This window comes from Adlercreutzia sp. ZJ242 (assembly GCF_011038995.1).
Lineage (GTDB): Bacteria > Actinomycetota > Coriobacteriia > Coriobacteriales > Eggerthellaceae > CAAEEV01.
The window spans coordinates 1-57,671 of the sequence record NZ_JAAKEE010000005.1 but is presented as its reverse complement, the minus strand read 5'-3'; the positions used below and the strand labels follow the sequence as shown (position 1 = coordinate 57,671).

General features: G+C 67.1%; 43 protein-coding genes and 1 tRNA gene (1 of these 44 running past the window's edge). 14 read left to right on the top strand and 30 right to left on the bottom strand.

Annotated features, from left to right (window positions below):
- From G7Y49_RS02720 to rpoD, 4 genes are all read right to left on the bottom strand, one after another.
- Positions 1-1,312: the start of a YhgE/Pip domain-containing protein gene (locus tag G7Y49_RS02720; RefSeq protein ID WP_165170971.1), read on the bottom strand. The gene continues 1,436 nt to the left of window position 1, outside the view; the window shows 1,312 of its 2,748 coding nt (coding positions 1-1,312); the start codon lies at positions 1,310-1,312; its stop codon lies beyond the left edge, outside the window.
- Positions 1,313-1,811: 499 nt separating this feature from the next.
- A tRNA-Asn gene (locus tag G7Y49_RS02715) sits at positions 1,812-1,886 on the bottom strand.
- 235 nt (positions 1,887-2,121) lie between these two features.
- On the bottom strand, positions 2,122-4,497 hold the full coding sequence (locus G7Y49_RS02710; protein ID WP_165170969.1) for a class I SAM-dependent methyltransferase: 2,376 nt from the start codon (positions 4,495-4,497) through the stop codon (positions 2,122-2,124).
- A 184-nt stretch (positions 4,498-4,681) separates the two neighbouring features.
- On the bottom strand, positions 4,682-5,911 hold the full coding sequence (gene rpoD, locus G7Y49_RS02705; RefSeq protein WP_165170967.1) for an RNA polymerase sigma factor RpoD: 1,230 nt from the start codon (positions 5,909-5,911) through the stop codon (positions 4,682-4,684).
- A 149-nt stretch (positions 5,912-6,060) separates the two neighbouring features.
- Here rpoD and G7Y49_RS02700 point away from each other — a divergent pair, with 149 nt between their 5' ends.
- Both G7Y49_RS02700 and G7Y49_RS02695 read left to right on the top strand, forming a co-directional pair.
- Complete coding sequence (locus G7Y49_RS02700; protein ID WP_165170965.1) at positions 6,061-6,249, top strand: hypothetical protein; 189 nt, start codon at positions 6,061-6,063, stop codon at positions 6,247-6,249.
- 450 nt (positions 6,250-6,699) lie between these two features.
- Entirely contained in the window at positions 6,700-6,924 is a 225-nt protein-coding gene (locus G7Y49_RS02695; RefSeq protein ID WP_165170963.1) for a hypothetical protein, read from the top strand.
- 102 nt (positions 6,925-7,026) lie between these two features.
- On the opposite strand, the gene G7Y49_RS02690 is transcribed toward G7Y49_RS02695, so the two are convergent.
- The 5 genes from G7Y49_RS02690 to metK all read right to left on the bottom strand — a co-directional run bounded on the left by G7Y49_RS02690 (position 7,027) and on the right by metK (position 15,450).
- On the bottom strand, positions 7,027-8,214 hold the full coding sequence (locus G7Y49_RS02690) for an MFS transporter (RefSeq protein WP_165170961.1): 1,188 nt from the start codon (positions 8,212-8,214) through the stop codon (positions 7,027-7,029).
- Between the two features lie 177 nt (positions 8,215-8,391).
- On the bottom strand, positions 8,392-9,030 hold the full coding sequence (locus G7Y49_RS02685; protein ID WP_165170959.1) for a TetR/AcrR family transcriptional regulator: 639 nt from the start codon (positions 9,028-9,030) through the stop codon (positions 8,392-8,394).
- A gap of 116 nt (positions 9,031-9,146) precedes the next feature.
- Positions 9,147-11,675, bottom strand: coding sequence for a primosomal protein N' (priA, locus tag G7Y49_RS02680; protein WP_165170957.1), 2,529 nt, complete (start codon positions 11,673-11,675; stop codon positions 9,147-9,149).
- Positions 11,676-11,729: 54 nt separating this feature from the next.
- Positions 11,730-13,994, bottom strand: a complete 2,265-nt coding sequence (locus tag G7Y49_RS12065; RefSeq protein WP_206214528.1) for an ATP-binding protein — start codon at positions 13,992-13,994, stop codon at positions 11,730-11,732.
- Positions 13,995-14,187: 193 nt separating this feature from the next.
- On the bottom strand, positions 14,188-15,450 hold the full coding sequence (metK, locus tag G7Y49_RS02670) for a methionine adenosyltransferase (protein ID WP_165170955.1): 1,263 nt from the start codon (positions 15,448-15,450) through the stop codon (positions 14,188-14,190).
- A gap of 272 nt (positions 15,451-15,722) precedes the next feature.
- Between metK and G7Y49_RS02665 the strand changes: the two genes are divergently transcribed.
- The 6 genes from G7Y49_RS02665 (at position 15,723) to G7Y49_RS02640 (ending at position 21,207) form a co-directional block, all read left to right on the top strand.
- Complete coding sequence (locus tag G7Y49_RS02665) at positions 15,723-16,346, top strand: TetR/AcrR family transcriptional regulator (protein ID WP_165170953.1); 624 nt, start codon at positions 15,723-15,725, stop codon at positions 16,344-16,346.
- A 150-nt stretch (positions 16,347-16,496) separates the two neighbouring features.
- Entirely contained in the window at positions 16,497-17,888 is a 1,392-nt protein-coding gene (locus G7Y49_RS02660) for a circularly permuted type 2 ATP-grasp protein (RefSeq protein WP_165170951.1), read from the top strand.
- The gene (locus G7Y49_RS02655; RefSeq protein ID WP_165170949.1) at positions 17,889-18,707 is read left to right on the top strand and encodes a DUF1461 domain-containing protein; all 819 of its coding nucleotides are present in this window, start codon (positions 17,889-17,891) and stop codon (positions 18,705-18,707) included.
- Positions 18,708-18,719: 12 nt separating this feature from the next.
- A complete protein-coding gene (gene gltX / locus G7Y49_RS02650) occupies positions 18,720-20,330 on the top strand; it encodes a glutamate--tRNA ligase (RefSeq protein ID WP_165170947.1) in 1,611 nt (536 codons plus the stop codon).
- Positions 20,331-20,337: 7 nt separating this feature from the next.
- Positions 20,338-20,742, top strand: coding sequence for a PaaI family thioesterase (locus G7Y49_RS02645; RefSeq protein ID WP_165170945.1), 405 nt, complete (start codon positions 20,338-20,340; stop codon positions 20,740-20,742).
- Between the two features lie 159 nt (positions 20,743-20,901).
- A complete protein-coding gene (locus tag G7Y49_RS02640) occupies positions 20,902-21,207 on the top strand; it encodes a YhbY family RNA-binding protein (protein ID WP_165170943.1) in 306 nt (101 codons plus the stop codon).
- Between the two features lie 15 nt (positions 21,208-21,222).
- On the opposite strand, the gene G7Y49_RS02635 is transcribed toward G7Y49_RS02640, so the two are convergent.
- The 4 genes from G7Y49_RS02635 to G7Y49_RS02615 all read right to left on the bottom strand — a co-directional run bounded on the left by G7Y49_RS02635 (position 21,223) and on the right by G7Y49_RS02615 (position 28,530).
- The gene (locus G7Y49_RS02635; RefSeq protein ID WP_165170941.1) at positions 21,223-21,666 is read right to left on the bottom strand and encodes a PIN domain-containing protein; all 444 of its coding nucleotides are present in this window, start codon (positions 21,664-21,666) and stop codon (positions 21,223-21,225) included.
- Entirely contained in the window at positions 21,663-21,956 is a 294-nt protein-coding gene (locus G7Y49_RS02630; RefSeq protein WP_165170939.1) for a type II toxin-antitoxin system RelB/DinJ family antitoxin, read from the bottom strand. Before G7Y49_RS02630 ends, G7Y49_RS02635 begins: the two co-directional genes overlap by 4 nt.
- A 117-nt stretch (positions 21,957-22,073) precedes the next feature.
- Positions 22,074-26,081, bottom strand: coding sequence for a transcription-repair coupling factor (mfd, locus tag G7Y49_RS12185; protein WP_241157236.1), 4,008 nt, complete (start codon positions 26,079-26,081; stop codon positions 22,074-22,076).
- Positions 26,082-26,283: 202 nt separating this feature from the next.
- A complete protein-coding gene (locus G7Y49_RS02615) occupies positions 26,284-28,530 on the bottom strand; it encodes a molybdopterin-dependent oxidoreductase (protein ID WP_165170937.1) in 2,247 nt (748 codons plus the stop codon).
- Between the two features lie 760 nt (positions 28,531-29,290).
- Between G7Y49_RS02615 and G7Y49_RS12055 the strand changes: the two genes are divergently transcribed.
- From G7Y49_RS12055 to nth, 3 genes are all read left to right on the top strand, one after another.
- Positions 29,291-30,352 carry a DUF559 domain-containing protein gene (locus tag G7Y49_RS12055; RefSeq protein WP_206214527.1) on the top strand — a complete coding sequence of 354 codons (1,062 nt, stop codon included), beginning with the start codon at positions 29,291-29,293 and terminating at the stop codon, positions 30,350-30,352.
- The gene (locus G7Y49_RS02605; protein ID WP_206214526.1) at positions 30,327-31,139 is read left to right on the top strand and encodes a GrpB family protein; all 813 of its coding nucleotides are present in this window, start codon (positions 30,327-30,329) and stop codon (positions 31,137-31,139) included. Before G7Y49_RS12055 ends, G7Y49_RS02605 begins: the two co-directional genes overlap by 26 nt.
- Before the next feature lie 341 nt (positions 31,140-31,480).
- On the top strand, positions 31,481-32,140 hold the full coding sequence (nth, locus tag G7Y49_RS02600) for an endonuclease III (RefSeq protein ID WP_165170935.1): 660 nt from the start codon (positions 31,481-31,483) through the stop codon (positions 32,138-32,140).
- 162 nt (positions 32,141-32,302) lie between these two features.
- Here nth and G7Y49_RS02595 read toward each other — a convergent pair whose 3' ends face one another.
- The 5 genes from G7Y49_RS02595 to G7Y49_RS02575 all read right to left on the bottom strand — a co-directional run bounded on the left by G7Y49_RS02595 (position 32,303) and on the right by G7Y49_RS02575 (position 37,217).
- A complete protein-coding gene (locus G7Y49_RS02595) occupies positions 32,303-32,800 on the bottom strand; it encodes a hydrogenase maturation protease (protein WP_165170933.1) in 498 nt (165 codons plus the stop codon).
- A 4-nt stretch (positions 32,801-32,804) separates the two neighbouring features.
- On the bottom strand, positions 32,805-33,230 hold the full coding sequence (locus G7Y49_RS02590; protein ID WP_165170931.1) for a viscotoxin-A3: 426 nt from the start codon (positions 33,228-33,230) through the stop codon (positions 32,805-32,807).
- A gap of 244 nt (positions 33,231-33,474) precedes the next feature.
- Complete coding sequence (locus tag G7Y49_RS02585; protein WP_165170929.1) at positions 33,475-34,161, bottom strand: cytochrome b/b6 domain-containing protein; 687 nt, start codon at positions 34,159-34,161, stop codon at positions 33,475-33,477.
- Between the two features lies 1 nt (position 34,162).
- Positions 34,163-35,875, bottom strand: a complete 1,713-nt coding sequence (locus G7Y49_RS02580) for a nickel-dependent hydrogenase large subunit (protein WP_165170927.1) — start codon at positions 35,873-35,875, stop codon at positions 34,163-34,165.
- A gap of 13 nt (positions 35,876-35,888) precedes the next feature.
- The gene (locus G7Y49_RS02575; RefSeq protein ID WP_165170925.1) at positions 35,889-37,217 is read right to left on the bottom strand and encodes a hydrogenase small subunit; all 1,329 of its coding nucleotides are present in this window, start codon (positions 37,215-37,217) and stop codon (positions 35,889-35,891) included.
- A 429-nt stretch (positions 37,218-37,646) separates the two neighbouring features.
- On the opposite strand from G7Y49_RS02575, the gene pheA reads away from it, so the two are divergent.
- Positions 37,647-38,498, top strand: a complete 852-nt coding sequence (gene pheA, locus G7Y49_RS02570) for a prephenate dehydratase (protein WP_165170924.1) — start codon at positions 37,647-37,649, stop codon at positions 38,496-38,498.
- A gap of 163 nt (positions 38,499-38,661) precedes the next feature.
- On the opposite strand, the gene G7Y49_RS02565 is transcribed toward pheA, so the two are convergent.
- The 7 genes from G7Y49_RS02565 to G7Y49_RS02535 form a co-directional block, all read right to left on the bottom strand.
- Positions 38,662-39,234: a manganese efflux pump MntP family protein gene (locus tag G7Y49_RS02565; protein WP_165170923.1), complete on the bottom strand. Its 573-nt coding sequence runs from the start codon at positions 39,232-39,234 to the stop codon at positions 38,662-38,664.
- A 19-nt stretch (positions 39,235-39,253) separates the two neighbouring features.
- Positions 39,254-40,168: an adenine glycosylase gene (locus tag G7Y49_RS02560; RefSeq protein ID WP_165170922.1), complete on the bottom strand. Its 915-nt coding sequence runs from the start codon at positions 40,166-40,168 to the stop codon at positions 39,254-39,256.
- Positions 40,161-40,700, bottom strand: coding sequence for an Rrf2 family transcriptional regulator (locus tag G7Y49_RS02555; RefSeq protein WP_165170921.1), 540 nt, complete (start codon positions 40,698-40,700; stop codon positions 40,161-40,163). Before G7Y49_RS02555 ends, G7Y49_RS02560 begins: the two co-directional genes overlap by 8 nt.
- A gap of 12 nt (positions 40,701-40,712) precedes the next feature.
- A complete protein-coding gene (locus G7Y49_RS02550; protein WP_241157235.1) occupies positions 40,713-42,365 on the bottom strand; it encodes a ribonucleotide reductase subunit alpha in 1,653 nt (550 codons plus the stop codon).
- A 304-nt stretch (positions 42,366-42,669) separates the two neighbouring features.
- Positions 42,670-43,251 (bottom strand): helix-turn-helix domain-containing protein, encoded by a 582-nt coding sequence (locus G7Y49_RS02545; RefSeq protein WP_165170919.1) that lies wholly within the window; start codon positions 43,249-43,251, stop codon positions 42,670-42,672.
- A gap of 273 nt (positions 43,252-43,524) precedes the next feature.
- Entirely contained in the window at positions 43,525-47,079 is a 3,555-nt protein-coding gene (locus tag G7Y49_RS02540; protein ID WP_165170918.1) for a response regulator, read from the bottom strand.
- 236 nt (positions 47,080-47,315) lie between these two features.
- Entirely contained in the window at positions 47,316-48,353 is a 1,038-nt protein-coding gene (locus G7Y49_RS02535; RefSeq protein ID WP_165170917.1) for a type II TA system antitoxin MqsA family protein, read from the bottom strand.
- A gap of 129 nt (positions 48,354-48,482) precedes the next feature.
- Here G7Y49_RS02535 and G7Y49_RS02530 point away from each other — a divergent pair, with 129 nt between their 5' ends.
- Both G7Y49_RS02530 and G7Y49_RS02525 read left to right on the top strand, forming a co-directional pair.
- Complete coding sequence (locus G7Y49_RS02530; RefSeq protein WP_165170916.1) at positions 48,483-49,028, top strand: DUF6036 family nucleotidyltransferase; 546 nt, start codon at positions 48,483-48,485, stop codon at positions 49,026-49,028.
- Positions 49,028-49,594: a helix-turn-helix transcriptional regulator gene (locus tag G7Y49_RS02525; protein WP_206214525.1), complete on the top strand. Its 567-nt coding sequence runs from the start codon at positions 49,028-49,030 to the stop codon at positions 49,592-49,594. Before G7Y49_RS02530 ends, G7Y49_RS02525 begins: the two co-directional genes overlap by 1 nt.
- A gap of 48 nt (positions 49,595-49,642) precedes the next feature.
- On the opposite strand, the gene G7Y49_RS02520 is transcribed toward G7Y49_RS02525, so the two are convergent.
- The 5 genes from G7Y49_RS02520 to G7Y49_RS02500 form a co-directional block, all read right to left on the bottom strand.
- Positions 49,643-50,587, bottom strand: a complete 945-nt coding sequence (locus tag G7Y49_RS02520) for an HAD family phosphatase (protein ID WP_241157234.1) — start codon at positions 50,585-50,587, stop codon at positions 49,643-49,645.
- 121 nt (positions 50,588-50,708) lie between these two features.
- Complete coding sequence (locus tag G7Y49_RS02515; protein WP_206214531.1) at positions 50,709-52,502, bottom strand: ABC transporter ATP-binding protein; 1,794 nt, start codon at positions 52,500-52,502, stop codon at positions 50,709-50,711.
- A 230-nt stretch (positions 52,503-52,732) separates the two neighbouring features.
- Positions 52,733-54,955, bottom strand: coding sequence for an ABC transporter ATP-binding protein (locus G7Y49_RS02510; protein WP_165170912.1), 2,223 nt, complete (start codon positions 54,953-54,955; stop codon positions 52,733-52,735).
- A complete protein-coding gene (locus tag G7Y49_RS02505; protein WP_165170910.1) occupies positions 54,946-55,731 on the bottom strand; it encodes a MarR family winged helix-turn-helix transcriptional regulator in 786 nt (261 codons plus the stop codon). The genes G7Y49_RS02510 and G7Y49_RS02505 overlap by 10 nt, the downstream gene beginning before the upstream one ends.
- Positions 55,732-56,001: 270 nt before the next feature.
- On the bottom strand, positions 56,002-57,522 hold the full coding sequence (locus G7Y49_RS02500; RefSeq protein ID WP_165170908.1) for a hypothetical protein: 1,521 nt from the start codon (positions 57,520-57,522) through the stop codon (positions 56,002-56,004).
- Positions 57,523-57,671 lie beyond the last annotated feature (149 nt).

Here is a 57,671-nt window from a genome sequence, read left to right as displayed (position 1 = left end):
CCACCCGCTCGCCTGAGAGCGCGCCCTCCAGCGAGGCCGTCGCGGCGGCGAGGCGCGAAAGGCCCGCGCTGACCTGGGGGATGGTCGAGGTGAAGAGCGCGTTCGCGTACGCGTCGGCGCTGGCCACGGCGCCCTGCACGGCCGCGTCGAAGGATGCCGCCGCGTCCGCGACGGCCTGGGAGGCGCCCTCGGCGTCAGCGCTCAGCGCCTCGAGGTCAGCCACGAGCGCGCGGGCGCGGGCGTTGTCCTCGTCGAGGCGGTCGGCCAAGGACGTGAGCGCGGCCTTCCCTTCGGCGTCCTTGCCGTCATCGGGCAGCGCGTCGGCAAGCGCGCGCACGTGGCGGGCGAGCGCCTCGCCTTCGCCCACCACCGCGTTCGCCTGCGCAAGCGCCACGCCCACGCTCGCCGACGCGCCCTCCGCGTTGCCGGCCATATCCCTCATCGCCTTGCTCGCCTGCGCCGACAGGCTCGACATCGCCGCAAGGCCCTCGCCCACCGCGGGCAGCGCGTCGGCCGAGAAGCCCGAGAGCGCGTCCTGCATCTGCGCAGCTTGGGCCGACATCCGAGCGAGCGCCGTGGCGGCCAGGTCCATCTCGGCGCGCACGTCGGCGAGCACGCCGCGCGCGTCCTCCGTCCGCGCGAGCGCGGCGTCGGTGGCGCCTGACACGCCGGCAAGCGTCTCGCGCGCCCCGCCGATCACCGAAACGGCCTCGCCGAGCTTGCCGAGCGCCTGCGTGCGCGACTCGTCAACCGCCGCGCGCGACTCGCCGGCCGCGGCGTCAAGCGCCTCGACTGCCGCGTCGGTCACGGTCGAGACGAACGCGGAGTTGATGGTCTCGTCAAGCGTGGTGGCGCCCGTGTCGGTGATCTTGGGCGCCACGGGCCCGAGCTTCTCGTTCACGTAGTAGAGGAGGTTCGGCTGGGTGAAGTCCCCCGTGGTGAGGGTGAGCAGGTTGGCGGTGAAGTCCTCGGGGATCACGAACACCGCATAGCTCGCCCCCGACTCAAGCTCCGCCATCGCCATGTCGCGGTCGACGAACGCCCAGTCCAGCTGGTCGTTCTCGCGCAGCTTCTCGACGATCATGTCGCCGACGCGCACTTGCCCGGTCAGCTCGCTCGAGCCTCCAACGTCCTCGTTCACCACGTCGACGCGCAGCTGGCTCGTGTTGTCGTAGGGGTTCCAGAAGCCGACGACGTTGTACCACGTGTACACCGACGGCAAGACGAGGAGGGCCATCACCACCACGAGGGCCGCCGGCGCTTTGACCAGGCGCACGATGTCGCGCCCGAGCACTCGCAACACGTTCCCCATGCGCAACGGTCCTTTCTCCCCAACTGTTGAATTACTTATCGCGCTATTGTATGCCATTTCGGGTTGACGCGTCACGTTCGTTATCGTTTCGTGCGCTTTGGCCACATACGAGCGCAGCCGTTCGCGCCATCATGCCTTTGGCCGCATGCGTGCGCAGCCGTTCACGCCATCGCACCTTTGGCCGCATGCGTGCGCAGCTTCCCCGCATCTTCGGCTTCGCGAGCCTCTAGCACCGACAACGCCCTCTTTTCATCCACGACTCCGAGAAGCTGGATGGAAAACGCCCGTTATCGGCGATTCGGGCCCCGAAAACCACCGACAACGGCGCTTTCGCATCCACTTTTCTCGAAAAACCACCGATAACGGGCATGTTTCATCCAGAATCACCTGAGGGGTGGATGGGAAAGCGCCGTTGTCGGCGGATTGCCACCAGGGGCGGGAACTTGCACTCGACAGCAAGAAATCAGCGCCCAAAAACGGGCGCTGACCTGAAGTTTTATGGCTCCCCGGGTAGGATTCGAACCTACAACCCTCCGGTTAACAGCCGGATGCTCTGCCGTTGAGCTACCGAGGAATGTAGCTGCTGGAACGCTCATGTCCCAACGCGCAAGAAAGAATTATACCGAAACGCGCGCGCTGCGCAAGACCCTATTTTCCCCTTTCGGTGAAAAATCTCCACGTCGAAAGGCCGCGCGAAGCTTCGCCCGAGCTTCTCATGCCCAGCACGCACAGGCGCTGCGATCACTTCGAGGAGCTACCTGCAGGATTTCACAGCGATTCTCGCAGAAATCCCGCAGGCAAAGGCGCGCTTAAGCGCGGCGCACCAGGTAGCACTGGTGGATGCGCGGGTTGCGCTCGAAGTCGTGCGGGATGGTGTCGGCCGTCATGTCCTCGATCTCGACGCCGTAGCGCTCGAGCTGCTCGCGATCGGGCTTGAAGGTGCGCAGGTTGCACGAGAACACCGCGGCGCCCCCGCGCGCGAGCAGGCGCGACACGCCGATGAGCAGCTCCACGTGGTCGCGCTGCACGTCCCACGTGCGCTTCCCCATGGCCTTCGAGTTCGAGAACGTGGGCGGGTCCACGAAGATGAGGTCGAACTCCTCGCGCGCCCGCCGCGCCGCGTGGATCCACTCCATCACGTCGGCGCGCACGAAGGCGTGCTCGCGCCCCGAGAACCCGTTGAGCTCCATGTTGCGGCGCGCCCAGTCGAGGTAGGTCTGCGAGAGGTCCACCGTGGTCGTCTCAGCCGCGCCGCCCGCCGCCGCGTGCACCGTCGCCGTGCCCGTGTAGGCGAACAGGTTCAAGAAGCGCGCGCCGCGGGCCTCCTCGCCCACCATGCCGCGCGTGACGCGGTGGTCGAGGAAGATCCCCGTGTCAAGGTATCCCCCCAGGTCGATCTCAAGCGTGAGGCCCGCCTCCTCGGTGTAGGCCACGTACGAGCGGCGATGCGCGCCCTGGTACTGCGAGCCGCCCTTCGAGCGCGTGCGCACCTTCGAGAACACGTGGTCGGGGCGCACGTCGAGCACCACCGGCACTACGGCGAGCACGTCGTCGAAGCGACGGCGGGCCACCTCGGCGTCAACCGAGGAGGGCGCCTGGTACTCCGCCACGTGCACGTAGGTCTTGCCCGCCGAGGCGCCCGCGCCCTCGTACACGTCGATGGCCGCGTTGTAGTCGGGCAGGTCGGCGTCATAGAGGCGGTAGCACGAGATCCCCTCGCATCGCGCCCACTTGCGCCGCTCGCGCGCCACCTTGCGCAGGCGGGCGGCGAACTGGGCGGCCTGCTCGTCGTTCACCTCCACCACGTGGTCGGCCCCGCCGTGGGCGTCGGGCAGCGTGATGCTCGCGAGCGCGCGCGGCGGCTGGTCGAACACCTCAAGCGTGCCCTCGATGCGCCCCACTCCCGTAACCTGGACGCACGTCGGCTCCACGCCGAAGCGTCCCGCGAAGCCGCGCGTGCCCACCGCAGCGAACACCGAGCCTGCCGGCGCCCCCTTGGCAGCCGCCATGAAGGCCGCCTCCTCCGCGACGGCGCGGGCATCGCCCTCGTCGCGGTCGATCGGCGCGGCGTTCACCACGAGCAGCGCCGGGACGGCAGGCGCCGACGTCCCTTCGGCAGCCCCGTCAGGCAGCGCCACGTCGGCCTCCTTACCGCCTGCCACGTCCGCGCGGCAGCGGCTCACCACGCCTGCGAGGCGGCGCTCCACCGCAGCCGCGTCGTCGAGCGAGGCGGCCTCCACGCTCGCCACGGCGCGCAGCCCCGCGTTGCGCAGGTGGGCGCGCGCCCTCGAGATAGCCGGCGAGGACGTCGAGAGCCCCACCACGCGCACGTGCGCCGGGTCGGGGATGCCGAGCGGGCCCTCGGAGCTCGAGTTGGCCAGCAGCCGCTCCAGGCCGCGCTCGAGGCGCTCGTCAGCGCGCGCGAGCTCGTCGTTCCACGCGTCGTCGTCATGCCGCGCCCAGCCGTAGAAGCCCCAGCGCTCGCGCAGGAGCCCCGGCGCCGCGTCGGCGGCCATGCCCGCCGCCTCGCACACCGCGAACCCCGCGTCGCACGCCGGGTCGAGCACGCCCCAGCCCTCCGCGAGGCGCGCGGGCGCGCCCGCCGCCACGAGCATCCCCGCCGCACGCGCGCAGGCGAGCGGCGCATCCTCCCCGTCGCGCCCGTCGAAGTACGTGCGGTGGTAGAGCGACTCGCCCGCCAGGTCGACCGAGATCGTGGCGCGGCGGTCGCGCACGCGCACGTCCACGAGCAGGTCGGCATCGTGCGGGCTCACGTTCGGCCGCTCGCCGGTCCGCGCGCGCAGGCGGTCGCACAGGGCGTCCTTCACCTTGAGCGCCGTGAACTGGGTGTTGCGCAGCTCGGCGTTCGTGCCGAAGGCGCGCACGGCCACGCTCGCGCCCGGCGCCAGCACGTCCTCCCACGGCAGGTCGTAGACGCCCGCATACAGAAGCTCGGCGTCGCCCGCGTTCACGCGGCCCACCACCGCCGTCACGCGCGAGGCCACGCGCGACCACAGGCACACGCGCTCGGCGTCAATCGGGCGCCCGAGGAAGGCCGCGCCGCCCTTGAGCGGGCGGATGCTGCGCACGCGCAGCGCTCTCAGCTCGTCAGCCAAGGCCGCCTCGAAGCCCGCCAGGCAGCTGGCGAAGAACTCGATTTTGTTGTCGCGATCGCGGACCGTCATGCGTCTCCCCACCTCGTGTCGTATGCCCTGCAGCGACCCCCCGCGAGGAGGGGTTGCAAAGCCGCCCTCACAGGCAAGGACCCCGCCCCTGCCGCCCAGCTCGCGGGTCTCCCCGTCGGGCAGCGAGGACGAGGTCCTTGCCTTGCCGAAGCGCCAAAAGCCGTTCTCGGCTGATTTCGGCGCGCTAGTCCTCCAGATAATCCTTCAGCTTCGAAGAGCGCGAGGGATGGCGCAGCTTCGCGAGCGTCTTGCTCTCGATCTGGCGGATGCGCTCGCGCGTCACGCCGAACTCGCGCCCGACTTCCTCGAGCGTGCGCGGATGCCCGTCCTCGAGCCCGAAGCGCAGGGAGATCACCTTGCGCTCGCGCTCGGCCAAGCCGTCGAGCACCTTGCCGAGCTGCTCCTGAAGCATGGAGAAGGACGCGGCGTCAGGCGGCACCACGGCGGCGTCGTCCTCGATGAAGTCGCCGAGCTGGGAGTCCTCCTCCTCGCCGATGGGCGTCTCCAGGCTGACGGGCTCCTGCGAGATCTTCTGGATCTCGCGCACGCGCTCGGCGGGAAGCCCCATCTCCTTGCCGATCTCCTCGGGGGTTGGCTCGCGCCCGAGCTCCTGCAGGAGCTGGCGCTGGATGCGCACGAGCTTGTTGATCGTCTCGACCATGTGCACGGGGATGCGGATGGTGCGCGCCTGGTCGGCGATGGCGCGCGTGATGGCCTGGCGGATCCACCACGTGGCGTACGTGGAGAACTTGAAGCCCTTCGTGTAGTCGAACTTCTCGACCGCGCGGATGAGGCCCAGGTTGCCCTCCTGGATCAGGTCCAGGAACAGCATGCCGCGACCCACGTAGCGCTTGGCGATGGAGACCACCAGGCGCAGGTTCGCCTCGATGAGCTGCTGCTTCGCGTCAAGGCCCACCTGCTCGATGCGCGAGAGGCGGCGCTTCTCGCGGCGGTCGAGCTCGACGCCCTCGTCCTCGGCGCGCTCAAGCTCCTCGGTGGCGGCCACGCCGGCCTCGATCTTCATGGCAAGGTCGATCTCCTCGGCTGCGGTGAGCAGCGGGACCTTGCCGATCTCCTTCAGGTACATGCGCACCGGGTCGCCCGTGAGCATGGTGACGTTGGCATCGGCCGTGCGCTTGCGCACCCTCGACTTCGCGCGCGCGCTCACCTTCGGCAGCGCCGGCGCGTCCATGGTGGCCTTGAGCTCCTCCTCGGGAATGCCCTCGAGCAGGTCCTCCTCAGATTCAACTCCCACTTCGAGCTTGTCGTCGGCAAGGCTGTCGGCATGGCTCTCGATCGCCTCGGTTGCGGGAGGCTCGATGTCCGCAACGTCCTCGTCCTCGATGACTTCCTCGACGACGTCTTCGGCGACCTTGGTTTCTTGCGTAGATTTCTTCGATGAGGCCTTTGCCACGCGATCTTCCTTTCTATGAAGGGCGCCCTATGGGCATAGCTTCGCCATTATGGGCGCAAAGATTCAGCAAATTAGGATACACCTCCCAGCGCCCAAGTTCAAGACCCATCCCGCGTGCGGTAAGAAACGGACGCCGTCCAAGCATCCAGATGCTCAGCCAGATCGACCGCTTCGCAGATGCCGTGCAAGACCTCGCCCGAAGCACGGGCAAGCCCCTTGAGGAGGTGCGAGCCGCCGCCCTTCTATCCCCCGCCTACGAGGTGCTCTACGACTTTGACACAGGTCTCTGGCAAGAGGGCCCCGACTTCTTCGCATCGCTGATCGACCTCGATGCGTAGGATCCGAGCCAAAAGGTCTCTTTGGCGCCCTTTCGAAGGATCCAGCTCTGGGCGTAGCGCGTTCGCGCGGTCATCTCACTTGCGACTAGATCCTTCGGCTCCGCGCCCTGCGGACGCTCCGCTCAAGATGACAGAGGATGCCCCTGGAAGACCGGAGCGAGAGAGACGCACCCGAGCCTTTCGGCTGCCTGGCAACGCGGCGCAGCAGGCAACAGGGGACCGCATGCAGAATTTCTGCGTGATTTTGCCAGAAATCTTCAGATGTTTGTCTCCTTCGCGTCCCCAAACGAGCCTTTGCAGCGACAGTGCATCCTTCATCAAAACTCGACCTGGGGTTTTGTCGGCCCCAGAGCGCATGAGCCGATAAAATGGTAGTTGCTGGGAGCTTGAGAGGGCAAACATCTGAAGATTTCTGCCAAAACGACCCGTGAAAAATGCAAGGGACTTCCCATGAGCAAGAAAAGGCAGATGACCCCCTCGCAGAAGGCGGCGGCGCGCTGGGACGAGGACGAGCGCCCCGCGTCGGGAAGCTCGAAGAGAGCGAAAGGCGCCCAGCCCACGCCGTCTGACGACGCCTCGCCGTTCAGCCTGCAGAACGTGGTGATCCCGCTCATCCTCATGGGCGCCGCCACCGCCTTCGGATTCCTCATGCTGGGGAGGCAAGGCTTGCTCTAGCGAGGCGCGGGGACGCAGGAGACGCGTCATGCGAGCCGGCCGTGCGACCCAGAGCGCCCAAGAAGGACGCCCGCGCTCATTCCCGCCCGGCTTGCCGTTGGGCTATCGGATCAGGCGGTAGTAGATCGTTGTCGCGAATGCGATGAGCGCGCAGGCCACGTACATCACCTCGTAGCCGCAGCTTGACACCAGAAACCCCAGGACGAACGGCCCGATCCCGCACCCTGTGTCGCACAGGATGAAGAACGTGGACACTGTGAGCGAGGTGCTCGAGCTCGTCGATATCTTCACGGCGGCAGCCTGCCCTACGGACATGCACGTTCCGAATCCGGTGGCCATGAACACGCCGCACGCCAAAAGCGAGAGGGGGTCTCGCGCAAACGCAACCAAGATCAAGCCGGCCCCCATCGAGGCGATCGACGGATAGAGGATGACATCTTCCCCGTACCGGTCCATCAGCTTGCCCGTCACCGGCCGGATCAGCAGCAGCACCGCCGCATAGACCAAAAACACGAACGGAGCGAAGAGCCCCAAGCCAAGCTCATCGGCATAGCTTTCGACGAACGCATTTATCGATGAGTACGCGAACGCGATGAGAAACATGAAGAACGAGAACTTCACCGTGGAGGAGTCTACGATCGGAGCCTTCCTTGCGCGGATCGAAGCGATCGACCTCCCCTTTGCAGCCGCCGGCTCGCGATACGTCCGCAGCAGAACCAGCGAGAGCGCCGACAGCACGAGGCAGATCGAGAAGAGGACGCTGTAGTCTATTCCAACTACGATCAAGACCGACATCAGGGGGCCTATGCCGATCCCCAGCGTATTCGACAGCATGAAGTAGCCCGTGCCCTCACCGAGGCGCCCGGCAGGAAGCCCGTCTATCGCCAGCGCAGGCACGACCGTGTTGGCAACCCCGAAAGCCACGCCATGCAAGAGACGCACGGCCAGGAGGAACGATATCCCCACGAACTCCATGAAGTAGAGGGCCACCGCCACGGTCTGCAACGCGAGAAAAGCCAAGCCGATCTGCCTCAGCGAGAACCTGCATTCCAATCGAACGCACACCACGCGCCCCGCTATGCCCCCGACGAGGAAGACAGATGCGGTGAGGCCGGCAAGCGCGGGGTCCACGCCGTACAGGGTTGCTGCGTGAAGGGCCATGGTCGTCATGAGGAGGAAGTAGATGACCACGAGAGACAGGTTGCATGCAAACAGTCTGACGAAGCCGGACGTGAAGATGGGGCTGCTCTTTGCGCGCCCGTTTGCGTACCCGTTTGCGTGCCCGTCCATGTGCTTTCCCCTTCAGAAGAGGCTTGACCCAAGCTGCGAGGAGCGCCGAGGGCAACCGGGCGCATTCTCGCTCGTTTTGCACAGCCTAGCAAACCGGAGGCGGCGAAGCGAAAAGTCTGGACGATAGGCGCCCTATCGTCCAGCAAGTTTTTCGAGCGCAGGCGACCTGATCCGTCCTCATGAGCTCGTGCGATACAGCGAATCCCTGATCAGCTCGATGTATGCCTCATAGACGTCATGGAAGTGGCTGTAGAACGTCGACCTGCTGACGGACGCAGCCTTTGCGACCTCGTTGACTGACACCTGGTCGAGTGGCTTTTCCGCGAGCACGCTGCCCAGGGCAAGTTTGATCGACGTCTTGGTGTCAGCGTCTTCATTGACCGCAGCCCTGCCCTCCCCGCCCGGTTCCTGCGCGGCGAAGAGGCGAAGCCCCGAGATCGCGCTGAACGCCCTGAGGACTTCCATCTCGTCCCTTTCCTGCGGCTGCTCGAACCACCATCGTATGGTTCGAGCGAAAGAGCCTGCGAGGTGCTGGGCGTAGAGGGAGTCTATCCTGCTCGGAAGCGCCCTCATACCGCGGCTTATGCGACAGGCGAAGAAAACGCCCGATTCCCTCTCGAAGGCATCCCAGAAAGCGCGATCCGACCCCTTCGCCCGCTCGAGGATGATGGCGCGCGACTCGTTCAGGTTGCGGATCACTTGGAGAAGGCGCGTGGCGAAGTCGGTCGTCGCGATGGGCTTTCCATCGGCTCCCCTTGGCCGAAACAGGTCCTTGCAAAGGTCCTGCAACTGGGCTGAACGATCATTCGAAGGCATTCTCGTCCTTTGCTCGCATCTCAAAGAGGAATCGTTGGCGACTCCCCCTCGTCATCCATTCTACTCTTGCCTGACGACGGCGGAAGCGCCAAGCGGGGCGAGCCTTCGCCCTGCCCTCAGAGCAGGTCGTAGCAGTCGACGTCGACCGCCACGTTCACCTCGCGGTCGGCCTTGCGGGCGCGGAACAGGCGTGTGAGCACGGAGGCGAGGTCGTCCTCGCGCGGGCACTTCACCACCACGTGCCAGCGGTAGGTGCCGCGCAGCTTCGACAGCACGCAGGGGCTGGCGGGCAGCACCTGCCAGCGATCCCCCGCCACGTTGAACACGAGCTTCGCCAGCTCGGCGCGCAGCTCCTCGGCCACGCGCCTGACCGCGGCCTCGTCTTTGCCCCACATGAGCACGTTGGCCATGCGCACGTAGGGCGGGTACCCCAGCACGCGCCGCTTCGGCAGCTCGGCGCGCAGGAAGAGCGCGCGGTCGTACGCGGCCGCGGCGCGGATGGCGACCGAGGACGCCTCGTAGGTCTGCACGAGCACGCGCCCGGGCAGATCCGCCCGGCCCGCGCGGCCCGCCACCTGCTCGATGAGGGCGAACGTGCGCTCGCCCGCGCGGTAGTCGGGCAGGTGCAGCTGCGTGTCGGCGTTGATCACGCCCACGAGCGTCACGTCGTCGAAGTCGAGTCCCTTCGCGATCATCTGCGTGCCGAGGAGCACCGCCGCGCCCGCGCCCGCGAACTGGTCGAGCAGGCGCTGGTGCGCGCCCTTCGCGCGCGTGGTGTCGGCGTCCATGCGGATGACGGGCACGCCCGGCCCCACGCCCGGCGCGTCGTCGAGCAGCGCGCGCAGCTCGGCCTCCACGCGCTGCGTGCCCGCGCCGAACTTCTTGAGGTACGGGCTTCGGCACGCGGGACATGTGGGCGGCGCGGGCGCGGCGTAGCCGCAGTGGTGGCACACGAGCTTCGCGCCCTGCTCGTGGTACGTGAGCGACGTCGCGCAGTTCGGGCACTCGGGCACGAACCCGCAGTCGCGGCACAGCAGGAACTTCGCGAACCCGCGCTGGTTCAGCAGAAGCACCGCCTTGCGGCCCGCGCGCAGCTCGTCTGCGAGCGCCTGGGCGAGGCGGCGCGAGAACATGGAGCGCGAGCCGGAGTGGAACTCGGCCGCCATGTCGATCACCTCGACGGCGGGAAGCGGGCGCCCGTTCGCGCGCGCGGGAAGCGACACCTGCGTCCAGCGCTCGTCGGTGGCCGCCGCGTGCAGCGCCTCGATGGAGGGCGTGGCCGAGCCGAGCACGAGCGCGCCGCCCGAGCGCCGCACCATCCACGCCGCCACGTCGCGCGCCACGTAGCGCGGGGCGCTGTCCTGCTTGTAGGAGCCCTCGTGCTCCTCGTCGATCACGATGAGCCCCACGTCGGCCAGCGGCGTGAACAGCGCGCTGCGGGCGCCCACCACCACGCGCGCCTGGCCGCTTCGGATGAAGTCCCACTGGTCGAAGCGCTCGCCCTGGCTCATGCGCGAGTGCATGACGGCCACGGCGTCGCCGAAGCGCCCGCGGAAGCGCGCCACCGTCTGCGGCGTGAGCGAGATCTCGGGCACGAGCACGACGGCGTTGCGCCCCTCGAGCAGCACCGCCTCGATGGCCTGCAGGTACACCTCGGTCTTGCCCGAGCCCGTCACGCCGTCGACGAGCACCACCTCGCCGCGGGCTGCCGCGCGCGCGTCCTCGACGGCCCGCAGCGCCGACGCCTGCCCCTCGGTGAGGTGCGGCTTCGCCGACGGCGTGAAGCCGGGCTGGGCGGGCGCAAGGGTAGCGGTCGCGAAGGACCCGGTCGCGGGGGTAGCGGGACCGCCTGCGGCGGATCCGGCTCCGGCTGCGGCGGGTCCGGTTGCGGCGCCCGCGCGGCCAGCAGCCGCCCTGCCAGCGCCCGCGACGCCGCGCATGCGGCGGCGGCGCTCGACGCGCACGACGCCCTTCTCCTCGAGCGCGCGCACGGCCGCGGACACGCTGCCGAACTCGAGGGAGAGCTCGGCCATGCGCACGTCGCCGCGGCGCACGGCCTCGATGACCTGCGCCTGCTTGACGGCGTTCCTGCGCGGGACGAAGCCCTCGGCGGCCGGGCCGAGCGTCACCCAGCGGTCGTCGACCTCGCCGACCGCTGGCTGCTCGAGCCGCCAGCTCCCATCGCGCCCGTGCACGAGGCGCGGCACGCCGCCGGGCGGCGTGAACAGGCGCACGCACGCAGAGAGCGGCGCCACGTAGCGCGCGGCCAGAAACTGCGCGCAGGCCGCGCCCTCCTCGTCGAAGAAGGGGACGGTGAGCACGCGCTCGATCGGCTTGAGCTTGGCGGCGCGGTCGCGCGCGAAGCCCGTCTGGGGGCTGGGCGCCTCGTACTGGGCGCCGAACCCGAAGTGCGCCTCGATGGGCGCCTGCGCGGCGGATGCGGGAGACGCGCCGCCTGCGGCATGCGCGGCAGCCTCCTCGGACTCGCGCACGCCGACCACGAACCCCACCGCGCGGCGCCGCCCGAACGGCACGAGGACCGCGCAGCCCACCTCGACGTCTCCCGACGCCTCGGTGACCGCGTAGGTGTAGGGCGCGTCAAGCGCCTGCGTGGGAATGTCCAGGATGACCGAAGCGAGTTTCATGGCACAAGAGTATAGCACCCGGGCACCACGGCGAAGGGGCGCGCGAAGCCGGGGCTAGGAGCTTCTCGGGACGCGTGCGAGCTTGGCGAGCAGGGTCTTGACGTCGATGGGCTTGGCGACGAAGTCATCCATGCCGCTGGCGACGGCGCGGTCCTGGTCCTCCTTGAAGGTGCTCGCCGTGCAGGCGATGATCCGCACGGTGCGCGCGTCGGGGCGGTCGAGCGCGCGGATCGCGCGCGCGGCCTCGTAGCCGTCCATCACCGGCATGTGCGCGTCCATGAGGATCACGTCGATGCCGCCCGCGTCCGACGCGCCGAAGGCGGCCACGGCCTCCTCGCCGTTTGCGGCCACGCGCACGGCCATGCCCTCTTCCTCGAGGATGCTCACGAGGATCTCGGCGTTGAGCTCGTTGTCCTCCGCCACGAGCACCGAGAGCGCCCGCCCCGGCGCGCAAGCCGGCTCGGAAGCGGCCGCGTCGGCGCCAGCGTCGGCAGCCGCGCCCACCGCGGCGGCTGCGCCCGAGCCCGCGCCCGCAACGCCGCCCTCCGCGCCCACGACGCCGCCCTCCGCGCCCACGACGACGCCCGCGCCGTCACCCCCAGCAGCGCCAGCGCCCTCTTCCGCACCCTCCTCCGCGCCCGCGGCCGCGACCTCGAGCGGGAGCACCACCTCGAAGCGGCTTCCCCGCCCCAGCTCGCTCTCCACCAGGATGTCGCCGCCCATCTGCTGGGCCAGAAGGTAGCTGATCGACATGCCGAGCCCCGTGCCCTTCTGCCCCTCGGCAGAGCTCGTCGCCTCCTGGGAGAACGCGTCGAAGATGTGCGCGATGAACTCGCGGCTCATGCCGCAGCCCGTGTCAGCCACCACGAAGCGCGTGGTGACCTCATGGCCCGCGGGCGCGTCCTGCGTGACCGAGAACGAGACCACGCCGCCTGCGGGCGTGAACTTCGCCGCGTTCGAGATGATGTTCATCATGATCTGCTTGATGCGCACGGCGTCGCCCACGAGGCGCGGGCACGCCACGTCGCGCGCGCACTCGAACAGGATCCCGCGGCCCTCGACGTTCTCGCGCTGCATCGCGCAGAGCGCGTCGACGAGCTCGTGCAGGTCGAACGCGTCGATCGACAGCTCGACCTTGCCCGCCTGCAGCTTCGACATGTCCAGGATGTCGTTCACGAGCGCGAGCAGGTAGCGCGCCGTGCTGCCCATCTTCGCCACGTACTCGGCCATCTGCGCGCGGTCGTCCAAGTGCCGCTCCATCAGGTGGTTCAGCCCGATGATGCCGTTCAGGGGCGTGCGGATCTCGTGGCTCATGCTCGAGAGGAAGTCGGCGCGCGCCTCGGCGCGGGCGTTCGCCTCCACGCTGCGGTGCAGATAGCGGAACAGAAGCGCCGCCATGACGCCGAGCGCGCACACCACCACGACGAGCATGACCATGGTCATGGTGACGAACCTGCTCGCCCGCTCGTCGAACACGCTCTTGGGGACCGCCATCCCGAACGTCCAGCTCGTTCCCTCGATCGGCGCGAACGACAGCATGAGGTGCTCGCCCGTGGGCATCAGGCACGACGTGGCGAACGTCTCGCGCGCCCCCGCGCGTGCGAGCACCGCGGCCGCGTCCATGCCGTCATCGAACTGCGCCCCGTCCATGACCTCGTAGAACGTCGAGCCGTCGCCGCGCCCCAGGATGCGGCGCGCGTTCACCACGTAGAAGCCGTCCTCGCCGATGACGCTGCTGTAGCCGCGCCCGCCGAAGCTCTCGATGCGCATCTGGTTGCGCACGTCGCTGATGTCGCACACGCCGAGGAGCGCCGCGAAGCGCACGCCCTCGGCCGCGACGTCCTCGAGCTTGATGCCGTAGAGCAGCGCCTCGTCCTCGGCCCGAAGCACGCCGTCGCTCCCGTTGAGGCGCATGACGTAGCGGCTCGACCCTGCGGGGAAGAAGTCCTCGTAGTCGTGCTCGCTCGGGTCGAGCACGCGCCCCGCGTTCGTGTAGAGGCGTCCCGCCTCGTCGAGGAGGAGCACCTCGTTGAACGCCTCGGACGCGGCGCTCTCCACGCGCAGGTAGTCCTGCAGGTCGGCGATGGCGTCATATCCGTGCAGCTCGAAGCGGTTCTCCATGTCCTCGAGGCGGTCGAGCGAGATCTCGATGGACGCCTCGATCGACTCCACGTCATGCTGGGACACCTCGCTCATGCTGAGGAGCATGTTGTCGGCGACCACGCGGTTGAGCTGGGTGATGTACGCGCCGATGGCGACGACGGCCAAGGCGAGCGCGAGGAGGATGGCGGCGATGTGTCTGAGCTTCGAGCTTCCCATAAACCTTACCGAAAAGATCAGCTTTACCGAAGCCCATTATAACCACAGGAGAGCGCCGTGAAAAGAAAGCGGGGCGGCCTCAAGCCGCCCCGCCAGGGACAACAACGCAAGCAGCGAAGGGCAGGCCGGCGGCGAAGGCAGCACGGGCGGCGCGTCGCCCCGCCCCGCGCCGGCGCGCCGCAGCGCGCCGCCCCTACTCCAAGCCGCAGGCTGCGCGCAGCGCGCCGGTCTTCGTCGTGGCCTCCCAGGTGAACTCGGGCAGCTCGCGCCCGAAGTGCCCGTAGGCCGCCGTCTTGCGGTAGATGGGCCGGCGCAGCTTCAGCTCGTCGATGATGGCGCCCGGGCGCAGGTCGAACACCTCGGCCACCGCGCGCTCGATGGCATCGGTCGGCACGTGCGCGGTGCCGAACGTCTCCACCATCACGCTCACCGGGCGCGCCACGCCGATGGCGTAGGCGATCTGCACCTCGCAGCGGTCGGCGAGCCCCGCCGCCACCACGTTCTTCGCCACCCAGCGCGCCGCGTAGGCGCCCGAGCGGTCCACCTTCGTGCAGTCCTTGCCGGAGAACGCGCCGCCGCCGTGGCGGCCCATGCCGCCGTAGGTGTCCACGATGATCTTGCGGCCCGTGAGGCCCGCGTCGCCCATGGGGCCGCCGATGACGAAGCGCCCGGTGGGGTTCACGTAGATCTCGGCGTCGTCGGCGAGCGCCACGCCCTCGGCCGCGAGCACCGGCTTGATGACCTGCTCGATGATGTCGGCGCGCAGCGTCGCGTGCTCCACGTCGTCGGAGTGCTGCGTGGAGACCACCACCTTCTCCACGCCCACAGGCGCGCCGTCGGCGTAGCGCACGCTCACCTGGGTCTTGCCGTCGGGGCGCAGGTAGGCGAGCGTGCCGTCCTTGCGCACCTCGGTCAGGCGCTCGGCCAGGCGGTGCGCCAGGTAGATGGGCATCGGCATGAGCGTGGACGTCTCGCTGCAGGCGTAGCCGAACATCATGCCCTGGTCGCCCGCGCCGATGTTCTCGTACGGGTCGGTCGCGGCGTCGGCGCCGTGCTGCACCTCCCACGACTCGTCGACGCCCTGCGCGATGTCGGGCGACTGGCCGTGGATGGAGTTCATCACGCCGCAGGTGTTGCCGTCGAAGCCGTACTTCGCGCGGTCGTAGCCGATGTCCGTGACCACCTCGCGCACGATGGCGGGCACGTCGACGTAGGCCTGCGTGCGGATCTCGCCGGTCACCATGACGGTGCCCGTGGTCACGAGCGTCTCGCAGGCGCAGCGCACCTGGCTCACGTCGGCGGGCTGGCCGTTCGGCGCCACGTAGCCCGCGCGCTCGAGCTCGATCTCCTTCTCCAGGATGGCGTCGAGGATGGCGTCGGAGATCTGGTCGCAGATCTTGTCGGGATGCCCCTCGGTCACCGACTCGGACGTGAACAGGTAGTTTGATGTCGTCATGAGGTATTCCTCCTTCATCGATGCTGGCCGGACCACCTTGGCAGGCGCCAGGTTGGTGTCGGGATCACCAAGCCAACCCTCTCCCCCGACTCTGGATAAACGGATATGCGGCCCGCGCAACCGCGCAAGGCCAAGCAGACAGTATACGCGAACACGTGCCTTGCGCAAGGACTATTGCGGAATAAGGCGCATCGAGCCCGCCGGCGAAGCGCGGCGCGGAAAGCAGCGCATAGTGTGGTTTAATGGACAGATAGCAAGAAAAGAGGAGTCACATGGCACTGACAAGCACCAACCTGGAAGCCGCGCCGCCGCAGAAGGTCGACCGGCGCATCATCAAGACGCGGAAGGCCATCCGCCAGGCGTTCCTGAAGCTGCTCTCCGAGAAGGGGCTCGGCAAGATCACCGTGAGCGCGCTCGCCCGCGAGGCCGACATCGACCGCAAGACGTTCTACCTCCACTTCTCCTCCATCGACGACCTCATCGAGCAGGAGGCCAACGTGCTCGTGGAGAAGGTGGCGCGCGCGCTTTCGCGGCCCGCCGCCGCGGACGCGGGCGACGCGCCGTCGATCAGCATGAAGCGCGTGCTCGTGGAGCTCGCGGCGGTGGTCGAGGAGGACGCCGTGCTCTATCAGCACGTGATCTCGTCGCTGTCCATCGACCAGATGGTCGAGGCGCTCAAGGAGCCCGTCCGCAAGGCCGTGCTCGCCAACGCCGCCGACCGCGACGCCGTTGACGAGCAGGGGCTCGACTACCTGCTGCGCTTCTACATCGCGGGCACGCTGTCGGTGTTCGTCCACTGGTTCACGGGCGACCGCAGCCGCCCCATCGAGCAGGTGGTCGACATCGTGGACCAGGCCACCCGAAGCCACGGCATCGAGACGATATCGAGGTTCTAGCGCCCCGGCGCGGGGCAAGAGGGGCATCGGCAGGGACGTCGTCCCGAAAGGCTGCGCCCCCGTTGCCCCGCCGTTGCCCCCGCGTGCTACACTTCACGTTACGCCCTTTCCCCAACGCGGGCCCGCGCGCCCGAGACAAGCGAGCGACCTATGACGAAGAACGCCGACTACACCCGCGAGTACTTCCAGATCATCGACGAGCTCGACGGCGACGTGCCCAGCCGCCGCGCCGCGCACGCCTACATGCGAGGCTCCACGGCCATCGTGCACCACCGCGTGGTGGACTGCTCGTTCGTGCCGCGGCTGTTCAACCAGCAGACCTACGACGCCATGAAGGGCACCGCCGAGACGGCTCACCGCATCCTGTGCAAGGTGATGCAGCGCTACCTGGACGACCCGGACTACCGCCGCGTGTTCGACTTCGACGAGCGCCTCGAGGAGCTCATCCTGCTGCCGCGCGGCTACGACTCCCTGCTGCCCTTCGCGCGCGTCGACACCTTCCTCGACGAGGACGACTACCGCGTCAAGTTCTGCGAGTTCAACGGCGACGGCTCCTCGGGCATGAACGAGAACCGCGAGATCACGAACTCCGTGCGCGACACGGCCGCCTTCCGCGCCTTCGCCGACCGCCACAGCGTGCGCGGCTGCGACCTCTTCGAGCCGTGGGTCGAGGCGTTTCTGCGCATCTACGCCACCTACGAGCACCGCGTGGAGAAGCCGCGCGTGGCCATCTGCGACTACCTGGAGAACGGCGTGGTCGACGAGTTCTACCTGTTCGCGAACTTGTTCGCCGACCACGGCGTCGAGTGCGCGGTAGCCGACGTGCGCGAGCTGACCTTCGACGGCGAGGTGCTGCGCGACGCAGGCGGCGCGCGCGTCGACGCCATCTGGCGCCGGTGCGTCACCAACGACGTGATCGACCACTGGGACGAGTCCCAGGCCCTCATCGACGCCGTGCGCGCCGAGAAGGTGGCGCTCATCGGCAGCTTCGCGGGGCACATCGTGCACGACAAGCAGATCTTCGAGGTGCTGTTCAAGCCCGAGACCTGCGCGTTCCTCACCGCCGACGAGATCAGCTTCATCGAGCAGACCGTGCCTTTGACGGCGTTCCTCTCCGATGACGCGGTGAACGTCGCGCAGATCCGCGCCAACAAGGAGGAGTGGATCATCAAGCCGTCCGACCACTACGGCGCCGACCACGTGTACGCAGGCTGCGAGGTGTCGCAGTCGGAATGGGAGCGCCTGGTCGACGAGTTCGCGAACGCGCGCGCGGGCTACCCCTTCATCGTGCAGCGCTACATCCGCCCCTTCAAGACCGAGACGCTGCCGCCCGACGCGCGCATCGAGGAGGCGCCCGACGCCGACGTGCGCCGCGAGCCCGCGCTCTACAACAACCTCAACGGCCTGTACCTCTACGACGGCGCCTTCACGGGCGTGTTCAGCCGCCTCGGGCCGCTGCCCACCATCTCGAAGGAGAACCAGGGCATGACCGCGGCCACCATCTGGGTCGACGTCGACATGGAAGGCGGCGTGGAGCTGTAGATGAGCAAGGACACCCAGCAGACCATCCTGAGCGTCATCTGCGCCGTCGCGCTCGCGCTCACCTTCTTCGCCAGCGGCCTCGTGACGTGCTGCCTGCCGATCACCACGCAGGTGCTCGCCGGCGCCACCTGCGCCCACGACATCTCGCCCTTCACGCAGGACGAGCTCATCCGCGCCGCGGAGGCCACGCGCAGCTACACGGTCGACGAGCATGACGAGGAGGCCCTCTACGCCGCGCTCTGGGAGATAAACGAGCGGGCCGCCGCCGAGGGCCGCGCGCTCGCCGGCGCGCCCGACCTCGCCGCCGCGCGTGGCGGGGCTGACGCAGGCGCGCGCCCGGACGTCGAGGCGATCAAGGGCGCCTTCGCGGGGGCGTCGGAGTCCTACGTGCTTCCCGCAGACGCCGTGGCCCACCTCGACGACGTGAGCGACGTGATCGCGCGCTTCACGCCCGCGCTGCTCGGCATCGCCGTGCTCGCCGCGTTCTGCCTGATGGCGACCTTGCGCCTGTACGGCGCGCGCCCGGTCGGCCGCGCGCTCACGTGGGCGGGCGCAGGCACGCTCGCGGCGCTCCTGCTGCTCGGCCTCTGGGCGCTCATCGGCTTCGACGGCTTCTTCGCCGCCTTCCACGGCCTCTTCTTCGCCGACGGCACCTGGACGTTCCCCTCCGACTCGCTGCTCATCTGCATGTACCCCACCGCATTTTGGATGGGGATGGGCGGCGTGTGGCTTGCCACCTCATGCGCGTTATCTATACTGTCACTTGCCCTTGGGCTTCACATGCTCAAGCGCCGCGACCCGAAAACCGACGAGAGATAGAAAGCATCACCCATGACCAACAAACCCGTGCGCGTGCGATTCGCGCCCTCCCCCACCGGCAAGCTCCACATCGGCGGAGCCCGCACCGCCATCTACAACTGGGCGTTCGCCCGCGCGACGGGCGGCACCTTCGTGCTGCGCATCGAGGACACCGACCCCGAGCGCTCCACCGAGGAGAACACGCAGATCATCCTGCGCGCCCTGCGCTGGCTCGGCCTCGACTGGGACGAGGGCCCCGAGGTGGGCGGAAGCGCCGGCCCCTACTTCCAGATGCAGCGCATGGACACCTACGCCGCGGCGCTCGAGCGCCTGCGCGAGCGCGGGGCGGCCTACGCGTGCTTCTGCACGAAGGACGAGCTCGACGCCAAGCGCGCGAAGGCGGAGGCCGAGCAGGGCGGCTACGCCGGCTACGACGGCACGTGCCGCGACCTGCCCGCCGACGAGGTGGAGGCGCGCATCGCCGCCGGCGAGCCGCACGTGTGGCGCCTGCGCGTGCCGAAGGACCACGGCCCCATCGAGTTCGACGACGCGGTGTACGGGCACATGGCCTTCCCCGCCGAGGTGATGGACGACATGATCCTCGTGCGCACCGACGGCAGCCCCACCTACAACTTCGCCGTGGTGTGCGACGACGCCAACATGGGCATCACGCACGTCATCCGCGGCGACGACCACCTGTCCAACACCCCGCGCCAGATCCTCATCTACGAGGCGCTCGGCTACGACGTGCCCACCTTCGCGCACCTGTCCATGATCCTCGGCGCCGACGGCAAGAAGCTCTCGAAGCGCCACGGCGCCACCAACGTGGAGGAATACCGCGACCGCGGCTACCTGCCCGACGCGCTCGTGAACTTCCTCGCGCTTCTGGGCTGGTCGCTTGACGGGGAGACCACCATCATCGACCGCGCGACGCTCTGCCGCGAGTTCTCCCTGGACCGCATCACGAAGAAGGACGCCGTGTTCGACGAGACGAAGCTCGACTGGATGAACGGCGTGTACATCCGCGAGATGGACGTCGACGCGTGGACGGCCGCCGCCCGGCCGTGGCTCGCGGCGGCGCGCGCGGACGGCGAGGGCGTGCCCGCCGGCGTGACCGTGGCGCCCACCCCCACCAAGGACGAGCTCGCCGCCGCGGCGCGCGAGACGCACGTGCCCGGCGAGGGCGTCTCGCCTGAGGTGTGGGAGGCGGCGCTGGCGGCGACCGACGAGGCGCCCGAGATCGCGCGCGGCGCCTACCCGCTCGTGATCGAGCGTTTGAGCCGCCTGAACGAGATCCCCGCGAAGCTGGCGTTTCTGTTCTGGGGCCCCAACGTCATGCTCGACGAGAAGTCGCTCAACAAGGTGCTGAAGAAGGAGGGCGCGCGCGCCGACGAGGCGCTCGCCGCCTGTCGCGCCGTGCTCGCCGACGAGGGCAACGCCTGGGATGCCGAGTCGCTCCAGGAGAAGTGCCGCGCACGGGGCGAGGAGCTCGAGATCAAGCCGAAGAACCTGTTCCAGCCTTTGCGCGTGGCCGTCTGCGGCAACATGGTGTCGCCGCCCCTGTTCGAGAGCATCGTGCTCATGGACCGCGCCGACGTGCTCGCCCGCATCGACGGCGTCGCGGACGCGGCCTTCGGGGAGTAGGTGCGCCATGATCGACGAGAACGCAACGCTCGAGGAGCTCACCGCGTTTTTCAGCGGCGACAAGTTCGCCACCGAGGCGGCGGGCTGCCGCATCGTGGAAGCGCGCCGCGGGCACGCCGTGTGCGAGATGGAGCTGGTGCAGGGCGTGCACTTCAACGCCATGGGCGGCGTCATGGGCGGCGCCATCTTCACGCTCGCCGACTTCGCGCTGGCCGTGGCCTGCAACGTCGGGGAGGCGCCCACGGTGTCCGTGAGCAACACGATCGAGTTCTTGAGCGGTGCCAAGGGCACGAAGCTCATCGCCACGTGCGACGCCGACAAGTCGGGCCGCCGCCTGGGCTTCTACACCGTGGAGGTCGTCGACGACACCGGCCGCAAGGTGGCGAAGATGTGCGCCACCTGCGCCCGCTGACGCGCGAGCATCCCGACGAGACGGCAGCGCGAGAACCCCAAGACGGTAACGCGAGCATCCCGACGAGACAACAGGTTGACATCACGCGGCGCGCCTGCGGCACATGCCGCCGCAGGCGCGCCCTTCGAGAAACGTCCTTCGAGAAACGAGGAACCCACCATGGCAGAGCCCCTCACCGGCAAGCAGATCCGACAGCTTCGCAGCATGGCGAACACGCTGAAGGCCACCCTCATCATCGGCAAGGAGGGCGTGGGCGCAGGCACGGCCAAGCAGGCGTCCGAGGCCCTCGAGGCCCACGAGCTCATCAAGTGCAGCGTGCTCGACGCGGCCTGCGCTGACACGCGCGACGTCGCCAACGACCTGGCCGAGCGCGTCGACGCCAACGTGGTGCAGATGATCGGGCACAAGTTCGTCCTCTACCGCGCGTCCTCCCGCGATGACGTCGAGCGGATCGAGCTGGTCTAGCAGCCGCAGATGCGCTTAGAGCTCGACCTCATCGTAGATGACGTTGTCGGGCTTGAAGCACGTTGCGAATTCCTTGGGCGTTATCGCCTTGACCGGCGAATCCGCATAGTCTTTCACGTTGCGCGTAATCAAGAGATCCGCGCCATGGCGGAAAGCCGACTCCGCGATGATGGCGTCCTCGAAGTCCTTCATCGCGTTGGCGTGGGCGCGCCTGCAATCCGACTCGGATACGTCGGCGATGCCCACGAGGCCGAACAGCGCCCCTATCCTCTCCTGGACATCCGGCCGGGGGATTCCCCTGCGATGCAGCACGTAGGACAGCGTCGGCAAGCTGGCGGCAGACACAAACACCTCGCACTTGCGAAGCATTGCCACGTCATACGCGATGAACGAAGAAGCGAACCAGTTCGTTTTCCCCAGTATGTCCACGATGACGTCGACGTCGAAGAAGACCTTCATGCGATCAGATCCTTGTATTTGTCATCGAGATGCTCGTGATAGTCGGCTTTGGCGTCATAGTCACCGGGAACGTCGATGACCCCCACCAGCTCGCGCAGCAGGCGACGGCGCAGGGCGCACACGTCTTCTTGCCCGACCATCCACTCGGGCACCTTCTGCTCGCGGTCGGCGTACTCGTAGAGCTTGCGCACCGCCGTGGTGGTCGAGATGCCGTGCCGCGCGAACACCTGGTTGCCCCGCTCCTTGAGCGCCTCGTCGATCCGCACATTCAACGTCGCGGTTGCCGCCATGGCAGCTCCCTTCTCTCCGCGTGCCTCTGATGCCGTGGACTATACGCTCCTACATTACGTAAAGCAATACCGGAGAGGGAAAGGAGTTGTGTTCTTTTTTCGCCGCCGCCCGCGCGCCTACTCCCCGCGCTGCGCGCGCTTTGCGCGCTTCTCGGCCAGGCGCTCCTTGGCCGCCACGCCGCGCTCCACGGCACGCGCCTTGCGGGCCGTCCGGGCGCTCGCCGCGCGTGCCTCGCGCGGATGCAGCGCCGCTTCGACCGCCGCGCGTGGGCGCGTGCCTGCGAGTGGCGCACCGCCCGCAGGCTTCCGCACGCTGGCCCGCGCTGCCGCGTCAGGCGCGCGACGCATCTGGCCACCGTCCGCCGCGGCCGCCGCGGCCTGGGTGCCGCCCGCACCCGACGCGTCGCCCGCCGCCGCTTCCCCGCCCATCATCTCGCTCAGGAAGCGCTGCACCGGGCCCAGCAGGTTGTCGGTCTCCTCCAGCTTGAAGTAGCGCAAGGGCAGCGTGAGCTTCCGCTTGTCCTCCAGGTAGCGCGCGCCCGCGCGGCGCAGCTCCTTCATGCGGGAGCGCGGGGGGACTAGAGGCTCGACCACCAGCCTGCCGCCCGTCACCGACACCGCCTTCACGCCGTGCTCGTTCGCGAACGCCTTGATGCGCGCCCGCTCCATGAGGTTCACCGCCGCAGGCGGCATCTCGGGGCGCTTGGCCTCCAGGTCAGCGCGCAGGGCGTCCACGTCGGCCACGGTGGCCGCGCTCGCGATGCGCCGGTACCACAGCACGCGCTCGTCGGCGTCGGGCACGTACTCCTCGGGCAGGTAGGTGTGGCCCGGCACGTTCACCGTGATGTCGGAGAGCGCCGGCGGCAGGCCGTCGGCGGCGCCCAGGTCGCCCTCGCGCGTGGCGGCGACCGCCTGGGAGAGCATCTGCGCGAACAAGTCGAAGCCCACGGCGGACATGTTGCCGTGCTGCTCGGCGCCGAGCAGGCTGCCCGCGCCGCGGATCTCCAGGTCGCGCATGGCGATGCGCATGCCGCTGCCGAGGTCGGTGTGCTCGTCGATGGCGGTCAGGCGCGCCATCGCCTCCTCGGTCAGGGGCACGTTGTCGGGGAACATGAAGTACGCGTACGCCTGCGTGGACGAGCGGCCCACGCGCCCCTTGAGCTGGTACATCTGCGCGAGGCCGAGGCGCTGCGAGTCCTCGATGATGAGCGTGTTGGTGTGCGGGTTGTCGATGCCGCTCTCGATGATGGTGGTGGCCACGAGCACGTCGAGCTCGCCCGCCGCGAACTCCTCCATCACGCCCTCGAGCTCCTCGCGCGACATCTGCCCGTGCGCCACGCCCACGCGCGCCTCCTCCGCCGCCGCGCGCACGCGCGCCACCGCGTCGTCGATCGAGCGCACGCGGTTGCTCACGTAGTACACCTGCCCGCCGCGCGCGAGCTCCAGGCGGATGGCCGCGCTCACCACGTCGGGGTCCCACTCCCCCACGTGCACCTTCACGGGGCGCCGCTCGTCAGGCGGCGTGAGGATGAGGCTCATGTCGCGCACGCCCGACAGCGACATCTGCATGGTGCGCGGGATGGGCGTGGCCGACAGCGTGAGCACGTCGATGGTCTCGCGCAAGTTCTTCATCTGCTCCTTGTGCCCCACGCCGAAGCGCTGCTCCTCGTCGATGACAACAAGCCCCAGGTCATGGGGGTTCACGTCGCGCGAGAGCAGGCGGTGCGTGCCCACGAGCACGCTCACCTCGCCCTCGGCGAAGCCCGCGAGCGCCGCGGCCTGCTGCTCGGGCGTGCGGAAGCGCGAGAGCACCTCCACCCTCACGCCGAACGGCTCGAAGCGGTCGCGGAAGTTCGCGAAGTGCTGCTGCGCGAGGATGGTGGTCGGGCACAGCACCATGACCTGCTTGTTGTTCTGCGTGGCGGCGAACGCCGCGCGCAGGGCCACCTCGGTCTTGCCGAACCCCACGTCGCCGCAGATCAGGCGGTCCATCGGGCGGGCGCTCGCCATGTCGGCCTTCACGTCGGCGATGGCGGCGAGCTGGTCGGGCGTCTCCTGGTACGGGAACGCCTCCTCCATCTCGCGCTGCCAGGGCGTGTCCACCGCGAAGCGGAAGCCCTGCGTGGCGGCGCGGCGCGCGTAGACGTCCACCAGGTCGAACGCGAGCTTCTTGGTGGCCTTGCGCGCCTTCGCGAGCGCGCGCGACCAGTCGGAGGTGTTGAGGCGGGTGAGGCGGGGGCTCGCGCCCTCGGGGCCCACGTAGCGCGTCACGCGGTCGAGCTGCTCGACCGGCACGAACAGCTTGTCGCCCTGCGCGTACTCGAGCAGCAGGTAGTCGCGCGCCGTGCCGTCGATCTCGCGGCGCACCAGCTCGCGGAAGAACGCCACGCCGTGCGCCGCGTGCACCACGTAGTCGCCCGGCTTGTACGGGAACGTGACCTCGGTGATGTCGACGGTGCGGCGCACGCGCGCGACGCTCTGGGTGCCCTGCGTGTCGGAGATCGACACGATGGCGAGCTTCGCCTTGGGGATGATCATGCCGAGCGGCACGGCGGCGTCGACCACGTTCACGCACGCCCGCCGCAGACGTCGGCGCGCCACCGCCTTCGCGTGCGCGGCGTTGGCAGACTCGGCAACAGGCGAACTGGGAGCATTGGGGGCGCTTCCGGCGGGGGCAGAGCTCAGTCGCTCGGACAGTCCTGCTCGCACGGAAGCGCCACCGGCGCTTCCGGCTCGTGCGGAACTCGCTTGGTGAGCACCGCCCCCGTCGGCAGCTTCGCATGTCTCACTGCCCTTGGCGCCCTTGGAGCCCTCGTCGGCGTCGCCCCCGCCGACAGCTTCCCCCTCCAGGCCCCCCTCGAGGAGCTCCTGGATCGACAGGCCGTGGTCCACGAACGCGAGCTTCATGTCCTCGCGCGCGCGATAGCCGGGAGCGCTGAACACGCAGGTGTAGCCGGCGTCGATGAGGTTGCGCAGCTTCCCGAAGAGCTTGTCGGGGTTCCCCGCCACGTCCACGCGCTTCACCGGCAGCTCCTCGTCGATGCTGCCGCCCACGCGCATGATCGAGACGTAGGTGGCGCGCGTGCCGGTGCCGAAGCTCACGTGCGCCGGCTCGGCGAACAGCCCCGCAAGCGCGATGCTCGTCCCCTTCGCCCGCGCGGCGAGGTCATCGTAGAGGTGCTGCGCGTCGTCGAAGAGCGAGCGTGGCTCGATGAGCGTGGTGAGCACGCCGACGCCCGCGAAGTCGCCAAGCGTGGCCGCGCTCTGGTAGAGGTAGGGCATGAGCACGTCGGCGCCGTCGAAGCGCAGGCCGCCGTCGAGCTTCTCGAGCACGTCGCGCAGAACCGGGTTCGTGGCCGCCACCTTCCGCAGGCTGCGGCGGGCGCGGGCGAGCGCCTCAGGGGTGCAGGCGAACTCGCGCACCGGGTAGATCTCAACCGCGTCGAGCATGCCGACGGTCTGCCCCGTCGAGGGCACGATGCGGCGGATCTCGTCGAGCTCGTCACCGAAGAAGTCGAGGCGCACGGGATACACGAGGTTGCCGGGGAACACGTCGACGGTGCCGCCGCGCACGCAGAAGGTGCCCGGGCCGTCGAGCTCGCCGGTGTTCGCGTAGCCGCGCGCCTCGAGCGCGCGCGTCAGGTCGCCGAGCTCGGACAGGCCGGGCGCGCCCATGTCCTCGAGCTCGCACCCCGCCTGCAGCGCCACCGGCGCCTCCACGCCCGCGTCGGCCGGCGCCAGGCAGCGCACGAGGGAGCGCGCGCTCGCCACCACCACGCAGGCGCGCCGAGTGCGCAGGGCGTGCGCCGCCGCCATGCGCTGCGCCACCACGCGCGCGTTGGCGGGCTTCGGCGCGAAGGGGTAGTCCGTGCGCTCGGGGAAGCGCAGCACGCGCTCCTCCCCCAGGTAGGACGCCACGTTGCGCGCGAACGCGATCGACGCCTCCTCGCCGGCCACCACCACGAGCGTCGGCTGCGGCTCATGGGCGAAGCGCGCCGCCACCAGAAACGGCCGCGCCGACGACGCCACGCCGAGGGTCGAGTCCTCGCCTGCGTCGAGCTTGCCCCAGAACGCGTCGAGGCAGCCCGCCTTCTCAAGCGCAAACGTCAGGGAGTCTATGAGCATCGGCGGCATCCTTCCACACGCATTCGGGCAACACGAAAAGCCGCGTCAGGGCGCGGCAGCAGGGTTTTGCCATTGTACTACAAACAGGCGGCCGAGCCAGCATAGCGCGCCGCGCAGCATCGACTGAGCCACGGCACGCCGACGTGCCGCACCCCAACTTCAGCTGCGTCGTTCCAGCACGCCGACATCCCGCATCCTGACGTCAGCCAAGCGGCAGGATGCGCGCGCGGATGCCGCCGCGCAGGTTGGGCAGGCCTTGGGCGGCGTCGACGTTCCACGCGTCATCAGGGAAGAGCAGGCCGTCGCCATGCAGGTTCGCCGCCGAGAGCCCGCCCGCCAGCCCCGGCGCGCACTCGGGCTTCCACCAGCCATGAGGGACACGCAACGTGCCCGCAGGCTGCGCCTCGTCGGGACGCACCATGAGCTCCACGCACCCGTACGCCGTCTCCACCGCGCACCACGCGCCCGCCGCGAGGCCCTCGCGCGCCACGTCGGCGGGGTTGACGAGCACGCAGGGCTCAGGTTCCCGCACGCGCAGGCCCGGCATCTGGCGCAGGTTCGTGTTGTAGTTCGCCGCCTCGCGCAAGCCCGCGAAGATGACGTAAGGATACAGCCGCCCCGCACGCTGGCCAGCCGCAGCCTCGTCTGCAAATGCGTCATCTGCGGCCCTGCCTCCAGCCGCAGCCGCCGACTCACCTGCAGGCACAGCGGCTTCGGCCGCCTCGGCGCCTAAGTTGCGTGGCTCCGCGTAGTTTGGCAAGGGGTCGAACCCCAGGTCGCGCAGCACCGAGCTGGCAAGCTCCACCTTGCCCGTCGGCGTGGCGAAGCCCCCGCGCGCAGGCAGCGTGCCGTTCGGGCAGCTGCCGCGCTCCTCGAGCTCGGCGAACGTGAGGCCGAGCGGCGCGAGCCGCCAGTCGTAGAGCTCCCGCTCGTCCTTCCACGGGAACAGCGCGCCTGCGCCCAGCCGGCGCGCCAGCTCGCTCACCACGAAGTACCAGCTTCGGCACTCGCCTGCCGGCACGCGCAGGGCGCTTGACGCCGTGAGCACCGGCGCCACGTCGAACGGCTTCCCCAGCACGTCGCGCTCGGCCCACATATCGCCAGGCAGCACGTAGTCGGCCAGCTGTGCGGTCGGCGTCATCCAATGCTCGAACACCACCACGAGCTCCTGTGCGAGCAGCGCCTCGACGATGCCCTGCTGGTTCGCGTAGCTCATCACCGTGTTGTTCGCCGCGGAGATGAACGCGCGCACCGGGTAGGGGTCGCCCGTGCGCATGGCGCGAAACACGCTCGCCGCGTCGGCCGCGCACGACATGGCCATAAGGTCCGGCTCGTAGGGCACGCCCAGCCTCTCGCGCACGCCCGCGTAACGCGCGCTCGCCGCGAACGTGAGCAGCGGATGGGCGTCCGCACCCAGCTGCTTAGCGCGCTGCCCAGGCGAGATCAGCTCGAAGGCCGCAAGCTCCGAGTTCGTCACGCCGCCGTGCGCAAGAGCCGGCAGCGTCTCGCTCACGCCGACGAAGCCGCAGATCGCACGCAGGATGCATTGAGCCTGGAGGAGCGCGGTGGAGTTCACCTGCATGTCAGCCGTGGCACCCCACGGAATGACGGCCGCGCGGGCGCTCGCGTAGACGCGCGCCGTTTCGCGGATGAGGGCGGCGTCAACCCCGCAGACGTCGGCTGCACGCTCGGGCGTCCAGGGCCGCACGCGGTCGACGAGCGCGGCGAACCCCTCGCATCGCTCTTCGACGAAGCGTTCGTCGAAGAGGCCCTCGGCTATGATCACGTGTATCCACGCCAGCGCGAGCGCCGCATCGGTTCCGTAGCGGATACGCAGGTGAAAATCGGCCAGACGCGCCGTGTCGGTCTCGCGGGGGTCGACCACCACGAGCTTCGCCCCACGGCCCAGCGCCGCACGCAGGCGCAGGTGCTCAGCCGGCCACTTCTCCGGCGAGCGGTCCTGCCCGAAGTACACCACGCAATCGGCAACGTCCCAGTTCGCCAGCGTGAATCCGCCGTACACCGCACGGTGCACCTGCGCGGTGTTGCCCATGCACAGCTGCAGCGCCGTGATGTAGTTCGGCGAGCCGAGCCCGTTCATGAGGCGTCGCGTGATGCCGCCGAAGCCGTGGTTAAGCGGCATCTCCGACACGGCGAGGGCCTCGGGGCCCCACGTGTCGATCACCTGCCGCAGCTTGACGGCTATCTCGCCGAGGGCAACCTCCCATGAGACGCGCTCCCACCGCCCGCTCCCCCGCTCCCCCACGCGGCGCAGCGGATGCGTGATGCGGTCGGGATGCAGGCGGTACTCGTCGATCAGGTGGGCTTTCGAGCACAGGGCGGGGAAACCGGGGTCAGCCGGCCTCACGCGCAGCTGGCCGTCTTCGTCGGCGGCGCGCAGCGCGCATCCCCCGTCGCAGAACACGCACGTGCAGAGCTTCTCCCTCATGACGCCCCCGTCCGCTATGCGGCAAGCAGCTCCCGGAGCTGCGGAAAAGCCGCATCCGAAGCTTGGCGCCGCATGAAAATCGAAAGCAAGCAGATGCCTTGATTCTACCATGCTTCAAGTCCGCACCCCAGACGATGTCACCCCCACTCGTCTGCCTGGCGCTCCCAACATCCCCCCTTCGCCGCGTCGCAAGCGCAACCGCCAACTTCGCACGCGCCCCATTGCCCGCCGCAACGACCTTCAACGCAGCTGAAGCTCGATCCCTGGAAGCGCTACGAGTTCGACCGCGACGGGTGCACCGAGGCCAAGACCGCGTTCGTCACCGCGCACACGCGCAAGGCGAAGGAGGAGCGCGCCGCCCGCACACGCGCACGGCGAAGGAGGAGCGCGCCGCGCGCGGCAGTCGCCAGAGGGCGCCATTGTGCGAAACAAGTTCACAAGGCGCGAGAAACACGCGATCTGATACCGTCGCGAGAAAAAACGCTCGCCTCAAATGCGCTCGCCATGCAGAAAACCCCTGATCAGCGTTAGTCTGGGCTTACATTTGAGCTGATTTGCACGCTCGCACGGTATCAGATCGCGCGTTTCTCGCACGTTGCAAAACACTATCGTGCATTTTGCGCTCCGCCATACTACAATCATGTAGATCAAGGAGCCAGTGCAAGTGCGGCCTCGTGCCGCAGCCGCCCAGTCAATGCAAACGCCCACATTGCGCTTTCAGCTTGCAAGATCCTCCTCATAAGGGCGACGAGGAGGCTCCATGCCCACACAAACCTCCAATGCGCACGAGTCCACTATCTGCATAGGGTTCGACACCGCACTCCAGATCCTCAGAGCCGACGGCATGCGATCGCTCGAAAAGGCGTCGAGGGTTCGTCGCATGCCTTCCTTCCCACCAACCCGAAAAGAGCTTGACGCGCTACGAGACGAGCTGTCTCTTGCCTACCCACACACGGCCCTGACAAGGCCCCTGCACGTCATCGTCGGAGGCGAACGGCGTTTTAAGCCCTCGGAGGACTATCGGCCTCACCAATGCGTCCAGAAGCTCGCAGGCGGGTCCTTCTGCGTATTTGGCAACCGCTGCCTCGTCGCTGCGCCCGAGCTCGCATTCGTCCAAATGGGCACCGTCCTGCCCTTCGAGCAGCTCATCGAGCTCGGATACGAACTCTGCGGAACTTACTGGCGCAACCGGGTTGACGGAGCCTGCTTCTACCAGCTCAATCCCCTCACGAAAGCAAGCCGCCTCGTCTCCTACGCGCGAGCGAACTCAGCGCTTCCCGGCTCGAGGAAAACACTGAGAGCGCTTCGATACGTCGTCGACAACTCGGCCTCACCAAGGGAGAGCAAGCTGGCAATCCTGCTGGCCCTGCCCTCACGATGCGGGGGCTATGGGCTCTCCGGCTTCAAGATGAACCACACCGTCCAAGCGACCAGGAAAGCGCACGCCATCGCCAGCCGCAACAGCTTTCGATGCGACCTCTGCTGGCCAGCTGAGAAGATCGATGTAGAATATCAAAGCAGGGAGCATCACGAAGGCGAGGACAGCCGCATCAGCGACTCAAGGAGAGCCAACGCGCTTGCCACCATGGGATGGCGTGTCGTTGGCATCACCAATGACGAGCTTGACAGCTTCACCGCCACTGACGTCATCGCTCGGTCATTGCGCCTGAAACTCGGGAAAGGCAACCGAACCAGCATCAACGACTATACGTTGAGGAAAGCTGAGCTCAGACGCCGACTAGGTATTCCCTACGAGGGAAGCAGACGGTATGTCGCAACATGGGAGGAAACCGCATATGGACGCATCATCGGACAAGGATGAAAGGCCCGGGATGCACCACACGCCAAAACAACGTCCCAATCAGGATGACCGAGCAGAACAGACTGAACAAGCTGAACAGGCGGAGCGGGTTGAGCGGGTTGAACAGGCAAGCCAGGCCGTTCGGGTTGGACAGACCGAACGCACCGGCTCCGCCAGCCAAGTCGCGCAGACCGGCCCCATCAACTGCACCGGCTCCGCCAGCCGAGGTGAATCCGCTAACCTGGTCGACTTGAAGCAGATGTCCCTTGAGGAGCTCTGGCGTATGTTTCCCATCGAGCTTGCACCCTACCAGCCCTGCTGGACCACATGGTTCCACCAGGAGAAGGAGCGTGTGCTAAGCTGCATGCCGCACGGCGTCGCCGTGCGGATCAGCCACATCGGCAGCACGGCAGTCGAGGGCATCTGGGCAAAGCCGATCATCGACATGCTCCTGGAGGCTGACCTCGCTGAATTCCCCCGCATCAAGAAAGCGCTCGTCGCAGCAGGCTACCTCGTCATGGCAGAGGGCACGCAACGCATATCGCTCAACCGAGGGTACACACCGCACGGCTTCGCCGAACGCGTCTTTCACCTCCACCTGAGAGCCTGGAGAGATGATGACGAGATCTGCTTCAGGGACTACCTGAAAGCGCATCCTGACGTCGCACGCGCCTACGAGCAGCTAAAGCTCGACCTCTGGAAGCGCTACGAGTTCGACCGCGACGGGTACACCGAGGCCAAGACCGCGTTCGTCACTGCGCACACGCGCAAGGCGAAGGAGGAGCGCGCCGCCTGCAGCAGTCGTTAGAGGGCGCCATTGCGCGAGACAAGTTCACAACATGCGAGAAACACGCGATCTGATACCGTCGCGAGAAAAAACGCTCGCCTCAAACGTGCTCGCCATGCAGAAAACCCCTGATCGGCGTTAGGCTGGGCTTACATTTGAGCTGATTTGCATGCTCGCACGGTATCAGATCGCGCGTTTCTCGCACGTTCTTGGCGTAGAATGCGTAAAAGCACCTACGAGACGCGCGTCGCCGCATCGGCGCCGCATCGGCACCGCGCCAGCGCAGCGACACCGCGCCGCAAGCACGACGCAGCACGAGCACGCCGCGCGCCCCAAGCACCGCCGCAACCGAAGGAGACCCCATGCCACGTGAGACCATGACCGCCAAGCGCGAGCGCGCCGCCAGCATCGAGCGCGTCATGTTCGACTACTACGGCGAAGGGGCCTGCTCGCTCGACTACCTCACGCCGTTCCAGCTCACCGTGGCCGTGGTGCTCTCGGCGCAATGCACCGACGCGGCCGTGAACAAGGTGACGCCCGCGCTGTTCGAGCGCTACCCCACGCCTGCGGCCATGGCGGCCGCCCGCGTCGCCGACGTCGAGGAGATCATCCACTCGCTCGGGTTCTTCCGCTCGAAGGCGAAGAACCTCGTGGCGCTCGCGCAGACGCTGCTCGCCGAGTTCGGCGGCGAGGTGCCCAACGACGTCGACGCGCTGCAGAAGCTGCCCGGCGTCGGCCGCAAGACCGCCAACGTGGTCATGTGCGAGGCGTTCAGGAACCCGCAGGGCATCGCGGTGGACACGCACGTGTTCCGCATCGCGCACCGCCTCGGGTTCGCCACGCGCAACGACGACACCCCGGCGAAGACCGAGGCCAAGCTGCTCAAGATCTACCCGCAGCCCGACTGGCTCTACATCAACCACCAGTGGGTGCACTTCGGGCGCGAGTTCTGCCGCGCGCGCAACCCCCGCTGCGCCGACTGCATCGTCGGCGAGCTGTGCCCGAGCCGCGGCAAGGCGTAGGCCGCCCGCAACGCGCCAAGCAGCCCCAAGCATCCCCGAGCAACCCCGAGGCGCCCGCATGTTGGCGCCGCGCTCTGCCTCCCGAGGCACCTGCAACGCCGGACGCGCCGCGCCTTCCGACGCCCTACGCCTCTCGGCACCTGCGCGCTCGAGCGCCGGACGCTACGCCTTGCGCTCGAGCGGGAACCCGCGGCGCGCGAGCTCCGCCACCACCGCGTCCACCAGCAGCGGGAGCGCCTCGTACACGCGCGGCGTGAGGCCCACCACGTACTCCTTCGGGCTCATGTTCTCCACCTGCATCCCCAGGCAGAAGCCCTCGGCCTCGTAGCCCAGAAGCGACGCGGCGTCGAACAGGTCGACGAGCTTCAGGTCGTGCAGCGACTGCATGGCGCCGGTGTGGCGCGCCATGGCGTCGGGCGGGAAGCGGTACACCGTGCCGGGCGCGTCGCCCGTGCCGTCGACGGCGTCCACCGTGAGCACGAGGTCGCACTCGTCCACGTATCCCAGCATGTCAAGCGACATGCAGCCCACGTCGAAGAACCGCACGTTATCGGGCAGCTCGTACTGCTCGAGCACCGCGTCGTAGACCGCCGACCCTACGCCCTCGTCCAGCATGAGGCGATTCCCCACGCAGAACACCACCGCCTGCTTGCCCCCCATGCGATCACGCCCCCAGCGTCGGGCGAATCGCCAGGTTGTAGTACGTCGCCAGCGCCAGCATGACCGCGCCGGCGATCACGCACCCCACCGCCCACATCTTCTCGCGGCGCAGGTACGTCTCGCGGCTCACGCCCAGGCGCTCGGCGCGGTGCGCGGCGAAGGGCTGCCCCACGATGGCGAACGCCACCGTGCCCGCCACCAGCGAGACGAACACCACGAGCGCGAGCGCGATCGACAGCACCGAGGGGTTGGCGTACGCCGCGTAGAACGAGTTGTCGGCGAACAGCCAGATGGGGTAGAACAGGATGGACACCCATATGCCATGCGCCGGCCCCCAGATGGGCGGCAGGAAGAACGCGCCCACGTTGAAGCGCGGAAGCCCCTTGAGGAACTTCTCCTCCTCTTTGATTTGCTCGTCCGTCAATGCCATGCGGATACTCCTTGCTCTGCGTTTGCCCCCACTCTACCGTAAAAGGCACGCGTGCTGTCCGCAACACGACTCGCCGAGCCAACCCGCCGACAAGCGGAGCCGTCGCGCAACGCGCCGCCCGACGCACCTCCTAGCGCCCGACACGCCCCTTGCAGCCCACACCCCTTACAACACGCAACGACAAAAGGAGGCGCCCCGCGACCGCGGGGCGCCTCCGTACACACATGCTGTGCGCGATGCGCGTCTAGTGCTTGATGTTGTCCTCGCCGACGATGTTGTGCGCGTCGGGATCGTACACCAGGCCGCCATGCTCCTTGTGGATGAACATGAGAGCCGTGGGCGCGAAGCCCTCGACGTTGGCCAGGTACACGTGGATGAACATGAACACGATGAACACGTACATCAGGAAGTAGTGGATGATGCGCACGCTCATGAGGCCGCCCAGGAACGTGGTGGTCGCCCACATGGCGCCAAGGTTCATGGTGGGAGCCCACAGGCACAGGCCCGTCCAGAACATCAGAACGATCAGGATCGGGATGAGCAGGTAGCTGAGCTTCTGCGGCACGCCGAGCTTCGCTCCGAGCGGATGGGTCTTGCGCAGGAACAGGTAGTACTTGACCCACTCGAGCGCCTGATGGCGGTTGTCCTTCTGCGGCAGCCAGGTCTTGTAGTCCTTGACCTGCTTGCGGGTGCCGCCCGTGGGGGAGGTCTTCACGAAGAAGGCCGCGATCACGCGGAACATGCAGTTCAGGAACAGCACGAAGCCGAAGAACACGTGCATGCCGCGCGCGACGCCCATGAACAGGGGCCAGAACGGGAAATGGATGCTGAAGCCGGTGACGATGAGCACGATCATGGCGATCAGGTTGATCCAGTGGGTCACCACGAACAGCAGCGGATGGGCTTCACGGTAATGTGCGAGATGTGCCATCTTACTTCACCCCCCAAGGGCTCGTAACCGTCTCGAAGGACTTGCCCGTGGCAGGCTCGGTCACGTGAACGGCGCAAGCGGTGCAGGGGTCGAACGAGTGCACGGTGCGCAGCGCGTTGATGGGCTTCTCGACGTCCTCGACCGGGATGCCGATGAGCGCCTGCTCCAGCGGGCCGTGTACGCCGTCGGCGTTCATGGGAGCGAGGTTCCACGTGGACGGGATGATGATCTGGTAGCCCTCGATCTTGCCGTCCTTGACCTTCTCGGAATGGTAGAGCGCGCCACGCGGGGCCTCCCAGAAGCCCGTGCCCTCGCCCGTGATGGTCTGGGGCTTGCGGAAGTACTCGGAGTCGCCCGACTTGACGGCCTCCATGAGCTCGACGACCCACTCCTTCATGAGGGTGGCGACGTAGAGCGTCTCGACCTGGCGAATGGCGGTACGGCCGAGCGTGGACTGAGCCGCGGACAGCGGAGCCGCGCCGGGCAGGCCGAGCGCCGCGCCGAGCTTGACCAGGAACTCGTCCACGTGCTTGACGATGAACGGGACCTTGCGCTGGTAAGCCGCGAGGATGCGGGCCAAGCTGCCGGCCTCCATGGGCTTGCCGTCGTAAGCGGGGCACTTCACCCAGGAGTAGCGGTCCTCCACGTTGTACTCGGTGAACTCCGGCTCGGTGGTGAAGTACGGCGACGTGAAGGTGTCGGAGCCCTTGTACCACGAGTGGCCCATGAACTCGGTGATGAGGCTCTCCTCGACGTCGGAGACCTTCAGGTTCTCGTCGAGGACGGCCATGGGCATGTAGCGGTTCTTCATCTGCTCGATGTAGTCGTCGCCGTAAGGCCAGCCCTGGCCCTCGAAGACGCCCCAAGCGATGTAGCGGCCGCAGCCCTTGCCCCAGTTCAGGCCATCCCGGTAGGCCGGAGCCAGCGCCAGGGTGTCCTGGATCATGGTGGTGGAGACCCAGTTGTAGATCTCGTCGACCATGGCCTTGAGGTCATCGAGCTTCTGCTCGGTGGGCACGAACGCCGTGCCGCCCGGGATGATGGTCATGACGTGGGGCATCTTGCCGCCGAGCAGCGCAGCCACCTCAGAGGAGCGCGCCTGCATCTTGAGCGCCTCAAGGTAGTGCGCGGTGCAGACCAGGTCGAGCTCGGGGGTGAGCTTGTAGGCGGTGCCCTCGTCGGCGTCGAACCAGTTGCCCGAGAAGATGGACAGCTGCCCGTTCGCGGCGAACTTGGTGAGCTTCTCCTTCAGCGCCACGAAGTCGGTGTTCGTGGAGGTGATGGCCTCGCCCTCGTTGGTGTTGTAGTACGTGGCCGCCAGGTCGTACACGTCGGCGACGTTGGCGTTCAGCGCGTTGAGGGGGTTCACGTAGTCGAGCGCAGCGAGGTTGTAGAACCACAGGATGTTGCTGTGCAGGAACTGCGCGCCCTCGATGAGGTTGCGGATGATGCGCGCGTTGTTGGAAATGGTGATGCCGTAGGACTTCTCAGCCGCGATGGTCGACGCATGCGAATGAGAGACCGGGCAAACGCCGCAGATGCGCTGGACGATCTGTGCGGCGTCCTCGGGCGTACGGCCCTCGACGACCATCTCCATGCCGCGGAAGCAGCCTCCAGACACCCACGCGTCGGAGACCTTGCCGTTGGTCACTTCCATTTCCACGCGCAGATGGCCCTCGATACGGGTAATCGGGTCAATAACAGAACGTGTCATATAGGCTCACCTCCTAGTTTTCTTCTGCGTCAGCCGAATCGGCGGACTCGTCGGCAGCGATCTTGCCGCGAACCGGGCGCGCGTGGCCGGCGTTGGCCTCGTACAGCGCGTCGTCGTCGAGGATAGGACCGCCCTTCTCAGCATCGGCGTAGGTGCCGATCGACTGCTCGGGATGCGCCTTGTCCCACTTGCGGATGGTCTCGAAGTCCGCGCCGCCGTCCATGCGGCCGGTCTTCTTCATGCCGAAGCCGTGCACCACGAGCGCCGCAGCCACCAGGCCGGTGACGGCGAGCGCGACGGTGCCGGGCTGGAACACCAGGCCGCCCACGCGCAGGTCGCGATGGCGCTTGTAGAACGGCGTGTTGACCTCGACCCAGTTCTGGCCGGGGTTGTTCGGGTTGGCCTCGCAGCAGCCGATGCAGGGAGAGCCGGCCTGCACGCACCAGGAGCGGCGGTTGTTCCACATGACCACGCCGCAGTTGGACTTGGTCTGGGGACCGCGGCAGCCCAGCGGGTAGAGGCAGTAGCCCTTGGCCTCTTCCTCGCTGCCGAACTCGTAGACGAACTCGCCGTTCTCGAAGTGGCCGCGACGCTCGCAGTTGTCATGGAGCGACTGGCCGAACATGCCCTCGGGCATGTTGAAGCTGTTGAGCTTGATGAGGCTCGGGTCCTTCAGCAGCACGACGTCAACGAGCACCGCCATGAGCCACTCGGGGTTGACCGGGCAGCCCGGGATGTTGATGACCGGGGTGGTGATGCCGACCTTCTGCAGGTACTGCTGGACGCCCAGGGCGCCCGCCGGGTTCGGATGGGCTGCCATCCAGCCGCCGTTGACGGCGCAGGAGCCGATGGCGACCACCGCGTTGGCGTGCTCGGCAGCTTCCTCGAGCGCCACGTTGCCGGTCTCGCCCGCAACGCGCAGCGTGTTGTAGTCGAAGCCCTCCAGCACACCGCCCTCGTACACGAGAATGTAGTCACCGGCTGCGATGGTCTGGGCCTTGGCCTCCTCCATCGAGTGGCCCGCAGCTGCCGACAGCGTCTCCGAGTAGTTCAGGGAGATCATGTCGAGCACGATCGTCGCCGGGTCAGGGGACTCGATCTGGGCAAAGGATTCCGTGCAGCCCGTGCAGGATGCACCCTCAATCCAAATGACCGGATACAGGTCGCCCTTCGTAGCGCCGATCACAGACTTCTCAAGCGCCTGAGCAACGCGCGGCGTGGCGAGCTGCGAAAGACCCGCAGCGGCCGCGACGGCACCGCAGAGCTTCATGAAGCTACGACGGGTGACACCGCGAGATGACAGAATGCTATCGAACTCTGAAATCGTGGCCTGATTTTCCATGTGTACACCTCCTCTAGGTGTCCTCGTCCTTTACATGCGGGAGTCATTTTCCACATATTTGAAGGTCTTGTGAACGCCAAACCACAAAAAAGCATCGGAGAAGCCGCCAATGGCATCAAAATGTTACGAGCCTCTCCTTGCGTAACATATCCGCAGGAAAACGAGGGGAAACGCCGCACGCCGCAACACCGCGCGCGCACGGCATGCGCGGCGCTCAAACGCGTGCGCTTCCGGCCCGCCCGAGCGCAGATCAGCGCAAGTCATGCGCCCACGTGAGCGCATGAGCGCTATCATATGCAGTTGGCGCTTCTGCGCCCGGCGCGTCGCGCGCACGGCATCGCGACGACCCGCCAAGGAAGCATCGCGCGCCGCGCTCGTTTCGACGCGGCGCGCATACGCATACACGAACGCAAAGGAAGCCAACCTGTCATGAGCAGCATCGACCGCACCATCGCATTCCTCGGCCCCGTCGGCACCTACACGCACGAGGCGGCCCGCTCGTTTGCCGAGCGCCTGGGGTTCGAAAGCCCCGACCTGCTGGAGTGCGCGTCGTTTGACGAGGTGTTCGACTGCGTCGACCGCGGGCGCGCGGCGTTCGGCGTGGTGGGCAAGGAGAACTCGCTCGAGGGGTCTGTCACGGCCACGCTCGACAACTTCGCGTTCCGCAGCTCGGCGGTCATCCTCGCAGAGAAGGTGGTCGACATCCACCACTGCCTCGTGGTGCACCCCGACGCGAAGCTCGAGGACATCCGCACGGTGGCCTCGCACCCCCAGGGGCTCGCGCAGTGCCGCCGCTACCTCAACGAGAGGCTGCCCGGCCGCTCCACGCTCACCGTGTCCTCCACGGCCGAGAGCGCGCGCCTGGCCGCGGGCGACGTGAGCATCGCCGGCATCGCCAACGAGCTCGCAGCCGAGCTGCACGGCGCGCGGGTGGCGAAGATGGGGATCGAGGACCACTTCGGCAACCAGACCTGCTTCGCGCTCATCGGACGCCCCGGCAGCGCGCCGCAGCTTGCCGGCGAGCGCTACAAGACCACGCTCGCGCTGTTCCTCCAGGCCGACAAGGCCGGCACGCTCAACATGATCCTGTCGGAGTTCGCCTACGCGAACATCAACCTGTCGATGATCCAGTCGCGCCCCACCAAGCAGCAGCTCGGCGACTACATGTTCTTCGTGGAGTTCGAGGGGTCCGTGAACGACATCGCCGTGCAGACCGCCCTGAACTGCCTGAGGCTGAAGCTGCGCGAAGTGAAGGTGCTCGGAAGCTACCCCGTGGAGTAGATTACGCGTTCGGCGGCGGCTGGGCAGGTGTCCGGGCGGACGGAGGGGCAGAGCCTAGTCGCTCGGACAGTCCTCGCTTTGTGGAACAGCCCGCTGGGCTGTTCCAGTCGCTGCGGAACTCGCTTGGTAGGCACCGCCCCTCCGTCCACCCTGCCGCTTGCCGCTAGATGATCCCCAGGTGCTCGAGGAGGATCTTCGCTCCTATCAGGACGAGCACGACGCCGCCGGCGATGGCGGCGGGCTTCTCGAAGCGGCTGCCGAACTGGTTGCCGATGGCCACGCCCGCAAACGACAGCGCGAACGTGGTGACGCCGATGAGCGCCGCCGCGGCGACGATGTTCACGCCCAGAAACGCGAACGTGATCCCCACCGCCAGCGCGTCGATGCTCGTGGCGACGGCGAGCATGACGAGCTCGCGCAGGTCGAGCTTGGGATCGGCCGGACACCCCTGCGCCTCGTCGTCCTCATGGAACGCATCCCACAGCATCTTGCCGCCGATGAAGGCGAGCAGGGCGAAGGCGATCCAGTGGTCGACCGGCGTGATGAGCGCGGCGAACTGCGTGCCCAGAGCCCAGCCGACAATCGGCATGAGCCCCTGGAAGCCCCCGAAGAACAGCGCGATCACGAACGCGTGCCTCCAGTTGACGCGCTTCATGCACAGGCCCTTGCAGACCGACACCGCGAACGCGTCCATCGACAGCCCCACGGCGATCATGAGAAGCTCGACGAAGCCCATCTCTCCCCCTCCGAAACCCTTACGGAACCAAGACGTCGCCGGTGCGCTTGAAGAAGCCCTCCGACAGAAGGTCGTCCACGATCGAGGCGAACGTCGCCTCGTCGACGCCGTCGCGCCCGGACGCGCGCTCCGCCGCGTCGAGCTCAGCGTGAACCTCCTGCGCGCGCACGCCCGCATCGGCGTCAGCCGCGAGCACGCGCCGCACGATCCAGGAGCGCTTCTGCCGCCGCGACCCCTCGAACGCCGACTGGCGCGTGTAGTGCGCGCTCTTACGCGTGGGGTTCGCCCCCGTCGCCTTCAGGTGCGCGCCGTAGTCCAGAAGCGCATAGTACCAGCTGCGCGGGCTGAAGAGGGCGTCTGGGAAAGCGCCGTCGGGAAGCGAGCCGTCGGGCGCGGGCGGGCACGTCGCCTCCACGAGCGGGATGAGCGTGCGGTCGGGCACCTTCTCGTCATGCGGGAACAGGTCGTGCAGGAAGACCGCGCGCACGTTCGTCTCCAGGTACACGCCCGGCAGCTGCCAGGCGAACGCGCGCACGCCGGCCGCCGTGGCGGGGCCGATGCCCGGCAGCGCCACAAGCTCCTCGTAGGCGCGCGGCAGATGCCCGGCGTAGCGCGCCGCGCACGTCTCGGCTGCCTTCTTCAGCGCGAGCGCCCGGCGGTTGTACCCGAGGCCCTGCCACCGCTCGAGCACGTCGGAGGTGCTCGCCGCGGCCAGCGCGTCGATCGTGGGGAACGCGCCGAGAAAGCGGCGCCAGAACTTCTCCACGCGCGCCACCTGCGTCTGCTGCAGCATCACCTCGGACACGAGCACCGCGTACGCGTCGTCGAGGTGCCGCCACGGCAGCTCGCGGTAGTGCGCCTCGCCCATCGCGCGCACGCGCTCCACGAACTCGGCGCGCGGCAGGCCGCCCTCAGGCCACGCGACCTCACGCATGCGCGGGAGCCTCCGCCGCCTCGGATGCCCCAGACGGGCCCGCTTCACCCGCTTCGGCAGCGGTCCCTTCGCTTTCTTCGCCCGCCTCAGACGACGCCTCGGGCAAGTCCTCCCCTTCCGCGAGCCCTGCCGCCACGGCCTCGCCGAACAGGTCGGCCAGCGTGATGTCGCTGAAGTAGCCTTCGAGCAGGCGGTCGGCGCCGCACCACACGCGGTGGTAGGCACATGAGCTGCTGCGCGGGCAGTACGCGGGGTCCTCCGAGCACGGCGAGATGGCCACCGTGCCCTCGACGGCCCGCAGCACGTCGAGCACCGTGACCTCCTCGAGCGGGCGCGCCATCGACACGCCGCCGCGCGCGCCGCGCACCGTGCGCAAGAAGCCCGCCTTCACCAGGTCATGCTGGATGCTGCGCGCGAACGCGTAGGGGATGTCCTCCGACTCGGCGATCTCGGCGACCGAGATGCGCCCCTGGCCCGTGCACACGGCCCGCAGCATGCGGCATGCGTAGTCGCACCGACGCGTGATGTCCACCGCGCACCTCCCCTATTCGCCCCGAAGGAGGTCGTCGATGTGGGAGAGGTCGGCGCGGAAGTCGCGGATGACCGCCTCCTCGAGCTCGTGGTACTCGGTCGAGTCGAGCGGCTGGTAGGCCGCCAGCTTGTCGAAGAGGTTGTCACGCGTGACCGGCTGGTAGCGGCGCATCATGAGCCCCGTCTTGTAGGCGTCCTCGAGCGCCTCGCGCGCGGCCATGTACATGTCGAAGCGCGGCATGTTGGCCGACAGGCGCACCAGGTCGGCGCGGTTGACGCCGCGCATAGACGGGTGCTCGCGCGCGATGTCCATCCAGATGTCGATGCGCTCCTCGGGCGTGGGGTAGTCGATGTCCACGAGCGTCAGCGGCTCGAGCAGCTCGAGGAAGAAGCCGTCTATCTCGGAGCTTGTCGCCGACGTGGCCAGCACGTACACGTCCGGGTTGTCAACCGCCCAGCGGATGAGGCTCACGGCCTCGCGCGCGCCGCGCGTGAGCTGCGCCATGAGGAAGTTGCCCGACTCCTCGCTCATCTCGGCGATGGGCGAGCTCCACAGGTCGAGGTCCTCGAGCAGAAGGACGCCGCCGGACGTGAACGCGTCGCGCAGCGTGCTGATCTTCACCGCCTTGTTGGCCTGCACCGTCACGCACAGAACCGGCATGCCCTGCAGGCTCTCCTCCATGTGCATGCGCAGCGTGGGCAGCTCGAGCTCGCCGAGCGTGGCCTCCGCGAAGCGGTTGGCGTCCTCGCGCGCCGGGGAGCGGAACAGCATGGTGTCGAGCGCCGGCATGCGGTCGAGGCCGTGCCGCGCGTTCATGAGCCCCACGAACCTCTGGAACTCCGCGTCGTCCTGCAGGCCGATGCCGAAGTCGCGCATGACCTGGATGGTCGAGTCGTAGCCGGCGAGGTTGTCGTAGGAAAGCACGCGCTCCTCCGCGCCGAGCTTGGCGCTGAGCTCCTCGGCGGCCTTCGCCAGAAACTCGGCGGGCGACTCGGAAGGCTCGGAAGCGGAAGCGGCGGCCTCGGACGCCGCGAGCGCGCGGCCGGGCTCAGGGGCGGGAGCAGCCGCGGAGGCGCCGGGAGCAGCGGAGCCCTCGCCAGCCGCGGGCGCCGTGGGCACGCCAAGGGCAGCCTGCCCCTGCTCGCTTGCCGCGCCAGGCTCCTCGGCGGCCACCTGCTCGCCCGGCACGTCGAGCATGAGCCCGGACGCGGGGATCTTGTGGCTCAGGATGTGGTCGATCTTCACCACGTGCGCGTCAAGGCCCAGGAAGTCCTCGGTGATCATCTGCGCCATGTCCTCGAGCTCGGTGCGCGAGAGCCCGTACTCCTCGAGCTTGTCGAGCGCGAGGTTCTGCAGCTCGCTCGAGCACACGGCCACCTCGTCAGGCGTGAGGTAGGGCTCCATGCGCTCGAAGATGTACTCGGCGAGCGAGCGCTCCTTGTGCGAGCAGGCCAGCGCCCACGCCTTCTTCAGCCCGAACACCGCGTCCTCCGAGGGCGCGTCGCTCTCGTGCGCCGCCTCCTCGAACGCCGCCATGTACAGGTGCATGCCCAAGACCGCGTCCCCGTCGGAGACCGCCGTCATGGCGCGCTTGAGGTACTCGGCGGCCTGCCCGCGTGAGCCGTCGTCGCGACTTGAGGTGTTGGCTTCGAAGTTCTCCAACACGATCCCACCTTCCTTGCCTTGTGCGGGCGCCCAGAGCATGCGCCCACGTCATGTGTCATAGCGCATTTTAGCCGACAGCAAGTGGCCAATCAGCCCAAACATCCCCACCTGCGCCCAAGCGCGACGGAAACATCATATTTTGCGACCAAAAGGATATCATTTGAGGAAGGGGTGCGAAGCGAGCATCGCGCACGTCGATCCATCGAAGCCGATGGATCGAATCTCGCAGTTATCAGTGGAAGCAAGCAACCTGAACGAGCTCGGGGACCTCGGCATCCAGGAGGCCCCGAGCCCGCGCCATGCGTCAGAGCAGGCGCACGATCCCTGCCGTCACGACCCCGACGGCTGCGCCGACGCACCCGCCGAGCAGGAGCTTCCTCATGACGCTCACGCCCAGCCGCTCGGGGACGCGCTGCGCCTTGATCTCGTCGAGGGAGGCTCCGCTGCAGAACGCCTTGATCTCGCGGTAGGTTTGAACCTCGTACTTCTTCTTGTCGTGGTCTACGAGGAACGCGAAGTACAGCGACAGCGCGTACACGAGCGCGCCCGCCGCGAGGGCGAGCCAGTTCTCCTGTGCGAACGCCACGACCGCTATAGCGAGGGACGCCACGAGGAGCGTCCCGTACAGCGCCGCGTTCTTCTTGAACGCCCTCACGTCCTCCTCTGCGATTCTTGCGTCAATCATGGGCAGGTCTCCTTTCACGAGCGCGTCAATGGAGGTCCCGAAGAGCCCGGCGATGAGGCTCAGGCTCTGCACGTCCGGATAGGACTTGCCGTTCTCCCAGCTGGAGATCGTCTGGCGGCTCACGAACGCCTTCCCGGCGAGCTCTTCCTGCGACATCCCCGACTCCGTGCGCAGATTCCTGATGGTCTTGCCGACTTCCATGCGGCCCTCCTTCCATGCCTTGCGGATCCCACCCTACAGGGCTTTTCCGTCATTGTCCGCCAAATGGGCTTGCACGGGGCCGAGAGCGTTGTCAAAACCTCTTTACATCGCGCTTTCTTCCTCTTCCCATGCCATCTTCCGCTAAGTCGGACGGAGCATCATCAGGATGTCGACACCAGTTCGTTTCAAGGGAGCCGCCATGAAGCTGCTCGCAGCCAACGGAGGCCAGCGCCCGAGCTTCAGGATTGACGCCAGGCTATCGCCGCCGCCCCTTTAAGCCTTTTCGTCTCCCAGCCATGTCTCCAGGCACCTCATCAGGTGGTCGATCTCCAGCGGCTTGGTGAGGTGCTCGTTCATGCCGGCAGCCCTGCTGCGCTGAACATCCTCCGAAAAAGCGTCCGCGGTCAAGGCGATGATCGGAATCTCGGCAGCGTCCTTGCGGGGCAGCTTTCTGATGGCCTCGGTGGCCTCGTACCCGTTCATGATCGGCATCTGGATATCCATCAGGATCATGTCGTAGTAGCTCTCCCCCGATGCCTCGAACTTCTCCAGGGCCTCCTGTCCGTTTTCCGCGCACTCAACCGTCACGCCCGTCTCGCCGATGATGTCTTCCGCGATTTCCCGGCTCAGCACATTGTCCTCGACCAGGAGAATCCTCTTCCCCTCCAGCTTCATGTCCGAAAGCGAGGCCTCCTCCGGAAGCTCCTTGCCGCGATCGTCGTCCAGGATCTGGTTGAAGAGATATACCAGACGGGACTTGAACAGCGGTTTGGAGATGAACCCGTTGACGCCTGCGCGGCGCGCCTCTTCCTCTACGGCGCTCCAATCATAGGCCGAGAGGATGATGATGGGCACGTCATCGCCAACGTCTTCGCGAATCGCCCGCGCTGTCTCGATGCCGTCCATTCCCGGCATCTGCCAGTCCAGGATCACGGCAAAGTAATCCTCATCGCTTCGGTGGCGCTCACCCACCCGCTGCACGGCTTCCATTCCGCTCAGAACATACTCGCCCTTCATTCCGATGTTCTCGAGGATCAGGCAAGACGCCTCGACGGCGTTTTTGTCGTCATCCACCACCAGCACCGGCAGGTCCGCGAGCTTCTCCGTATCGGGCGCCTGCGCATCCATGTGCTTGAGGATCAGCGTCACGACGAATTCCGTACCCTTGCCCAGCTCGCTCTCCACCGTGATATCGCCGCTCATCCTGCGGGCGATGTTCCTCGCGATGGCCATTCCGAGCCCCGTGCCCTCGACCTTGCTTACCCGGGAATCCTCCGCACGGCTGAAGGGCTCGAACAGCCTCTCCAGAAACTCCTTGCTCATGCCGATTCCGTTGTCCCGGAAAACAAACTCGTAGCAGCCGTAGCCATAGGTTTTGAACGGCTTCTCGTTGATCTCCATTTCGATGTTTCCACCCGGGTTCGTGTACTTCACCGCGTTTCCCAATATGTTCATGAAAATCTGCTGCAGCCTCATGGCGTCGCCGATTACGCGCTCGTGCTCCACGTTCGCAATATGCACGTCAAAGTTGTGCTTTCTCTCCTGCATGGAGGGCCGAATCATGGTGACCAGGCTTCCGATCAGGTCGGAGAGGTTCACCTCCTCCTCCATCAGGTCGATTTTCCCGGATTCGATCTTGCTCATGTCAAGAACTTCGTTGATCAGCGAGAGAAGGTGCCGGCTGGAGATCGTGATCTTCTTCAGGCAGTCCTCGACGCGCTCCCTGTCCTCCAGGTGCTTTCCCGCGATGGCCGTCATTCCGACGATGGCGTTCATGGGCGTTCTGATGTCATGGCTCATTCTCGACATGAAGTCGCTCTTGGCCGCGTTGGCGTAGTTGGCGGCGTCGCAGGCTTCCCTCAGCGCCTGCTGCTCCCGCTCCTCCCGCAGCTTGCTCTCCGTCACATCCTGCGCCGCATACAGCGCCCGCTTCGGCCGGCCGTCGTCGGTGGTCTCAGCCAGTATGACGCTGGCGCGAATCCATGCCCTGCGGTTGTTCTGATCGGGCACCATGCGGTATTCGAAGGCAGCCACCGGCTGCTCCGCGCTCAGGGTGCTCAGCAGCCTGCGGTAGCTGACGTATTCCAGATACTCCTCCCTGTCGTCGGCGGAGATGAAGTTCTCGGCATAGAGGCGGATCGCCTGGGTGTAGTTCCTCTCTTCGCCCAGGACTTGGCTGACCGCTTCCTTCTGCCTGACGGGCCTGAGGGTCTCGTTCTCAAGGTCGATGTAATAGGTGGCGAAGAACATGCTGCTCAGGCTGCTGATGATGGAGGCCTTCTCGGCGGACTCCCGGTAGGCCTGCTCCTCCGCCAGCTTCTCCGCCGTAACGTCCCGTCCTAATACGTTGACCAGGGTCTTCTCCCCCTGCCGGATGTAGAGCACGTGCTCCTCGGTCCACAGCGGGGATTCCCCCCGGTGCCTGTACTGGCAGACATCCTCCCGAAAATCCTGCACCGTCTCAGCGTTCTTTCGAAGATTCTCAAGGAACAGCGTCTTTTCGAACGTCCCTCTGTCCGCCTCTACGACAGTTTCCTCAGAGGCCTTTCTGACATAGTAATCATAGTCGCCCTCTACGCGCCTGCTGGTAACGCCCTCCCGCAGATAGACCCTCTCGCAGATTCCGGTCTCCAGGTCGACGGTGCTCAATATGCTGTACCTGGATCGGATGATGGCCGCCATTCTCTGGTCGTTGCGCATCTGCTCCATGTCTCTCTTCGTCTGCTCGTCCACATCCTGAAAAGTCAGGATAGCGTAGCCGCCCTGTTTCTTGTTTTCCTTCAGGTAGGCTGATACCGAGACATACCGCCAGTCGCCATACAGGAACACCCGGCACAGAATGGTCCTCTTCTCTTCTCCGTTCTCCCACGCCGTTCTCATGGACTCCAGGGAGAGTTGGTCGTACACCCTCTCCCGGTCCTCGGGGGATATGTAGCCGGCGCCGATGCCCTGAAACGTGTCGTCCCAGAGGGAGTTCTCCGTGTCCACGTTCCGTCTGATCTTTTCCGTGGCCTGCACGATGTTCACGCGGCCCGTCTGCAGGTCTACGACGTAGATCGCAAAGTTCGTCTCTCCCAGCGTGTTGATGATCTCCTGGTTGCGGATGTTGACTTCTTCTCTTGCAAGCCCCTCCCTGAAGGCATCGTGGATGTCCTTCAGGCAGATCATGACCTTCTGGTTGTCGTCGGTATAGTCAAAATCCGGAACGACCTCCAGGTGGTGCCATCTGTAGGTGTCTCCGTGTTTGCGGCGATAGATGCAGCTCAGCTTCTTCACGCCCTCTTTCAATTCGGCTTTCGCATGGTCGAAGTGGACGAAGCTCTCGTATCGCTCGATATCCTCCTCATAGACATAGCCGCATTTGGAAACGCCCAGGAACCAGTCGGAGAGAGAGCCCATGTGTCCGCGCAGCTTCTGCATCTCCTCCTCGTCGGCCTTCACGATCATGTAGCTGTCCGTCGTCAGATTCCCCCGCAAAACCTTGTGGTAAATGTGATTGGCCACCTCCGCGTAGGGCGTGACGGCAATCACGAACGCCGGAACCTCTTCTTCCCAGAGAATGCGGGTGGCCGCAATCTCCACGACCTCGCCAAACGGATCACCATAATTCACCGAGCGGGCTTCGTTTTTGTCCCCGATATACAGCAGCGGGCAGTTGTCGCAGGCGCCCTCCCACAATTCATGGCAAATCATGCCCTTCTCGATATTCGGCGCAATCTCCCTGACCCGCTTGTTGAAGTATAGAATTTCGTGATTGTCCTCCCGGATGACATAAACCGCCGTCATCTGGAGCGAATCCAGGATCAGTTCATATTCCCTCGTTGCCATGTAGGTTCTCCCGCATTTTCCTTAGGTTTAGAGCGTTGGGCTTCTCAAGCGAAGCTTCCGATCATTGTATCAAACGCGTCTTTTTTTCGATTTCGAATTCCGCCACTGGGGCAGTGACGCGATTATCGACCCCCCCCCGACATGAGCCCGACGGCGAGCCCGACGGCGAACCCGAGCGCATCGCAGAAGCAGGCAAGGGAGGACCCGGCGTCCGACGCCTGTGCTAAACGTCTATGTTAGACCCCGACGAATTGCTCAAGGCTGTTGAGCTCATATGCATCGAGGTAGGAAAGCGGCATGCCGTCGTCGCTTTCCATCCAGAGCTTCTCCTGGTGGCTGTAATCGCTGAGCTCCTTCGCCGTGCCAAAGCCGTTCACGAACTCGGCGACCCTCTCAAGGATGCGAAGCTCCTGGCTCGTGAACAGGCTGGGATCGAACTCCTCCCCCGTCTTGAACACCGTCGCTTCATACGGGCCGCATGAAGCCGACCTTTCGAGAAGGTGCCCTTGCCTGACCAGCTGCCCGAAAACCACGTCATACTGATCCACGATCGGCCCATGCGTGGCATGCGCGTATACGAGTCCCGACATAGAGCAGGCCGTATCCGCAAAGCACGAGAAGTCCGCGTAGAACATGGCCTTGTTCAGCTTCGTGCGGCCGAGGTTTGCGCAATGCTGCGCCATGTAGACGGCCATTTGCACGACACGGCCCCAGTCGAGCTTCCTGAACCCGTTGCGCTCGGAAGGGGGCTCCTCCGACAGCAGCAAGCGGAAGTTGCCAACTGGATTTCCCGCAAAAGCATGGTCGCCAGCCTCATTGGCCAAGAGGGCGAGGGCCTTTTGACGGGCGGACTCGGCTTGGCTCGCCGGGATCTCGCCGTCATGCTCATCGAGCAGCGCGAGCATGCTCTCGGGTTGGCTCGCCCGCCTTATCGCCACGTCAATCTGCTTCGTCTGCAACGCGCCATGCTCGTATCGGCTCAAGGTCGCGCCGCCGAGGTTCAAGAGCGTGGCGAACGACTTCTGGGTCAAGCCGTATCGCGCGTAAGACTCCCTTATCTCGCAAGGAGACAGCAGATTCTCCTCTGCGCGGTAGGCGGCAAAAGCAGACTCCAGATTCGAGCGGGAGATCTCCTCATCGGCGATCGCCTCACCGCAATGCGGGCAAACCGCCCGAAGCTGGCGAGCGCGCACGTCGACTTTCCTCACGGTAAGGGGGACCACCGCTTCGGTCACTTCAGCTTCAATCCTGCTGTCGCACTTAGGGCAATACATAGACCTCACGCTACTCCTTATCACGTGAATAAGAGGATCGTAGAGCTTTAATCTATTGTTTCGCAATCAACTCTTCTTGTCGCTCCTCCTATAGTATTATTATCAAAAAATAATACTATAGGAGGAGCGATGGACAAGGCTGAGCTTATCTCCAAACTGAAGCGCATCGATGAAGACATCTTCTTTTCTGGGGTCCTTCAGGAGGGACAACGCGTCGGCGTCATCATAGTGGGAGCAGGCGCATTGCTGCTGAGCAACCTTTCGTCAAAAGGAGCGACGAAAGACGTCGACATCCTTCGGGCCGAGGAATCAGTGAAACCTTTCCTTCTTCGTGATGCCGATTTCAACAGTCAGTGCGCAGCTTACGAAGCATGCCTCCCCTACAACTTCGAGGACCGTATCGAACGCATTGACCTGGACACCTATGTGCTCGACATTTACGTTCCCTCGCTTGAAGACGTGGCAGTAATGAAGCTGTATCGATGGGAGGCTCCTGACATGGCCGATCTTACCGCACCTGAGTTTCTGAAAAAGCTGGACTGGGCGGTTCTCGACCACCTTGTGCATTCTCCCGAAGAGGCGGCGGCGAGCCGTTGCGCTTTGCCCGAACAAGATCGAGAGCTGAAGAACCTGCTTCACAACTATCACGCATACGAGGAAGGATGGCGACGGTAATGCTCACGTTTCGCGGATTCCTTCTGAAGTACTGCCAAGAGCTCGCAGGCGCGCAGACGTCAAGCCTGAAGAAGCTGTTCGCCATCGCGAAGCAGGGGCGGCCGCGCGTTTTCGAGCCGCTTCTCCTTTTGTCGCTCTGCGATCACAGGGAAGACTACCTAATGAAGCAGGCGGTCGGCTCCAGCGTGTTCGACGCGTATCGGCACATGACGACCCGCTTTCATCGGTCGGGCCTTGCGCTGGAGCGCTTTCTCGACACGCTGCCCGAGAGAAGCAGGTACAGGCGCCCCCTCATCGCGTGGCGCGCCGAAAAGGCACGGAAGCAAACCGATCGGCAGACGCTGCAGAGGGTCGCTACCTCCCTTGTGACGCTGCTCGAGCAGAAGGGCATAAGCCGCGCCGAGGCATGCAGGATCACGGGGCTGAACAAGGGGAACTTCTACGCGTTCCTGAAAGGGGACGTATCGAAGCTCAGCCGGAGCACTGCGATGAGGGCGTACCGGACGCTGCGCTCCCTCCCCTCTTCCCCGTCCTCTCAACAGGCGGATAGAGCAACGATGCCGTAACCGCAAGCGAAGCGGAATCCATGGCGCTCGCGTCAACTACTCCGAATCTTATTCCCAGTCGAGGATCTCGTAGCCTCGCTCTTGGGCGGTTCTCTTGAGGGGGCGGTCGGGGGTCACAGCGTGACCCTCCCGGGCGCTGGCGAGCAGAGCGCGGTCAGAGTGGTGGTCCCCGTAGGCCCAGCCGACCTCCCACCTCCCCGCGCCGAAGCGCTCGTCGGCGAACCGCGCGAGGGCGGCCACCTTCTCCTCCCCCTCCACGGGCAGCCCCTCCACCTGCGTGGTGTAGCAGCCGTACGCGTCGACCCTCATGCGCGTGGCGATCGCGTACTGGATGGGGTGCTCGAGCATGGCCGCCGCGATGATGGGCTCGAACGTCGCCGACACGCACACCACCACATGTCCCGCGTCGAGGTGCGCCCGCATGGCGCGCACCGCCTCCGCGCGCACGCGCGGCGACACCTTGCGGCGATAGAACGCGCGCAGGTACTCGTTCACCTGCGCCACGGGCTTGCCGTGAAACGCCGAGAACACCAGCCCGCGCACCCAGCTCTCGTTCTGGGGCAGGCGCGCCTTGTACGCGCCGCCCCACACGAGGATGCGCGCGATCACCGACGGGGCGAGCTTGCCCTCGCGCGCCAGGTGGCGCACGAGCATGACGGGCGAGTTGCCCGTGAGCGTCGTGCCGTCGAAGTCGAACACCGCGATGCGCACCTTGCCGTCCGCGCCTGCAGGGCCGGGGGTGGTCACGGCATCAGAAGCAGATGAGGGCGCAGGGGTGGCCGCGGCATCAGAAGCAGCTGCGTGACCGGGGGTGGCCGCGGCGAACGCCCCTGCATCCGCGGCGAACGCCCCCGCGCCCGCGGCGCCCTCCCCAGCTCCCGGCATCAGCCGCGCGGCGCCGAGCGCCCCGGGCGTCACGCGCACCACGCCCTCGGGGAGCTCCCGGGGATCCGAGGCGCCCTCGCAGGGAACCAGCACGTAGTCGTCTTCCATATGCGGCATGATCAAGGTTGCGTCTCTCTATGGCTCAGGGTCGACCTGCGGCTTCTCGCGCAGCGTGGCGCGCGCCCCCGCGCGTGCCACGCCCTGCGGCGCAACGTGACGCGCCGCGCCTTCAGTCGACCTCGTCGATGCAGTCTACGAACTGTGAATTATACAGCTCGGCATAGAAACCTCCAAGGGCCAAAAGCTCAGCGTGCGTGCCCTGCTCGACAATGTCTCCATGATCCATCACCAGGATGAGGTCGGCGCTCCTGATGGTGGAGAGCCGGTGCGCGATCACGAACGACGTGCGCCCCGCCATGAGGTTGTCCATCGCCTGCTGGATGCGCTCCTCGGTGCGCGTGTCGACCGAGCTGGTGGCCTCGTCCAAGATCAGCATGCGCCGATTCGCCAGAAGGGCGCGCGCGATGGTGAGCAGCTGCCGCTGGCCCTGGCTGACGTTGGAGGCGTCCTCGTTGATCACGAAGTCGTACCCGCCCGGCAGCGTGGTGATGAAGTGGTGCGCGCACGCGCCGCGCGCCGCCGCCTCGATCTCCTCGCGCGTGGCGTCGAGCTTGCCGTAGGCGATGTTCTCGGCGATCGTGCCGCTGAACAGCCACGTGTCCTGCAGCACCATGGCGAACATCCCGCGCACGTCGGCCCGCGCGAAGTCGCGCACGTCCACCCCGCCGATGCGGATGGCGCCGCCGTCAACCTCGTAGAAGCGCATGAGCAGCTTCACCATGGTGGTCTTGCCCGCGCCCGTCGGCCCCACGATGGCCACCGTCTGGCCCTCCTCCACGCGCGCGGAGAAGTCGTTGATGACCGGCTCGCCGGCGCGGTAGCCGAAGCTCACGTGGTCGAACTCCACGTCGCACGCCACGTCGTCGGTGCGCGCCGTCGCGCGCTCGGCGTCCTGCTCGGGCTCGTCGAGGAACTGGAAGATGCGCTCGGCGGCCGCGGCCATCTGCTGAAGCACGTTGGACACCTGCGCGAGCTGCGTGATGGGCTGCGTGAAGTTCTTCACGTACTGGATGAACGCCTGGATGTCACCGACGGTGATGGTGCCGCGCGCGGCCAGCAGGGCGCCGAAGATGGCCACGGCCACGTACCCCAGGTTGCCCACGAAGTTCATCACGGGCTGCATGAGGCCGGAGAGGAACTGCGACTTCCAGCCCGCCTCGTAGAGCCGCTCGTTGGTGGCGCGGTAGGCGCGCACGACCTCGTCCTCGCGGCGGAACGCCTTCACCACGGCATGCCCGGAGAAGGTCTCCTCCACCTGGCCGTTGATCTGGCCGAGCAGCGCCTGCTGCGCGAAGAAGTGCCTCTGCGAGCGCTTCACCACCACCATGACCAGCACGATGGACACCGGCACGACGAGCAGCGCCACGAGCGTCATGGCCCCGTTGATCGACAGCATCATGACGAGCACGCCCACGATGGTGGTCACCGACGTGATGAGCTGGGTGACGCCCTGGTTCAGGCTCTGCCCGAGCGTGTCCACGTCGTTGGTGACGCGCGAGAGCACGTCTCCCGTCGAGTTCTTGTCGAAGTAGCTGAAGGGCATCTGGTCGATCTTGCGCGCGATGGCGCCGCGCAGGCGGTAGCACGTCTGCTGGGAGACGTACGCCATGACCCAGCCCTGCACCCACGAGCACGCCGCCGACAGCGCGTAGAGCCCCAGCGTGGTGAGCAGGATGCGCGCGACGAGCTCGTAGTCGATGCCGCCCGTGCCCGACACCTTCGCCACCAGGCCCTCGAAGAGCGCGGTGGTGGCCTCGGAGAGCACCTTGGGCCCCACGATGCTGAAGACGGTCGAGCCGACGGCGAACGCGAAGATCACCACGAGGTGCACCTTGAACTGCCCCATGAAGGCGAGCATCTTGCGCATGGTGCCCTTGAAGTCGCGGGGCTTCTCGCCGGGCATGCGCGCGCCGTGGCCGTGCGGGCGGCGCCGCGGGGCGCCCTTCTTGCCTGAGGAGGCGTAGGCCTGCTGCCTCACGGCCTCGGCCCGCGCGCGGCGCGCGGCGGCGCGCTCCTCGGGCGTCATCGCGTCGTGGGCCGCCGGCATGTCGGCGACGTCCTGCGCGCCGAGCGCCTGGGCGCCCATGACGGCGCGGGCGGCCTTCACGGCCTCGGGTTCTCTGACCTTGCCCCTCATGCAGCATCACCTCCCATCCCGAGCTCCTCCTCCGAGAGCTGCGACAGCGCGATGGCGCGGTACTCCTCGCAGTCCCGCATGAGCTCCTCGTGCGTCCCCTTGCCCACCACGCGGCCCTCGTCGAGCACCACGATGCAGTCGGCTCCCTGTATGGTGGATATGCGCTGCGCCACGATCACGCGCGTCACACCGCGGGCGCGGGCGTCGAGCGCGGCGCGCAGGTCGGCGTCGGTCTTGTAGTCGAGCGCCGAGAACGAGTCGTCGAACAAGAGCACCCGCGCGTCAGCCGCCAGCGCCCGCGCGATGCACAGGCGCTGCCGCTGGCCGCCCGAGACGTTGGTGCCGCCCTGCGATATGGGCGCGTCCAGGCCGCCGGCCTTCTCGGCCACGAAGCCGGCCGCCTGCGCCACCGCGAGGGCCTCGTCCACGCGGGACGCCGCCATGCCCTCGTCGGCGTAGGTCACGTTCGACTCCACCGTGCCCGTGAACAGGAACGCCTTCTGCGGCACGTACCCTATTTGCCCGCGCAGGTCGGACTGCGCCATTGCGCGCACGTCGACGCCGTCGACGCGCACGGCGCCCGCGCTCACGTCGTAGAAGCGCTCGATGAGCTTGCACACGGTGGACTTGCCCGACCCCGTCGATCCGATGACGGCGAGCGTGCTGCCCGGCTCGGCCGTGAAGCTCACGTGCTCGAGCACGTACTCGCTCGTGTCGTCGTAGCGGAAGGACACGTCGTCGAAGACGATCTGGGCGCCGCGCGGGCGCGAGGGGTTGGAAGCTGGCGACGCCGGGTCGCTTGCCCCCAGAGCGCCAGCCAGTTCTCCCGCCGATTCGCCGGCTGCCGCCGTCGGCGACGCCGGGTCGGTGACGGAGGGCGCCGTCGCAAGCACCTCGTTGATGCGGCCCGCCGCCACGTCAGCGCGCGGCAGCATGATCGAGATCATGCCGATCATGAGGAAGCTCATGATGATGACCATGGAGTAGGTGATGAACGCGATGAGGTCGCCCGTCTGGATGACGCCGGAGTCGACGTAGAGGCCGCCTATCCACACGATGCCGACCGAGGTGACGTTCATGATGAGCATGAGCGCCGGCATCATGAAGGTCATGGCGCGGTTGGTGAACAGCTGGGTCTTCATGAGGTGGGTGGAGGCCGCGTCGAAGCGCTCCTCCTCGAAGTCCTCGCGGTCGAACGCGCGCACCACGGGCAGGCCCGTGAGCATCTCGCGCGCCACCAGGTTCACGCGGTCGATGAGGGACTGCATGATGCGGAACTTCGGCATGACCACCTTGAACAGCACCGCGATCACCGCGAACACCGCGACGATGGCCACCACGATGACCCAGCCCATGGAGGCGTTGGTGGACATGACCATGACGATGCCGCCCGCGGCGAGGATGGGCGAGTAGAGCACCATGCGCATGAGCATGATCGACACCATCTGGATGAGCTGGATGTCGTTGGTGCCGCGCGTGATGAGCGAGGCGGCCGAGAACCGGCCGATGTCGCCCTCGGAGAACTCCATGACGCGCGTGAACAGGCGCTCGCGCAGGTCGCGCCCGATGGCCGCGCCCGTGCGCGACGCCACGAGGCCCACCAGCACGGCGAGCGCGGCGCCTGCCGCTGCCAGCCCCAGCATGGCCGCCCCCGTGCGCAGGAGGTAGCTCATCTGCATGCCGGACAAGTCGTAGCCGAGCGCTTCGTACTCGGCGCGCGCCGCGGCGATGCCCTGCTGCTCGATGATCGTCTCCTCGACGTCAGCCATCGCCGCGCGCGCCGCCTCGACGGCGGAGAGGACCTCGGACTTCGGCAGCTGCCCCGCCTGGTAGGCGGCGAGCAGCTGGTCGAGGTCAACCTCACCTGAGAGCCCCTGCACGCCGTGCGCGGCGATGAGCGGCAGCGTGAGCAGGGAGTCAAGCTCCTTGATGCGCTCCCGCCCCGCATCGTTCATGCGCCACGCGCCCTCGGCGGCGTCGTACGAGCTGCGCAGCAGCTCCTCGTCGCCCTCAGGCGACATCATGCAGGCGAGCTCGAAGGTGCGCTCGGTCAGCTCGTCGGCGGCGACGTGCTCCACGCCCTGCTGCTGGATGCCCACGTCCACGATGTCGGAGGTCAGCCGCGGCAGCGACAGGTCGGCGGCGGCCTGGCCGATGAGCAGCACGGTCACCACGAGCAGGGCCAGCTTGTGCTCGAGGAGGTAGCGGGCTATGCGCACGGGACCTCACCGCCCCCACGGGACGCAGGGGCGTCATCCGCGACGGCGGCGGCGTCTTCGCGCGCGTCCGCATGCGCGCCCGCGCCCACGCCTTCCGGCTGCGAGGGGTTGCCTGCGCCCACGTCAGCGACCGCTGCAGCGCCCGCGCCCGCGCCTTCAGGCTGCGAGGGGTTGCCTGCGCCCGCGTCCACGCCAGCGACCGTCGCAGCGCCTGCGGCGACGCCGTCGTGCAGCTGGGCCTGGAACTCCACGATGAGGCGCATCGTCCGCAGCAGGGCGCGGAAGTTCTCCTCGCCCACGTAGTCGATGAGCGCGCGAGCCTGCGACGTGGCCACGGCGTCCACCTCGCGCGCCAGGCGCAGGCCCGCGGGCGTCAGGTTGATGTCCACCGCGCGGAAGTCGTCGCCACCGCGCTCGCGCTCCACGAGGCCCTTCCCCTCGAGGCTCTTGAGCACCTGGGAGAAGGCCGACGGCGTCACGTGCAGGAGCGCCGCCACGCAGCTGGGTCGCACCGGCTTCTCGCTCGACCTCCTCTTCGCCGCCATGACCATGCGCACGGCGCGCGCCTCGGTCGGCGTGACGCCGTCGACGGACACGACGGGCATGAGGCGGTTCTTGCGGAGGAGACGCGCGAGATCGAAGAACTCGTCGCGGAGCGCGTCGAAGACCTGCGCGCCCTCGGGGTTGCCGACAGTCGCGGAAGCCAGGGCCCCCGACGCTCCAGGCGCGCCCTCGCCCACGCAGCCGCATGCACCCGCAGAGGTTTGCTCGTTCATCGCTGCCCTTTCTGTTTAGGTTCGAATTTGTTTAGAACCTAAAGTAATGAAAGCACCGCGACTTTGCAACCCCTCGGGCAAAGCTCCCCACAAAGCCTGCGAAGGGCACACATCTCGCCGCGAGAGCGCGAGCATACGCCCCCGGGGCCCGCACGCGCGAGCGCACACCCCAAAGGCCCGCGCGCGCAAGCGCACGCCCCCGAACCGCCTTAACACACGTGAGCGCACGCAGGCCCTCTTCGCCACCTTCGCCTGCCGCTTCGGCGCGCCCTACCCCTGGAAGAGCGCCCAGAGGCGGTCGAGGAGGGTGGGCTCGGGGGCCTCCTCGACCACCGGCTCCTCGGCGGGCTTCTCGATGGCGGCGGTGGCGAGCACGAACTGCACCTCGGACGTGTGCTCGTTTCGGTCGGAGGTGAACGAGGTCGGCTCGAACGGGGGGAACTCGTAGTCGGCCATCATGCGCTCGATCTCGGCGCGCATGACGTCGGGCAGCCCCGCCGTCACGCTGTCGAGCGCGCCTATGCCGCCCGCGAGCGCGTCAGCCCCGCTCGCCAGCTGCTTCGCGCCCCCGGCGTAGGCGTCGAGGTAGCCCGAGAGCTCCGGGTAGCTCTTCGAGAACGCGCGGATCTGCGCGATGACCGCCTTCACCTTCGCGACGTTCTCCTCGCTGAACGCGCTCGCGACGGCGTCGATCTGCGCGGCGAGCTCCCTCAGGCGCGCGGCGAGCTCGTCATAGCCGCCCAAGAGCTCCTCGAGCGAGCCTTGGACGTCCTCCCACTCGCGCACCGCCTTCTGCGCGGCCTCGTACGCCTGCTTGAGCTTCTCGAGGGCCGCCGCATCGGCCTCGGTCCCGCCCGCGCGCACGGCCGCGTCGAGGCCCTTCAGCTCACCGGGCGTGACGCTGCTCGCCGAGAGCTTGTCCATCGAGGTCCCGAGCTCCCCAAGCGAGACGTCCCCCGACTTCACCAGCTCCTCTATCTTCTCGGCGAGCTCGGTGAGCTTCTTGCTGAGCTCGGCGAGCTTCTCGGAGTCCAAGCTCTCGATCAGGCCGGACTCCTCGATGCGCGCAAGCGTCTCGTCGATCTGCGCCGAGACGCCCCCCAGCTCCTCCAAATACCCGTTGAGCGTGCCCACGAGCGTCTCGGTGCCGCCGGCGAACGCCCCCACCCCGCCCGCGAGCTCGGAGGTGCCGGCGGAGAGCTGGCTGATGGCGCTCGTGAGCTGCGACATCTCGTCGACCATGCCGCTCGCGTCGGGCATCTCGATCACCGAGGTGTACGGCAGGGCCGCGATCTGCACGCCCGGCATCGTGAAGTCGCTCACCTGCGCGGTGAGCGTGAAGTCGCCGTCATGCCCGGGCAGCACCGTGAACGCGGCCGTGCGGTCGGCTCCCGACAGGGCGAGCGTGGCGCCCTCGGCGGCCACGTCGTGCGCCACTTCCCCGCCCAGCGTGAACGTGATCTGCATCATGTAGCTCTCGTAGAAGCCCTCGGGCACGTCGGCGGCGTCGTTGCGCTCCGTGGTCAGGCGCACCTCGAGCTTGCCGCTCGCGCCGGCGAGGTCGGCCGGGTCAACTGTGCGCCCGTCGAGCGCGTAGGAGAGCGCCACGTTCCACGGCAGCTCCACCTCGCCGAGGTTCCCCTGGTAGAAGAACGACCCCGCCGGCGCGTCGAAGGCCACGGCCTCCCCGTCGTGCTCGAGCTGGTCCTGGCTGCTCAAGTTCGTCACCGCGTCGTACGCGCCGAAGTCCACGATGCGCCCCGGCTCGCTCACCTCGAAGCGGTTCACCACGTAAGCCGCCTCGGGGGCGCCCTCAGCCGAGAGCGACGCGTAGACGACCTCGGACTTCTCGAAGGCAGCCGTCGTCTCCTGCGCAGAGGGGCCCGCGCCCGCGGCGCCGCCCGCGGAGGCGGTCGCCGGCGCCGCGGCGGCCTACGGCG

Excerpts from the sequence above, each read along its gene's own strand:
- G7Y49_RS02685 (WP_165170959.1), bottom strand. The coding sequence starts at position 9,030 with ATGCCTTCGAATGATCGTTCAGCCCAGTTGCAGGACCTTTGCAAGGAC.
- priA (WP_165170957.1), bottom strand. The coding sequence starts at position 11,675 with ATGAAACTCGCTTCGGTCATCCTGGACATTCCCACGCAGGCGCTTGAC.
- G7Y49_RS02665 (WP_165170953.1), top strand. The coding sequence starts at position 15,723 with ATGGCACTGACAAGCACCAACCTGGAAGCCGCGCCGCCGCAGAAGGTC.
- G7Y49_RS02565 (WP_165170923.1), bottom strand. The coding sequence starts at position 39,234 with ATGGGCTTCGTCGAGCTTCTCATGATCGCCGTGGGGCTGTCGATGGAC.
- G7Y49_RS02595 (WP_165170933.1), bottom strand. The coding sequence starts at position 32,800 with ATGGGGGGCAAGCAGGCGGTGGTGTTCTGCGTGGGGAATCGCCTCATG.
- pheA (WP_165170924.1), top strand. The coding sequence starts at position 37,647 with ATGAGCAGCATCGACCGCACCATCGCATTCCTCGGCCCCGTCGGCACC.
- G7Y49_RS02635 (WP_165170941.1), bottom strand. The coding sequence starts at position 21,666 with ATGAAGGTCTTCTTCGACGTCGACGTCATCGTGGACATACTGGGGAAA.
- G7Y49_RS02630 (WP_165170939.1), bottom strand. The coding sequence starts at position 21,956 with ATGGCGGCAACCGCGACGTTGAATGTGCGGATCGACGAGGCGCTCAAG.
- gltX (WP_165170947.1), top strand. The coding sequence starts at position 18,720 with ATGACCAACAAACCCGTGCGCGTGCGATTCGCGCCCTCCCCCACCGGC.
- G7Y49_RS02580 (WP_165170927.1), bottom strand. The coding sequence starts at position 35,875 with ATGACACGTTCTGTTATTGACCCGATTACCCGTATCGAGGGCCATCTG.
- G7Y49_RS02515 (WP_206214531.1), bottom strand. The coding sequence starts at position 52,502 with ATGCCCGGCGAGAAGCCCCGCGACTTCAAGGGCACCATGCGCAAGATG.
- mfd (WP_241157236.1), bottom strand. The coding sequence starts at position 26,081 with ATGCTCATAGACTCCCTGACGTTTGCGCTTGAGAAGGCGGGCTGCCTC.
- nth (WP_165170935.1), top strand. The coding sequence starts at position 31,481 with ATGCCACGTGAGACCATGACCGCCAAGCGCGAGCGCGCCGCCAGCATC.
- G7Y49_RS02535 (WP_165170917.1), bottom strand. The coding sequence starts at position 48,353 with ATGTATTGCCCTAAGTGCGACAGCAGGATTGAAGCTGAAGTGACCGAA.
- G7Y49_RS02520 (WP_241157234.1), bottom strand. The coding sequence starts at position 50,587 with ATGGAAGACGACTACGTGCTGGTTCCCTGCGAGGGCGCCTCGGATCCC.
- G7Y49_RS02615 (WP_165170937.1), bottom strand. The coding sequence starts at position 28,530 with ATGAGGGAGAAGCTCTGCACGTGCGTGTTCTGCGACGGGGGATGCGCG.
- G7Y49_RS02505 (WP_165170910.1), bottom strand. The coding sequence starts at position 55,731 with ATGAACGAGCAAACCTCTGCGGGTGCATGCGGCTGCGTGGGCGAGGGC.
- G7Y49_RS02545 (WP_165170919.1), bottom strand. The coding sequence starts at position 43,251 with ATGGAAGTCGGCAAGACCATCAGGAATCTGCGCACGGAGTCGGGGATG.
- G7Y49_RS02655 (WP_165170949.1), top strand. The coding sequence starts at position 17,889 with ATGAGCAAGGACACCCAGCAGACCATCCTGAGCGTCATCTGCGCCGTC.
- G7Y49_RS02690 (WP_165170961.1), bottom strand. The coding sequence starts at position 8,214 with ATGGACGGGCACGCAAACGGGTACGCAAACGGGCGCGCAAAGAGCAGC.
- G7Y49_RS02700 (WP_165170965.1), top strand. The coding sequence starts at position 6,061 with ATGCTCAGCCAGATCGACCGCTTCGCAGATGCCGTGCAAGACCTCGCC.
- G7Y49_RS02560 (WP_165170922.1), bottom strand. The coding sequence starts at position 40,168 with ATGCGTGAGGTCGCGTGGCCTGAGGGCGGCCTGCCGCGCGCCGAGTTC.
- G7Y49_RS02525 (WP_206214525.1), top strand. The coding sequence starts at position 49,028 with ATGCTCACGTTTCGCGGATTCCTTCTGAAGTACTGCCAAGAGCTCGCA.
- G7Y49_RS02575 (WP_165170925.1), bottom strand. The coding sequence starts at position 37,217 with ATGGAAAATCAGGCCACGATTTCAGAGTTCGATAGCATTCTGTCATCT.
- G7Y49_RS02585 (WP_165170929.1), bottom strand. The coding sequence starts at position 34,161 with ATGGCACATCTCGCACATTACCGTGAAGCCCATCCGCTGCTGTTCGTG.
- G7Y49_RS12055 (WP_206214527.1), top strand. The coding sequence starts at position 29,291 with ATGCCCACACAAACCTCCAATGCGCACGAGTCCACTATCTGCATAGGG.
- G7Y49_RS02645 (WP_165170945.1), top strand. The coding sequence starts at position 20,338 with ATGATCGACGAGAACGCAACGCTCGAGGAGCTCACCGCGTTTTTCAGC.
- G7Y49_RS02605 (WP_206214526.1), top strand. The coding sequence starts at position 30,327 with ATGGACGCATCATCGGACAAGGATGAAAGGCCCGGGATGCACCACACG.
- G7Y49_RS02530 (WP_165170916.1), top strand. The coding sequence starts at position 48,483 with ATGGACAAGGCTGAGCTTATCTCCAAACTGAAGCGCATCGATGAAGAC.
- G7Y49_RS02540 (WP_165170918.1), bottom strand. The coding sequence starts at position 47,079 with ATGGCAACGAGGGAATATGAACTGATCCTGGATTCGCTCCAGATGACG.
- G7Y49_RS02710 (WP_165170969.1), bottom strand. The coding sequence starts at position 4,497 with ATGACGGTCCGCGATCGCGACAACAAAATCGAGTTCTTCGCCAGCTGC.
- G7Y49_RS02590 (WP_165170931.1), bottom strand. The coding sequence starts at position 33,230 with ATGGCATTGACGGACGAGCAAATCAAAGAGGAGGAGAAGTTCCTCAAG.
- G7Y49_RS02640 (WP_165170943.1), top strand. The coding sequence starts at position 20,902 with ATGGCAGAGCCCCTCACCGGCAAGCAGATCCGACAGCTTCGCAGCATG.
- G7Y49_RS02660 (WP_165170951.1), top strand. The coding sequence starts at position 16,497 with ATGACGAAGAACGCCGACTACACCCGCGAGTACTTCCAGATCATCGAC.
- metK (WP_165170955.1), bottom strand. The coding sequence starts at position 15,450 with ATGACGACATCAAACTACCTGTTCACGTCCGAGTCGGTGACCGAGGGG.
- G7Y49_RS02695 (WP_165170963.1), top strand. The coding sequence starts at position 6,700 with ATGAGCAAGAAAAGGCAGATGACCCCCTCGCAGAAGGCGGCGGCGCGC.
- G7Y49_RS12065 (WP_206214528.1), bottom strand. The coding sequence starts at position 13,994 with ATGGGAAGCTCGAAGCTCAGACACATCGCCGCCATCCTCCTCGCGCTC.